Genomic DNA, 55,622 nt, shown 5'->3' with positions numbered 1-55,622 from the left:
GTGATGGACGGCCAGGGCGCGCGCGTCGATCGCTTCGGCTACGCCCTGGCACCGTCACTGGTGCCCTATCACTACAACACCGTCGCGCTGAACCCCGAGGGCATGAACGACAAAGCGGAGCTGGAAGACGGCCAGCGGCGCGTGGCACCGTACGCCGGCGCCACGGTGCGCCTGCGCTTCAACACCGTGCGCGGCCAGGCGCTGCTGATCACCGCGCAGCGGCCCGATAACGCGCCGATCCCGATGGGCGCCAACGTGTTGGACCCAGCGGGCAACAGCGTGGGCATGGTCGGCCAGGCCAATCAGGTGTATCTGCGCAGCGATCGGAGCGCCGGCGAACTGACGCTGAACTGGGGCGACGCGCCCGGCCAGCAATGCACGCTGCATTACCGCCTGCCCGCCGGGGAAGACAGCCCGATTCAGCGGCTCAGCGCCCCGTGCCGCTAGCCCGTAAAACTTATTCTCAGGAGAGACGATGAAACGCATTGCTTACCCGCTCGCCGCCCTGGCGTTGCTCGCCCTGTCGCTGTTCGGCGCGCCCGCCGCGCTGGCCCAATGCACCCGGGTTTCTCCCGCGATCGATTCCGGTTGCGATCCCTGCGGGGTGGGCACGGCGCTGGGCCGGGTCAACCTGACCAGCACTTACCTGCAGCCCGTCGGCACGCCGCTCGGCACCAGCGTGTTCGATCTTACGTCCGGCACACGCTACCCCGATCCCAACAAGGTGCTGTATGAATGCGACGCCAGCGATGCGGGGCAGATCTATGAAGTCTTCGCCACCAACGGCGACGATCGCGTCGGCGGCTATTACGATCTGGGCGCCCAGGACGGCAACCCCAACTACTACGCCACCTACTTCCCTTACGTCGGCATCCGCCTGACCCATCTGGATTCCGGCAAGGTTTTTACCCGCTACTGGCAGTCGGCGCCGATTACCCGCTACGCCACCGTCGGCAGCAAAATTCAGATCCGGGTGAAAGACTTCAGCGCCATCCGCGCCGATCTGATCCGCATCAGCTCGCTGCCGGGCGCGGGCGCCAGCAACTATTGCGGCTACAGCGCCGGCAACCCGCTGGTGGGCATGGCCTCGACCACCGGCAATTCGAACTATACCTGCACGCAGCCGAACGGCTATGTCACCTTTCAGGGGCCAGGTATCGCTTCGGATCCTATCGGCAGCGATTCCGCCACCAACTACGCCACCTGGGGCACCGGGCGCTGGAACGCGATGGGCATGGGCACCGCACCGATCTCCTCATTGACCTATACCGCCACCTGCGTGGCGCGCAACGTCACGCCGCTGGTGATCCTGCCGACCATCTCCGTCAGCCAGTTGACCGCCGGGCAAACCTCACAGGCGCAGTTCACTATCAATATCGAATGCGACAACGCCGCCGTGTCCGGCGTCAGTAGCAACAATACCGCCCTCGGCCTGCAGGTGCCGTATGAAAGCTATGTCGCGGCGCAGCAGCTCGGGCTGGTCAGCGCCAACGGCGGCGTGAGCTACCTGCTCTCCAGCGGCTACGGCACCGACAGCAGCGTCGCCACCGGCGTGGGCATCGCGCTCGCCAACGCCGGCAACGGCGCGCCGATGAATTTCGTCGGCTGGGCGCGCTGCAGCGCCGGGCAATGCCCGCAGGGCAACGACGCCGGCTGGTACCCGGTGCTCAACGGCGCCAGCGGCGGCGGCAGCACCGCGGCGGGCTTTACCCACTACACCACCCAGCTCACCGCCACGCTCGCCCGGCTGCCCGGACAAACCGTCACCGCCGGCAAAGTGGACGCCAGGGCCTACGTTTGGGTTAAGGTGCAATGATGAGAAAGAAATATCTGACGATGGGATGCGCCCTGCTGCTGGCGCTAGCGGCCATGGGCGCGCAGGCGGGCATCATCGCCTCCGCCACGCGGGTGATTTTCCGCGAAGGCGACACGGAAAAAACCCTGATGTTGCTCAACACCAACGGCTATCCGATCGTGGCGCAAACCTGGGTCGATAACGGCGACGTCAACGCCGCCCCCGAACTGTCCCGCGCGCCGTTTGTCACCCTGCCCAGCGTTTTCGCCCTGCCGCCTTCGGCGCTGAAAGGGCTGCGCATCCTGTTTGCCGGCGCTAACCTGCCCGCCGACCGGGAGTCGGTATTCTGGCTCAACCTGTATGAGATCCCGCCTAACCCGCCGACCACGCCGCCACTGGCGTCGCGCGTGACGCTGGCGATGAACACGCAGATGAAGATCTTCTACCGGCCCAGAGCGCTGCAGGGAAAAGCCGAGAACGCAGCCGAGGCCGTTTCGTTCACGCTGCAAAAATCACCGGGCGGCTATCTGCTGCGCTGCAACAACCGGTCTGCGTTCTATCTCTCCTTCGCCCGCATAAGCGTGCACATAGGAAAACGTGATTACCCGGTGCGGCAAGAAAGCGACATGATGACCGCGCCGTTCAGCATACGGGATTATCACCTCGACGGCGTTGCAGCGCCGACACTCCCTTCTCAGGTCATCGTTCAGGCCACTCTCATCAACGACCAGGGCCAACAGATCGTCAAGCCATACACAGCAAACCCATAACGATAAAAAGCAGCACATTTTTTTAAGTACAGGAAATAGGGAAAATGAGTCTAAGCAGATTCCAGCTACAGTTTCATCTGGAGAAACAGGCCAACATCATCAGACAGTCACCGGCGTTCCACGCCGCCATCGTCAAGCACGGGGAGTTATTGAAAGAGACCTACAAAAAACATCCGCTGTTTTACAAAATCATCTTCAGGAACAGTCGGTTCATTATTTGTTCCACCATCCTGTCCATTTATTACCACCAGCCCGCCGCCGGGTTGAAAGACATCAAGGCCTTTTTTAAAGGGAAGAACATGATCAGCGAGAATTCTCTGGATTCCTTTCTGTTCTTCTTGCGGGTCGGCCGTCGGCTGGAGGTCAAACCCTGCGAACATGACAAACGCCAGCTGCGCTATAGGCCGACGCCGAACGCGCTGGCGGAAACCCAGGCGCTGATCGCCTCGATGGCGCGGCCCTATCAGGCGCTGGCGCCGCAGATGCCCATCGCGGCGCTGCTGGCGACGCCCGACTTTCTGCCCGCCTTTTTCGCCGCCTACGGGCAGTTGATGCTCAAGGAGATCTACCTGATCGATCTGGTGCCGCAATCCGCGCTGTTTATCAGCAAAGACGCCGGCCACATGGTGCTGCTGATGCTGCATATCGAAAGCATCCGGCAGAACTCCCCCTTTCTGCTGCTCTCCTCGGCGAAAATCGCCAAGTCGTGTTCCGTCTCCCGCGCGCACGTGAATCGCATCCTGCAGGCGGCGGAAAAATCCGGCCTGCTGACCACCACCAATAACGTGGTGATCGAACTCAACAGCTCGTTCTTTATCATGGCGGAGCGCTATTTCAGCCTCTATTTCGCGATGGTCGAATGCGGGCTTGAACGGGTTTGGCACACGCCGCAGCCCGCCGAAAGCCCCTGAGTCGCTTCACCGTTCATGCAGCACCTTATCGATCAGCCCCCAGGCCGCCGCTTCGTCGGCGGTCATAAAGCGATCGCGATCCAACGCCTGCTCCACCGCTTCATCGCTCAGGCCGCAATGTTGGGCGTACAGCCGGATCACCCGAGCTTTGGTGCGCTTCATCTCTTCGGCGTGGATCAGGATATCGGACGCCTGCCCCTGAAAGCCGCCCAGCGGCTGGTGCACATGCAGGCTGGCGTTAGGCAGCGCCATGCGGTGCCCCGGCTCGCCGGCCATCAGCAGGAACGAGCCCATCGAGCGTGCGGTGCCCATGCACAGCGTATGCACCGGCGCGCGGATGTACTGCATGGTGTCGTAAATCGCCAGCCCGCTGGTGATCGCCCCGCCCGGCGAGTTGATGTACAGGTGGATCGGTTTTTCCGGATTTTCCGCCTCCAGAAACAGCAGCTGGGCGCACAGCATTTCGGCCACGTCGTCGTTGACTTCGCCATTGAGAAACACGATTCGGTCGCGCAGCAGGCGCGAGTATATGTCAAAGGAACGTTCTCCCCGGCTGGTCTGTTCCACCACCATTGGGACGAGCATCATCTTCTCACGCATCGGTGAACTCCTGGGTTGGCAACAAAGGGAAGTGTGTTTAACGCGTCAGGCGGCGCGCATCACCGTTGTCGGGCCGTCGTTGGCGGCGTCTGGCTGGTGGATAATCCGCAGCACACTGCCGCCGTCGGCGTTCGGCACAATCTGCAGGGTCACGACGCTTTCGAGAAACGGCGGTTGGTCGTCGCGCAGACGGTAGCTCACCGCCTCGCCCGGCGTGGCGGCCAACGGTTCAGCCTGCGCCAGGTCGCCGGTCGGCAGCCATTGCTCGCGCAGCTCGGGAATGCTGAGCGCCCGCCACACTTTTTCCGGCGGCGCATCAAGCGAATATTCCAACACCAGCCGGTCGTGCGGCGGCGGCTCAGCCCGTTTGTTCATTGATCCATGTCCTTCAGCAAGGTTTGCAGCGCCTCGATGCGCGCCGGCCAATAAGCGCGGTACTTCGCCAGCCACTGCGCGATCTGCGCCAGCCCGTCCGGGTCGACCTGGTAATTGACGCAGCGCCCCTGCTTCGCCTCGCGCACCAACCCGGCGTTGCGCAGCACCGCTAGGTGTTGCGACATCGCCGATTGGCTGATGGGCAGCCCTTCGCGCAGCGCGCTGGCATTCATGCTACCGGCGACGAGTTTGTCGAAGATGCTGCGGCGGGTCGGATCGGCCAGCGCCTTGAAGATGTCATTTTCGTTCATACAAACACATTAGTACTCACTTATGTATTATGCAAACGCAGAGGCAGGATTTTTTACGCAAGGCGAGACTCCGCGCCGGGGCGCGGAGTCGATAGGTGAGCAATTACAGCGGTTTATTGCATGCGGGCGTGGTCAGCGCGGGTTGACCGGCAGGCGCCCCCTCCTGCGCTTCCAGCGCGAGACGCGCCAGCGGCATGTCTTCGTGGTAGCGCGCTTCGGCGTTCAGGCTCTTCGAGTAGCGGTTGTACTTCCACCAGGCGTATCCGAGGAACACCACCAGCCCGCCGACGTTATAGAACACGATGGTCATGATGCTGGCGCCGGTCGGGAACGTCGAGGCGAAGAAGCCGACGGTGAAGATGGCGATCAGCACGCTGACGATGGCGATGCCCTGCAGGCGCGAGCCCATTTTGAAATCGCGCGCCACCCGGTCGTACTTCAGCCGCAGATTAAGGTAGGCCAGCATGATGAACAGCGGCGGCAGCATCGAAGCAGCGGCGGTCATGTTGATCAGCGTATTCATCAAATCCTGCACGCTGCTGGAACCCAACGTCGGGATCAGCATCAGCGGGATGACGATGAAGAACTGGATCCAGGCGGCGCGCGTCGGCACGCCGTGCCGGTTCAGGCGGATGGTTTTCTCGCCGAAAATGCCCTTCGGGATCTCGGTGAAGAAAATCTTCACCGGCGCCGCCGTCCACATCAGCAGCGAGCCGAACATGGCGGTGAAGGAGACGATGCCGACAAAGCGGTTCATCAACACCGTCGGCAGGCCGAAGTGTGCCGACAGGCCTTCGAACACCTGCACCGTGCCGCCGGTAAAGTGCAGGTCGGTGCGATGCACAAACACGTTAATCAGCAGCGAAGACACCGAATACAACACGCCGATGAACAGCCCGGAAACGATGATCACCTTCACGAAGGCGCGGCTGCCGCCTTTCACATCGTTCACGTACACCGCCACGGATTCCGCCCCGCCCGCCGCCTGGAAGATCCAGGCGGTAATGCCGAGGAACGCCCAGTTGAAGTTCGGCGTCATCGCCTGCACGTTGATCGGATCGGCCGGTTCGATGCCGCCCAGCACCGCCGCGCCCGCCAGGATGATGTAGGAAAACGTCAGCAACAGCATCAGCGACGAGGTGACGGAGGTCATCGGCCCCAGCAGTTTCGCGCCGCTGTTGGAGATGTAGGTCGAGAAGGCGAACAGGAAGATACTGATGATCGCCGTGGTCAGCGGGGTAAACACATAGTCATAGCCCAAGAACGCGTACGAGGCGTAGGCGATGACGCGCGGCAGCAGCGCGGTGAAGAAAAACAGATTCACGAACCAGTAGGTGTAGGCGGTGATAAACGCCCAGCGCCCGCCGAGCGCGCTTTTGACCCAGGCATAGACGCCAGCCTCGGAGTTGCGGTTGAGCGAGACGAACTCGGCGATGATCAGGCAAAAGGGAATGAAGTAAATGATCGTCGCCACCAGGAATACCGGCGACGAGGCGATGCCGAGCTGAATATTGTTGTTGATCACGTTGTTGAAACTGAACACTGCCGCAAACGTCATCGACAGCAGACCAAACTTGCCGATGGTGTTTCTGTTCGACGCAGCCATAGAGATTCTCCGAATGGTGTAGGGGACTTCGGTTTGTTGTTATCGATCGGCGGTCGCGCTATTTGTTGATGAAATAGCTGTCTTCCACCGTCACTTTTAAAATGACTTTTTTTACCTTGCCGCTTTCTTTGAAGCGGTGAGCCTGGTGGTTTTCGAAGATCACCACGTTGCCTTTACCAACCCGGCGCCTCTCGCCTTCGCCGCTGAAAAACTCGCGGTCGGTTTCGTCCTGATAGGGCGCCACCGTCGCCAGCGTCCGTTTGTCGGCGACTTCGACGATCTCTTCTCCCTCGAGGTAGTAGTGCACGTCGAAGTAGCGGCGGTTGCCCTCCAGCCAGCCGTGCTGCCGGCCGGCGCCGACGCTCAGCCGATACGTCAGCGAGTCGCCGATCGAATGGCACACGTTCGGGCTGATGCGATCGACATTGGCGATCGCCTCCATGCAGCGCAGCCATTTCTTGCCGCTGTGATAAATGCGCTGAAACTCCGTCAGGGATTCGAGAATGATCATGCGTTTTCCTCCGCAGACTGCGGGTGATGAGGGGCCGGCGCGTAGTCATAACCGGCGAGCGCGGCGCCGTCCGTTTGCCGGCCGTCGAACGGCACCAGCGTGAAGCCGTAGCTGAACGGCGCCAGATAGACCCGGTGGGTATCCAGCACCTCGGAGCCCCAGGAGTTGGAGCCGAGGCCGAGCACCTGATCGTCCAGGTTCAGCGTCAGGCAATCGTCAGGCTCCAGCTCGTTGATGTGCTGGGCCTGATGCAGCATCTCGGCGCTGTACGGCCACAGGCTGAAGTTGATCGGCCGCCGCGGTTGGATGAAGATCCCCTTGCCCGCCGCGTCCTGCAGGCTCAGCCAGCGCACGTCCTGCCGATTGCCGTTGTCCTGCGGGAACGGATAGTGTTCGAACAGCGCATCGGCGCGCTGCCGGTAGCGGCCGATAAGGTTGGCCCGGCAGCTGTCGCGGTAGTTCTCACCCGGCCCGCGGCCGTAGTATTCCACCTGCTCGAAGCGGCGGCTGATGCCGAAATCGAGACCGATTTTCGGGATCACCTGCCGGAAATCGCCGTAAGGCTCCCCGGCCAGATCCAGGCTGACACAGCCCTGCGGAGAGATGCGCCAGCGATAGGTGCAGCGCATGCCGAAGTCGAACACCGGCGGCGCGATCAGGCTGTGCACCTCGATCAGCAAATCGTCTCCCTGCCATTGTCGGCTGAGGCGGCGGAAATGCTGTTGCATGATGGGGAAGTGATACGGCAACCAAATCCCCTCATATTCCTGTTTATGGTTATCGATCACCGGTTTGAAGAAGGTGATGCGCGGCGCGCGTCCCACCATTTCTTCATCGTCTACCCGCCACGACAGCAGTTCGCCGCTCAGCAGCGAGAACGCCAGCTGGAACCGGCCGCCGCTGACGAGCAGCTGATGATTTTCCTCGCGGCATTGCAGCGCCGGCGCATCGACCACCGGTGGAGCCGGTAGCCGCTTCGCCGCCTGGCGCAGATGCTGGTAATGCCCCAGCCGCTGGCCGCTCTCGCTGTAGCGGGTGGCGCTGTCCTTATGCACCGCCACGTCGATCAGCGTTTCCCCCGGCCCCAGCGCCAGCACCGGCAGGTGCATGTCTTCGCTCTCGCCCGGCTGCAGATGCGGCAGCTTGAATTCGTAACTCGCCACCTGGCGGCCGTCGGTCTTGACGCTGACCTTCAGCGTGATGTCCGCCAGCGAGCTGAACCAGTAGCGGTTTTTCACCCGCAGCACGTCGCCTGCGCCTTCTTCCGCCGTCACTTCCACCGGGCACAGCACCTGCTGATATTCACGCAGGCCGGGGCCAGGGCGCTGATCCGGGTAGATCAGGCCGTCCATGCAGAAGTTGTAGTTGTTCGGGTAGTCGCCGTAATCGCCGCCGTACTGGTAGCGCTCGCGCCCCTGCTCGTCGTGGCTCAGCAGACCGTGATCGCACCATTCCCAGATGTAGTGCCCCTGCAAGCTGGCGTGGCGGTTGAACACCGACTGGTATTCGAACAGCCCGCCGGGGCCGTTGCCCATGGCGTGGGCGTATTCGCACAGAATGCGCGGTTTGGGGTGCGGGTATTCACCGAAGGCGTTCATCATCGCCACGCGGGAATACATGGTGCTGATCACGTCGGTCACTTCGGCGTCGCGGTCTTCCTCGTAGTGGATAAGGCGGGTCGGATCGAGCGCCTTGCAGCGCCGGGCCATGGCGCGAATGTTGCAGCCGTAACCGGATTCGTTGCCGAGCGACCAGATGATGATCGACGGGTGGTTTTTCTGCGCCGCCACGTGGCGCTCGATGCGCTCGACGTAGGCTTGCTCCCAACGCGGATCGTCGGTGATGCGGCTCAGATCGCCAACGTTGGCGAAGCCATGACTCTCCAGATCGGTCTCCGCCATCACGAACAGGCCATAGAGATCGCACAGTTCGTAAAAGCGCGGATCGTTGGGGTAGTGGGCGGTGCGTACCGAGTTGATGTTGTGCTGTTTCATCAGCACGATGTCGCGCTCCACCCGTGCCATATCGACGGCGCGCCCTTTACGGTGATCGTGATCGTGGCGGTTGACGCCGTGCAGCTTGAGGTAGCGCCCGTTGACGTACATCAGCCCGTCGCGCACCGCGATCTCGCGGAAGCCCACCCGCTGCGGCACCACGCTCAGCAGGTTGCCGGCGCCGTCATACAGGCTGAGCAGCAGTTGATACAGATAGGGATTTTCCGCGTTCCACTGCTGCGGACGGCTGACCGGCAGCTCGAAACGGCAGCTCAGCGCCCGTTCAATGCGCAGATCGTCGCACCACTGCTCCGCCACGCAGCGATCGCCGTCGAACAGCTGCGCCTGCAGACGGCAGCCCTCGGCGGCCGGCGATCCGAGATGGCGCAGCTCGGCGTCGATCGCCAACTGCGCGTCGCAGTAGCGCTCGTCGAAGGTGGTGACCAGCGTCAGGTCGTGAAGGTGAGTGGCGCTCTGGCCGATCAAATAGACGTCGCGGAAGATGCCGGCCATCCACCACATGTCCTGATCTTCGATGTAGGTGGAATCGGCCCACTGCATCACCCGCACCGACAGCAGGTTCTCGCCCTGCCGCACATAGGGGCTGATGTCGAACTCGGCGCACAGTCGGCTGCCCTTGCTGAAGCCGACATAATGGCCGTTGACGTACACCTCGAAGTAGGTTTCCACGCCGTCGAATTTGATCAGCACTTGCTGATCCCGCCAGCCGGCGTCGAGCGTAAAGTGGCGCTGATAGGCGCCGGTCGGGTTGTTGGTCGGCACGTAAGGCACGTCGATCGGGAACGGGAAGCCCTCGTCGGTGTACTGCAGGTGGCCGTGCCCTTCCAACTGCCACATACCCGGCACCGCCATATCGCCCCAGTCGCTCATCGGCTCACGGTAAAACGCCGCCGGCACCTGCGCCGGGTGATCGAAGAAGCGAAAGCGCCAACGGCCGCTCAGCAGCTGGAAACGCCGGCTGGCGTTGCGATCGAAGCTCAGCGCCTGCTCGGCGTCCGCGTAGCTGAAGAAGCTCGCGCGCGGCGCCAACCGGTGCTCCGACTGTTTTTCAATGTTTTCCCAATTATTCACGTCACGTCTCCCGACACCTGTGCAATGCGGAAACGATAGTAAATATTTAGTAAAAACTACAGCCGATATTTACCAAATGACGACAGGATCACAATAAATCTCAAATGCCTTTTTTTATCATGACGTTAATTTTGAGCGCCAACGCCCCCCGCCGAGGCGGGGGCCGGTCAGGCGACGGTGGTGTCGCGCAGCTGCAGCGAGCTGGGAACGAAGATCGACAGCGGGACGGCGCGTTCATCGCGCAGCCGCTCCACCAGTAGGTTGACGGCCTGTGCGCCCATGGTTTCCGAAGGGATGCGCACCGTGGACAAGGCGGGGAAAATAAAGCGGGCGGTGGGAATGTCGTTGACGCTGATCAGCGCAATCTGCCCCGGCACCTGGACGCCGTGTTCGTGCAGCGCGCGCAGCACGCCGATGGCGATCGAATCGGTCGCCACCAGCAACGCCGGCGGATAGCCATTCTGGCTTTGCAACATCGCTTTGGCGCACTGGTAGCCCGACTGGCTGCTGAAATCGCCGTGGTAAATATCCTGCGGCCGCACCACGTTTTGCTGCCGGCCATACTCGACGAACGCCTGCTCGCGCTGGTCGATGCCCGCCGGATGGTCGCGCCCGCCGATAAAGCCGATGCGCTGATAGCCGCGGCCGATAAAGTAATCGATCACCTTGCGGCTGATCTTGTACAGGTCGACATTGACGCAGTCGAAACGCTCGTCGTCCACCACGCCGTCGATAAACACCACCGGCGCGTCCTGCAGCTTAAGCTGCTCATACAGCGCGGGCTGTGGCCGGCCGATCACCAGCAGGCCGTCGGCCGCCGGCAGCGCCTTGTCGCCGGTAAAGTCGTAACCGGCGCTCAGCGTCACGCCCAGTTTTTCACACTGCGTTTCGATACCGTAGCGCATCGCCAGGTAATAGGGATCGTTGATCTCCACGCCCTGCGTATAGGTGAACAGCGCAGCAAAATGCAGGCGATGCCCGCTTTGCCGTTTGGAGGGTGCCACCTTGTATTCGAGGCGCTCCGCCGCTTCCAGGATCTTCTGGCGCGTTTGCGCCTTCACGCTCAGGGTGGGGTCGTCATTCAACACGCGCGAAACGGTGGCGACGGACACATTAGCGGCTTCAGCAATTTCCTTCAGTGTGGCCATAGAGTCCCAATGCACAGACGAAAAACGGTAGCTTAATCGGATAGCGGCGCGACGTACAGCGCCGCCCGCCCCCTCTCTTCCCAGACCGGGCCGGCGCTCGCTCATGCAAATCGTTGCCGGGCGCCTGCAGCGAAAGATACCCATTTCACCCGTTGTGATCAAGTTAACGATTTACTGATTAAAGCGTATTTTTTACTAAATATTTTACTAATATACCTGCCGTTTACCGCTCGCGATCGGGCGGACTTTATCTCTTCTCCCAGGGAGCCGGGAGCGACCTTGCGTGAGCCGCCGTTCGACTGACGCGCCGATCCATCCAACACCAGGCACATGCCCCATGACATCAATAAATCATCACGCCCTGTTGCCCTTATTACTGATACTCAGCGCGCCGGTCTGGGCGGCGCAGGACCCCGTTACCCCGGCGGAGCGCAATCAGCTGCCGCCGCCGCCGTTGTCCGATAGCGCCGCGACCGCCCTGCGCTTTTACGGCGAGCTCGGCATCGGCGGCAGCGTCTATTTGAACGGCGAACATCAGCATAAATACAGCGACGGCACCTACATCGAAGGCGGCCTCGAGATCAAACAGGGCCACTGGTTCGGCCTGATTTACGGCGAGGGCTGGACCGTCCAGGCCGACAGCCAAGGCCACGCCTGGACGCCCGGCCACAGCTGGGGCGGCTTCGAGGGGGGCCTGAACCGTTTCTATGGCGGTTACCGTACCGATGACGGCACCGAGATGATGCTCAGCGTACGCAACGACTCGTCGCTCGACGATCTGCAATGGTGGGGCGACTTCACGCCGGAGTACGGCTACGTGATCCCCAATACCCGCGATCTCAGCTACGCCGCCAAGCTGCAAAACCTGACCGGGCGCTTTCGCTACAGCGTGACGGCGGCGCCGGAAAGCCGCATCGACGAGAGCAAGGCGCTGCTGCACTTCGGCAAATACGACCGCTACTCCGACAAATACACCTACCGGGCGATGATCAACGGCTACACCCAATACGATCTGCAGGACAATCTGACGCTGCTGAACGGCCTGGAAGTGACCGACGGTCTGGGGCAGCTGTTTCTGCTGGGGCTGCGCGGCAAACACCTGGCCGGCCGCGTCTGGCACCACACCGGCAAAGGCGACAGCGGCGGCCACCCCGGCAGCGAGTCGGGCCTGATGCTCAGCGCGATGACGGAAACCGCCAAAGGGCTGTACCTCTCCACCGCCTACAGCTACGCCCGCCACCGGTTTGATCACGCGGCGGATACCGCTACCTCCTACGCCCAGTTCGGCGTCTGGTACGAATATGCCGGCGGTAAGCTGGCCACCGCGCTGGACAGCAAATTCTTTATGCGCAACGACAGCACCGGCGCCAGCAACTCGGTGTTTCTGATGCAATATTTCTATTGGTAACCGTTGAGGCCCCTACGATGAACATGACTCCCCTGACGCCGCTGGCCACCGCCCTCACCCTCGCGCTGACGCTGGTGGGCTGCGCGCCGAAAACGCCCGACGCCCCGCTGGCCGAACGCTACTCAAACGTTATCGATCGCCACGGCGCGCCGCATTTTATGCTCGACTATGACTTCGACGATCATCAACGCTTCAACCCGTTCTTCGATCTCGGCGCCTGGCACGGCCACCTGTTGCCGAGCGACCCGGAAGGCATGGGCGGCTTCCCCGGCCCGGCACTGCTGACCGAAGAATACATCAACTTTATGGCCAACAATTTCGATCGGCTCAGCGTATATCGCAACGGCAAGCCGGTGTCTTTCACCATGACGGCCTACAGCCTGCCCGGCGCCCTGGTGCAACGGCTCAACGCGCCGGGGGTGACCGTCAACCTGACGCTGCGCTTCGCCAGTGCGCGCACCTCGCTGCTGGAGACGCAAATTATCACCGATACGCCGCTGGAGCTGGTGTGGGACGGCGAATTGCTGGAGCGCTACGCGGCCAAAGAGCAAAAACCGCAGCCGCCGGCGACCATCGAACAGGCGTTTCCGGACTACAAGCGCCGCATTGTGCCGACGGCGGACGGCCTGCGCGTCACCTTCGGCAAGGTGCGTGCGCCGTCGCAGCTGATGACTTCCGGCCAGTCCGAGTATCAGATCCATAAATCGCTGCCGCAGCGCACCACGGTCGACGGCCACCGCTTCCGCGCCACGGCGCGCATCGCCGGCACCACCACGCTGTACACCACCTATTCGCATCTGCTCACCGCCGACGAGGCGCAGCGCGAACAGCGCGCTATCGCCGACATCCTCGCTCACCCGCAGCGCTATATGGCCGCGTCGGCCCAGCGTTGGGAACGCTATCTCGCCGCCGGGCTCCGCAACCCGCACGCCACGGAGGAACAAACCCGCGTGGCGGTCAAAGCGATAGAAACGCTGAACGGCAACTGGCGCGGCGCCGCCGGGGCGATGAAGTTCGACTCGGTCACCCCGTCGGTCACCGGGCGCTGGTTCTCCGGCAACCAAACCTGGCCGTGGGACACCTGGAAACAGGCCTACGCCATGGCGCACTTCAACCCGGACGTGGCCAAGGACAACATTCGCGCGGTGTTCGCCTTCCAGATTCGGCCGGGCGACGCTTTGCGGCCGTGGGACGCCGGTTTCCTGCCCGACCTTATCGCCTACAACCCCAGCCCGGAGCGCGGCGGGGACGGTGGCAACTGGAACGAACGCAACACCAAGCCGAGCCTGGCGGCCTGGGCGGTGATGGAGGTGTATCGCGTCACCGGCGATAAGGGCTGGCTGGCGGAGATGTACCCGAAGCTGGTGGCTTACCATGACTGGTGGCTGCGCAACCGCGATCACAACGGCAACGGCGTGCCGGAGTACGGCGCCACCCGCGACAAAGCGCACAATACTCCCGACGGGCGCATGCTGTTTACCGTCAAACGCGGGCAACGTGAGCAAACGCTGGCCGGCCTCGACAACTACGATCGCATCGTGCGCGAGGGGCATTACGACAGCATCGCGATCCCGGCGCAAACCGCCGCCTCCTGGGAGTCGGGCCGCGACGATGCGGCAGTATTCGGCTTTATCGATCCGGATCAATTGGCGCGCTACGTGGCACAGGGCGGCAAACGCCAAGACTGGCAGGTGAAATTCGCCGAAAACCGCGCGCCCGACGGCACGCTGCTCGGCTACTCGCTGCTGCAGGAATCGGTGGATCAGGCCAGCTATATGTACAGCGACAACCGCTACCTGGCGGAGATGGCCGATATTCTGGGCCATGGCGCCGAGGCCGAGGCCTTCCGCGCCAAAGCCGATAAGCTGGCGGCCTATATCAACACCTGCATGTTCGATAAGCAGAGCGGTTTCTTCTACGACATTCGCATCGAAAGCCGGCCGTTGGCCAACGGCTGCGCCGGCAAACCGATCGTCGAACGCGGCAAAGGGCCGGAAGGCTGGTCACCGCTGTTCAACGGCGCCGCCAGCCAGCCGCACGCCGATGCGGTGGTCAGGGTGATGAAGGATCCGCGCGAGTTCAATACCTATGTGCCGCTCGGCACCGCGGCGCTGACCAACCCGGCATTCGGCGCGGACATCTACTGGCGTGGCCGCGTGTGGGTCGATCAGTTGTATTTCGGCCTCAAGGGCATGGAACGCTACGGCTATCGCGACGACGCGGTGGCGATGGCGCAGGCCTTCTTCCGCCACGCCGACGGCCTGGTCGCCGACGGGCCGATCCGCGAGAACTACAACCCGCTCACCGGCAAACAGCAAGGCGCGCCGAACTTCTCCTGGAGCGCGGCGCATCTGTACATGTTGTATAACGACTTCTTCACGCAATAAGCCGCGGCGGCCACCGTCATTGTTGCCCGGCGGTGGCCCGCGTTTATGATCGGATCGGGATCACCAGCACGTCGATATTCAGCTGGTTGATGGCGTTGCGGGTGGAGGAAAACAGATTGCTCCACAGATCGTGGTGATGGCCGAACACCAGCAGATCGATGTTCTTGTCCACGACCGCCGTGCGCAGTTCGTCAACGAAGCCGCCACGCCCGATAATCACTTCCGCGATCGGGTAATTGACGTTTTGCGTGGTAGGCTCCAGCTCTTTGCGGATCTTCTCTTCGAACGGTACACCGTCATAGCTGCGCTCCGAAAAGCCGATCGCCGCGTGGTAGGTGTCGTAGTGGACGTCCACATAGATCAGCGAGAGTTTGGCCTGCAGCGCCTCCGCCAGCAGCGCTCCCTTTTCGACCAGCCGTTTGCCGTCATCGCTCAGATCGGTGGCGATGACAATATGTCTGTAACACATAGCGCCTCCTGTCATGGACTCGGTAGAGACGAGGCTCCGATATCACGTCGGGGTCATATCGTTATGGTTAATTTTAGTTCAGAAATGGCGCGCCGGGCGGATGGCGATGCGGTGGGAAAGCCCCGTCGCCGGGGCTGAAAGCAGAAATTACTTCTCGCGCTGCGCCTCAAACCAGACGTTGCACAGCGACAGGATCAGCGTGTTGGCGTCTTTCACCAGCACGTTATCGCCGGGCACCCCGTCGCTACCCTGATCGGTGATGCCTTTAATGGGGGTATCCGCGTGCTGAATGGCCACGCGCTCGACCGACGGCGTGCTGATGCCCAGCATCGGGAAATCGATGTAGGAGCTGCTGCCGGCGTTGTCCTCGACGAACTCCTGCGCTTCTACGGTGCTGACCGTGGCCCCTTCGCTTTTCAGCGCCGTGCCGTTCCAGCTGAAGGCGTCCGCTTTATAACTGATTTTGCCGCCGATCAGGCTCTGCGCCTGCTGCTGATCCCAGCAGCCGGTGGTTTGGGTCGGCACGATCTTGCTGACGCGCCAGTTGCCCAGCAGCTGTTTGGGGATCGGCCCGGTATCGCTCTCCGCCGCCCGAACCTGAGTCGCCGAGACGCAGGCCAACACCACCAGCGGCAGCAGCGCCTTGCTCCAAGTGTTCAATCGCATTGTCTATTCCTTCGTTTCAGTACCCAGTCTGCCCCTTGTGGGCCAACGGCTATCATAATAAGCCCGCCGATTCGCCGTCAAAACAATCCGCACCGCGCCAGGCGGCGGGCGCTCATAGCTAATCGCTATGAGTCATAGTGAATCAGTATTTTGTTTTAGCCCAGCGATTACCTACAGTCACTGCCACTATTCTGCCCGCCAAAATTAGCAGGCAATGTTGACAAGGACCCTGGGAAAATGACATTTACGCTGAAAAACCTCACCCTGGCGCTGGCCGCCGCCGGCACGCTGCTGCTGACCGCCTGCGGCCCCACCGCGCAGGACGATCACCACATCAAGGTCGGCATCAGCGCCGGTATCGATCAGTCGCTGTGGGCGGTGGTGCGAAAGGTTGCCAAGCAGAAATACGATCTGGACGTGGAGGTGGTGACCTTCAACGACTACGTGCTGCCGAACGAAGCGCTGAACAACGGCGATCTGGACGTTAACGCCTTCCAGCACAAGCCGTATCTGGACAAGCAGATGCAGGAGCGCGGCTACAAGCTGGCGGCGGTGGGCAACACCTTCGTCTACCCGATCGCCGGCTACTCGAAGAAGATCACCTCGCTCAGTCAGCTGCCGGACGGCGCGCAGGTGGCGGTGCCGAACGATCCGACCAACCTGGGCCGCTCGCTGTTGCTGTTGCAAAAACAGGGGCTGATTACCCTGAAAGACGGCGTCGGCCTGCTGCCGACCGCGCTGGATATCGTCAGCAACCCGAAAAAGCTGAAGATCGTCGAGATTGAAGCGCCGCAGCTGCCGCGCGCGCTGGACGATCAGAAGGTAACGCTGGCGATCATCAACACCAACTACTCCAGCCAGATTGGCCTGTCGCCGGCCAAGGACGGGCTGTTTGTCGAAGACAAAAACTCCCCGTACGTCAACATCTTCGCCAGCCGCATCGACAACAAAGACAGCGAGAAAGTGAAAGATCTGGTCAAGGCCTATCAGACCGACGAAGTGGCGGCCAGCGCCGACGAAATCTACAAAGGCGACGCCGTCAAAGGTTGGTAACGCTCTCCCGCATGCCCGTGGCGCCAGGCCACGGGCGATGGCAACCTCAGCCGCGCTGGATGGACACCCCGCCGTCCACCAGCATCGCGGTGCCGGTGACGAATGAAGAAGCGTCAGACGCCAGATACAGCGCCGCCTGCGCGATCTCCTCCGGCATCGCCAGCCGCTTGAGCGCGTGCAGATCGGCCACCTGCGCCAAGGCCTCCGGGGTAGCGCTCATCTGCCGCCCCATCGCGGTATCGGTGCCCCCCGGCAGCAGCGCGTTCACCCGAATGCCGCGCCCGCCGAACTCCACCGCCAGCGCCTGCGTCAGGCCAATCAGCCCCGATTTGCTGGCCGCATAGGCCGCCGTGCCGGGAAACGCCGCAGTGTGGCCGACGAAGGTGGAGGTGAAGATCAGCGAGCCCGCGCCGCGCGCCAGCATGGCGGGGATTTGATATTTGGCGCCGTAGTAGGCGCTAGAGAGATTGGTTTCCAGCACCTCGCGCCACTCTGAGGCGGTGAGCGCCAACGAAGGCCCCAGCGGCCCCAAGGTGCCGGCGTTGTTAAAAGCGATATCCAGCCCGCCGAACTCGCCGACCGCTGTCGCCGCCAGCCGTTCGGCGAAGGCTTCGTCGCGCACGTCGCCCGCCACCGCGAGCGCCCGGCCCCCCTCGCGCCGAATCTCCTCCACCAGCTCGGCCAACAGCGGCTCGCGCCGGGCGCCCAACACCAGCGCCGCCCCCTGCCGGGCGAACAACAACGCCGCCGCTTTGCCGATCCCCGAACTGGCGCCGCCGATCACCGCCACCTTACCGTTCAATGCGTTCATCGCTCATCCTCACGCGGTTTAAAGACCTCCAGTGTGAGGCAAGATTCGGCGCCGCGCTGGCCACAAGCGGACATGTAACTGACGCCAATAAGAAAGGCGCTGCAAGCAGCGCCCCGACAAAGCGAATCTCACGGCGAACTCAGGGTTTGGCCGCGTATTGCTCCTGATTGGCCGGCGTCACCAGCTCGAACGGGATCCAGTAATACGGCTCGAGATTTTCGCCGTTGATCATGCGCTGCGCCACCTCGACCGACGCTTTGCCCTGACCGATCGCGTCCTGGAACACCGTGACCTGCATCTTGCCGGAAGCCAGCGCCTTGAGGCCGTCCGGCGTGGCGTCGATGCCGCCGATCAGCACCTTTTTGTCCGCCTTGCCCGCCTGCCGCAGCGCCATGATCGCGCCGATCGCCATCTCATCGTTGTTGGCGGCGACGATGTCGATCGCTTCGCCATTGGTCAGCCAGTTCATCATCAGATCCATCCCCTCACTGCGTGAATAGTTGGCGCTCTGCTTCTGCACCACCTTCATCTTCGGGTATTTGGCCACCACCTGCTCCACGTCTTTGGTGCGCTGCAAGGCGCCGGCGTCGGTCAGGTTGCCGATCATCACCGCCACGTTGCCCTGATAGTTGGCCAGCCGCGCCAGTTCTTCCATCTGCAGCGTGCCGGATTCCCGCTCGTCGGAGCCGACGAACACCACGCCCGGCGGCAGTTTGGCGTCGCCCGGCGTGCGGTTCACGTACACCAGCGGCACGCCGGCGGCCTGTGCCATTTTGGTCATCACCGGCGTGCTGGCCGAGTTGACCGGATCGACGATAATCGCGTCCACCCCGGCGCTGATAAAGCTCTGCACCTGATCGGTCTGGCGGCCGACGTCGCCGCGCGCATCCTCGAACTGCGCACTGATGCCACGCGCCTTGGCCTCCTTGTCGATCGCCTGGCGGATGATGGTGAGGAAGTTCTGGTCGAAATAGGCCATCGATACGCCGATGGTTTGCGCCCATGCCGGGGTTGACGCACACAGCGCCACCGCCAGCCACAGCCCTTTCAGGTAGTTCATGATGCGTCCCCCGGTAAAAAAAGACCGCCGGCCAACCTGGCGCCGGCAGCAATTCACGGCAATCAGTGTTTTTTGCGGTTGCGCCGCATGTCGATCGACACGGCGGCGACGATAATCACGCCTTTGATGATGTCCTGAATGTAAGAGTCGACGCCGATAAAAGTGAAGCCGCTTTTGATAAGGCCGAGGATCACCGCGCCGATCAGCGTGCCGGTGATGCGCCCGACGCCGCCCATCAGGCTGCTGCCGCCGATCACCGCCGCAGCGATGGCGTCCAGTTCATAAGACATTCCCATGCTCGACTGGCCGCTGCTGACGCGCGCCGCCAGCACCACCCCCGCCAACCCCGCCAGGCCACCGGCGATGGTGTAAACCGTCACCAGATACTTATTGACGTTGATGCCGGAGACCCGCGCCGAGGTCATGTTGCCGCCGATGGCGTAGATGTATTTGCCGTAGCGGGTGTGCTTGAGTGCGATATGGAAGATCACCGCAATCACCAGGAAGATGATCACCGGCATCGCGCCCTGGCCGATTGACGTGAAGCCATCCGACAGGAAGCTGACCGGGTTGCCCTTGGTGTAGTACTGCGCCAGGCCGCGCGCCGACACCATCATCCCCAGCGTGGCGATGAACGGAGGAATGCCGGTGCGGGTGATCAGGAAGCCGTTGATAAAGCCGCAGACAATACCCACCCCAATCCCCGCGCCGATCGGAATTGCCGCCGGCAGATCGAGCAGCCCCGGGTACATCGGCGAGATGCTGTCCGAGGTCTGCGCCAGGCTGGCCGCCACCACGGCGGTCAACGCAATCAGCGAGCCGGAGGAGAGATCGATGCCGGTGGTGATGATCACCTGGGTGACGCCCACCGCGATGATGCCGATGATCGCTACCTGCAGCACGATCAGCAGCAGGCGGTTCGGGTTCAGCAGGAACGACTGATCGCGCATGTACCAGCCGAGGATTTCGAAGATCAGCGCGATGCCGATCATCACGATGAAGATGCCGGTATCCTTCGGCATTTTGCCGCTCAGCCCGGAGAACAGCGTTCCCTTGCCCGTTGAATCGGCGGAGAGCGGCTTCTCAATCTTTACGTTACTCATGATGTTCACCCTTCGTTATTCTGAGGCCAGCGCCAGGATCTTCTCCTGATCCGCGTCGTCTTTATCCAAAATGCCGGTGATGCGGCCGCCGTGCATCACCATCACCCGGTCGCTCATGCCGAGGATCTCCGGCAGTTCGGAGGAAACCAGAATGATGGCGACGCCGCGGTTGGCCAGCTCGCTGATCAGGCGGTAGATCTCCGCTTTCGCCCCCACGTCGATGCCGCGCGTCGGTTCGTCGAGGATCAGGATTTTCGGCTGCGCCAGCAGCCAGCGCGCAATCAGCACCTTTTGCTGGTTGCCGCCGCTGAGGTTATTGATGATCTGATCCATGGTCGGCGTTTTGATGTTGAGCTTCTTGATCTGCGCCATGCAGTCTTTGGCCATCTGCACGTGGCTGACGAAACCGTTCTTGCCGATGTATTCCGACAGGTTGACGATGCTCATGTTCTCGACCACCGACAGCACCAGAAACAGGCCGGATTTTTTGCGGTCTTCGGTGAGAAACGCCAGCCCGCTCTCGATCGCTTTGGCCGGGGAGTCCACCTTTACCGCCTGGCCTTCGATAAAGATCTCGCCGCCGTCCGCCGGGTGCATGCCAAACAGGCTTTCCATCACTTCGCTGCGCCCGGCGCCCACCAGCCCGGCGACGCCGAGGATCTCGCCGCGTTTGACGCTGAACGACACGTCATGAAACCAGCCACTGCGGCGCAGCCCCGCCACCCGCAGCACTTCCTCGCCGATGTTGTTGTTGAATTTGGGGAACATCTGCGTCAGTTCGCGCCCCACCATCATGGCGATCAGCGACTGTTTGGTCAGGTTCTCGGTCTTGTCGCAGGCGATGAAGGTGCCGTCGCGGAAGATGCTCACTTCATCGGTTATGGCGAAGATCTCGTCCATCTTGTGGCTGATATAGATGATGCCTTTCCCCTGCTCGCGCAGTTCGCGAATGATGGCGAACAGATGCACCACTTCGCCTTCGGTCAGCGCCGAGGTCGGTTCGTCCATGATCAGCACGTCGGCGTTGTAGGACACCGCCTTGGCGATCTCCACCATCTGCTGGTTGGCGATGCTCAGCTCGCCCACCAGCGTTTCCGGCTGCAGCTTGATGTTCAGTCGCGCCAGCAGCTCGCGGGTCTGCTCGTTCAGCTGCTCGTGGTTGACGAACCCCAGCCGCGCCGGCTCGCGCCCCAGCCAGATGTTTTCCGCCACCGTCATGTAGGGCACCAGGTTCAGCTCCTGGTGGATCATGGAAATGCCCGAATGCAGCGCCTGCAGCGTGTCGCTGAAGGTGACCGGCCGGCCTTTGATTTTGATCGAGCCTTCGTCCGGGTGGTAGATGCCGATCAGGCATTTCATCAGCGTCGATTTGCCCGCGCCGTTTTCCCCCATCAGCGCGTGCACGCTGCCGGGTTTGATTTTAATCGAGACCTTATCCAGCGCTTTGACGCCGGGGAACTGCTTGCTGATGCCTTCGGCCTCAAGAACATAAGGGTACATACCGCTTACCTCCGCACTGACCCACGTTTTCCGCCGCAGGCGCCCCACACCGGCGGCGCCTGCGACAGGCTTCAAGGCTTATTTCTTGTTTTTATCGGCGAATTGCTGGTAATTGGCCTGGGTGATCAGCTGGTAAGGGATCAGCACGTTGCTCTCCACTTTCTCACCTTTCACCAGTTGCATGGCGGTCTGCACCGCGCCTTCGCCCTGGCCTTTGGCGTCCTGGAACACGCTCAGCGCCAGATCGCCCTTCTTGATGAACTCCAGCGCGTCCGGCGTGCCGTCAACGCCGGCCACCAGCACGCCGGATTTCTTGGCTTGCTTCAGCGCCAAAATAGCGCCGATGGCCATTTCGTCGTTGTTGGAAGCGATGGCGTCAATCTGCTGGCCGGACAAAATCCAATCGGTGGTGACGTCCACCGCCTCTTTGCGGAAGAACTTGGCGGTTTGCTTATCGATTATCTTGATGTCGGGGTAATTGGCCGCCACCTCTTCCACGCCGCGGGTGCGGTCGCGCGTGGCTTCACTCGACAGCTCGCCCATCAGGATCATCACGTTGCCCTTGCCGTTCATCAGCTTGGCCAACGCTTCCATCTGCAGCTTGCCGGCCAGCTTGGAGTCGGAGCCGACGTAGGCCATGCCGGCCGGCAGCGCCACTTCCGGCTTGCGGTTGACGAATACCAACGGGATCTTGGCCTTCTCGGCCAGCTTGATCATCGGCTTGACGCCCTGAGTATCCACCGGGTTGAGGATGATGGCGTCGACGCCCTGGCTGACGAAGTTCTCGATTTGTTGAATTTGCTGCGCGATGTCGCCCTTGGCGTCTTCGAACTGACCGCTGACGTTGCCGTCGGCTTTCATTTTGTTTTGCATCGACTGGCGCAGAATGGTGAGGAAGTTGTCATCGAAGTAAGCCATGGAAACGCCGATCTTGATGTCTTTCGCCAACACGCTGGCCGGCAGCATGCACATCAGTACCGAGGCGGCGATCAGTTTCTTCAGCTTCATGTTCGTTACCCTTTAATCGTTAGAATGAAGAGGTCTGTTGGTTGACAGCTAATGAAAAATATTTTTTACATTCAAACAACAATACGGTCGGTATTATCCCTTTGATACGGCGAATTTACCGCGTCATCGCCGCATTAAGGCCGTGAACAAAATGGTGATAGATATATCAAAACAGATTAAAAACAATTAATTGAAATAAACCCCTGGCACAGCAAGCGACGCTGGCATCGCATTTTTAAATGTTTATTTCATAATTGAGATTATTGAAACTTTCCAACCCAAACAAGCGAAACATGCGTTTTGGAATGGCTTATTAACAAAAACATGACACGGATCTAACAAATGAAGTGAAAGCCGTCGGCGAACGCCCCCCTTTCGTGCGCCGCACCGAGCGCCGGCAAAAACTGCGAGCGGGCGCGCAGTTTGCGGTTTCCGCGTTTCCCGACCATCCTTACTCGGCAATAATGGACATATCCCTATCTCAGGAGGACCTGACATGCAGCTCAGCAGTAAGGTGCGGATGAACCGCCTGTTCAACAACGGCAAGTGCCTGGATGTGGCGATCGATCACGGCATCGCCAACGAACCGGATTTCTTGATCGGCCTGGAAGATATCGAACAGGTGATGGGCAACCTGATCGCCGCGCGCCCTGACGCGATTCAGGTCAACTACGGCCAGGCGGATCTGCTGCAGCGCGCGCCGCAGCGCGAAAAACCGGCGCTGGTGATGCGCACCGACGTCGGCAACGCCTATAACGCCGCGCGCCACCGCGAAATGTGGGCGGTGCTGCACAACCCGGAGGCGCCGATCCTCGCGGCGCTGCAAATGGACGCCGCCGCGGTGGTGGTCAATCTGTATATGATCCCGGATGAACCCGGCATTTTCCGCCAGTGCGTGGAAAACATCGGCCGCCTGCGCCACGCCTGCGACCAGTACGCCATGCCGCTGATGATCGAGCCGCTGGTAATGGCGCCGGCCGGCCAGGGCGCCGCCTACGGTTCGCTGGGCGACGTGGAGAAGATCGTGCCGCTGGTGCGGCTGGCGCGCGAACTGGGCGCCGACATCATCAAGGCCGACCCGACCGACCGGGTGGAAGACTTCCACCGCGTGGTGGAAGCGGCGCGCTGCCCGACGCTGGTGCGCGGCGGCGGCAAGGGGGAGCTGGGGCCGGTGCTGGAGAAATCCGCCGCGCTGATGGCCCAGGGCGCCTCCGGCATGGTCTACGGCCGCAACGTCTATCAACACAGCAATCCGTCGCAGGTGGTGCGCGCCCTGATGGCGATTATCCACCAGGGCGCCAGCGGCCAACAGGCGCTGGAGATCTACCACCAACAGTGACCCGCTTTTGTAACTAAAATAACCCCTCCGCACCCCGGCAGCATGCTATAACCTGCTGCCGGTAACTGCAGCCTGCCGCATTCCTCGCTAGAATACGCCGTGATATCGCCATTCGGAGAACCTCCATGCCAAAACAACGGGTGCCGCTCAAGCTGAGCACCTCCATCACGCTGATGGTGTCCGCCATCATCGCTTCGGTGCTGCTGGTGGTGTTCGCGCTGTTTTTCGTGCAGATGAGCCGCGAAGGGCAAGAGCAGCTGCAGCAAAAAGCCATCGCCGTCGCCAACACGCTGGCGCTCTCCAGCACCGTGGTCGACGGCCTGCAGCGGCGCGATCAAAGCGGCGCCATTCAGCGCTTCGCCGAGCAGGTGCGCCATCAGAACGAGCTGCTGTTCGTGGTGGTGGTGGATATGCAGGGCATCCGCTATTCGCACCCCAAACCCTGGCTGATCGGCAAACATTTTATCGGCGACGATCTGGCGCCGGCGCTGCAAGGCAACGTCAACAGCGCCATCAACCGCGGCACGCTGGCCCCGGCGCTGCGGGTGTTCGTGCCGGTGTATGACGAACAACGGCGGCAAATCGGCGTGGTGGCGCTCGGCATCGCGCTGGACACCGTGCAGCGGGTGGTGGCGGAAAGCCGCTGGATCATCTATTGGACCATCGCCTTCGCCGCGCTGGTCGGCAGCCTGGGCACCTTCTTCCTGGTCTCTGCACTCAAACGCATCATGCTGGGTTTTGAGCCTTACGAAATCTCCAACCTGTTCGAGCAGCGCAACGCCATGCTGCAATCGATTAAAGAAGGCGTGATCGCGGTCGATAATGATTCCCGCATCACCATCGTCAACGACGAGGCCAAGCGCCTGCTGCGCCAGAGCGGCCCGCTGGAGAACCTGCTGTTGGAAGCCGCCAGCAAGCATTGGCCGGCGCAATTGCATCTGGCGGAGGTGCTGGCCAGCGGCAAGCCGCTGCGCGATCGGCAGATCAGCTTCAACGGCAGCGAACTGCTGACCAATACCGTGCCGGTGATCGTCAATGGTCAGGTGACCGGCGCCATCGCCACCTTCCGCGACAAGACCGAGGTCAGCCGCCTGCTGCAACGCCTGAGCGGCATGGCGCACTACGCCGACGCGCTGCGGGTGCAGTCGCACGAATTTATGAACAAGCTGCACGTGATACTCGGCATGCTGCATATGAAGGCTTACCAGCAGTTGGAAAACTACATCATCAATACCGCCAGCAACTATCAGGAAGAGATCGGCGCGCTGCTGCGCAAGATCCACTCGCCGGAAGTGGCGGGCTTCTTCATCGGCAAGATCAGCCGCGCCCACGAAGCCGGCGTTGAGCTGACTATCGAGGAGACCAGCCTGCTGCCGGAAACCGACGACGCGGAAACCACCCACGTGCTGATCAGCGTGCTCGGCAATCTGATCGAAAACGCCATCGACGCCATCGACGGCGTTGAAGGCCACGAGATCGGCCTGAGCTTCCATCACCACGACGATCAATTACACTGTATCGTCAGCGACGACGGCCCCGGCATCGATCCGGCGATCGGCGCGCGCATCTTCGAACACGGATTTTCCACCAAGGGGACGGGACGCGGCATCGGCCTGGCGCTGATCCGCAGCCATCTGGAGAAACTGGGCGGCAGCATCGATTTCGAATCCGAGCCGGGCGAGCTGACCCAATTTTTCGTGCACCTTCCCTATCAGGCCAAGAGCAGAACCCATGATTAATGTACTGATTGTCGACGACGACCCGATGGTGGCGGAGCTGAACAAATACTACCTGAGCCAGATCGGCGGTTTTCACTGCCAGGCGACGGTCGCCACCCTGAGCCAGGCGCGCGCCCTACTGGCCGACGCCAGCGTCAGCATCGATCTGGTGCTGCTGGACATCTACATGCAGCAGGAGAATGGGCTGGATCTGCTGCCCGGCCTGCGCGAGCTCGGCGAGAAGACCGATGTGATCATCATCTCCTCCGCCAGCGACGTGAATACGGTGCAAAAGGCGCTGCACTACGGCGTGGTGGATTACCTGATCAAGCCGTTCCAGTTCAGCCGCTTCAAGGAGGCGCTGAGCCACTACCGGCAACAGTCGCAGCTGTTGGCGCAGCGCGAGTTTTCACAGGCCGACGTCGACAGCCTGCTGCGCCGCCAGCCCGGCGGCCAGGAGAGCAAGAAGCTGCCGAAAGGCCTGACCAGCATCACCCTGAGCACGGTGTGCGAGTGGATCGAGCAGCAGCACGACAGCGAATTCTCCACCGACAACCTGGCCAACGCCATCGGCATTTCGCGGGTCTCCTGCCGCAAGTACCTCATCTATCTGGCGGAGAGCGGCATTCTCGGCACCCGTATTCTGTACGGCGCCACCGGCCGGCCGGTCTATCTGTATCAGCTGAAACCGGATGCGATCGCCATGCTGAAAGAGCATTGCCGCCCGGCCTAAACGACGCCGGGCGCAGAAAGCGCCCGGCGGTTAAAAGTTAGAAGTTGTACATGTAACACTTCGCCTCGGGGTGAGGATCTTTCGAGTATTTCCGCAGGCAGCGCTGCTTTTTCTGCTGCTGATCCAGGTGACGCTGCTGCCGCTTGGCGCTCTCTGCGGCCTCGCGCTGTTGCTCGCGGGCGATCGCCTGTTCGTTGGCCTGCGTCAGGTTATCGACGTTCCACACCTTGTGGCGCAAGGCATCGCGCTTTTTCCGGTACTCCTCGGTGATCTTACTGTCCTTCGGCGGTGCCGCATGGTATTCCAAATCTACCCGCGCCTGCGCGAAGCAGGCGCAACACAAGGCCACGCCGGCCAACACTGTCCTTTTCATCGATAAACTCCTAACAAACCTGTTTCTCATTTTCAGCAATTCTGCGGCCGCCCATTAAGCCAGGCGTGACAATAGGCACCGACAAAAGGCCGGTGTGGCCCCAGTGCGGACGCACGCCGCAGCCGTAAAGACAGGCAGCGGACGATGCCGGTGTGCTGCGCGCATGTCGACGGGCTGGGTAAATGCGCCACCGCAGTACGTTTGGCGTTTTTCTGCGTTTTCAGCCAGGTTTTCACTGCGTTACGCTCCGCACGCAGGCGCGCCAGCTCGACTCGCTCCGCCTGGATCTGCTCAACCAACCAAAGATGCTGCAATAATCCGGCCATGCTGGCCGGGCATCCTGCCTGGGGGGCGTTTTCCACCGGAACAGTAACTGGCGAGTGGCGATCGACGAACGCCTGGCTATAAAACGAGGCCAGCATCGCCAGAGCCACTGCGATTAACGAGGGTAGTTTCAATACACAGACTCCATGAATAAACGGGCTCGACCACGCAACGGAATGGGTCAACAACCGCTGAGTGACGTTGCGTTCTGCTCTTCGGGAGCCGGCGCTGGCTGTCCTCCCGTCGCCGGCGCTTTCCCGGTTTCGACATCGCATTCCGCCCGCCGCGCCAGCGCCTCGTCATTCACCGGCGGGGACTCCGTCGCCATCTCTTGCCGCAGATCGTGCGCCAGGTCTTTCAGTTTCTTTTGAAACAACACGGGCGACATTCCGTCGCACTGCCGATCATAGCGGACGGCATTTGCCGGCTGGCTCAATAAAGGCATTAGCAGTACCAACATGGCGAAAATAATCTTTGCCATTGAGAACTCCTGTAATGATATTCGGGCATACCGATATATCTTCGGCAAGCAGAAAGGCGCCAATCGGCAATGAAATAGCGCATCAAAGCAGAGTAGCGAAATAATAGTAAACCGAACAACAATACCCTTAAGATAATGACAAATACCCACCGAAATATTTAAACGGCTAGCGGTCCCATAATTTTGACCAGTCCAACGTGCCGCTTACGCCAACGCGATCCCCACTCAACACTGACGTGGCTGACTCTCCGGCGATAATGCGCTGCTTCTGTTCCCGCGTAGCCGGCTGAGGCATAACCCAATCGGGAGACGAAGACGTTGAATAAATGGCACCGCATCCGCTTAATACAAAGCATAGTGCAGGGAGGCAATGACGAAATCTCATGTGATGTTCCTTAAAATAACTGATTCTGGTGATTGTAAAAAATAAAAACGGCTTTATTTAGTTTAATAACCCTGCCATATGCAATAGCAATAAACACAACACGGCCTGGTGTTAATTAGGCGTTATTTTAATTAACGAAAGAAAAACAAATAGACTCAATAAGGCAATGCTAATCGCGAAGAAATTTGCCAGTGGACTCAGCGCACATCCGAGTGCGCCGGGCTCCTACTCTTCGCCGTCCGGCTGCCAGGCCAGCAAGTCGCCGGGCTGGCACTCAAGGATACGGCAAATCTTGTCCAGCGTTTCCAGCCTGACGCCCTTGACCTTGCCGTTCTTCAACAGGGACAGGTTTTGTTCGGTGATCCCCACCTGCTCCGCCAGCTCTTTTGAACGCATCTTCCTTTTGGCCAACATGACGTCAAGACTTACGATTATTGCCACTCTATTCTCACACGAAAGAAAGCTGTTCTTCATTCAGCCGCAGCGCTTCCAGAAATACCCGGCTAAACACCAGGATTGCGCAGCCGACGATCAGCGAGCGCACCGACTCGCTATTGACGCCATAATAAAGGATAAACAGCATTTTTTCATCGGCGGTCAGAACCATAACCTGCAACAGGTCGGCTAACGAAGGGAACAGCACATCGACAATCAGCAAAATCCCGATGACCTGCAGCAACACCATGTTGTTGCGGTGCCATACGTTGCCGCGGAAGAATTGATAAAACAGCCCGGCGCCGCACAGCAGCGCGCTGTAATAAGGCAAATAACCGAGCATATCGATCGCCAGCGTGGCACCCAGCGCCCAGCGCTGTTGAGGAATGGCATAGCCAACCAGCTCGGGGTAATACTCCCGGTAAGAGGCGATGATCTCGGCATAAGCTTCACCGTGCAGCCAGCCACGCACGATCATGAACATTTCGACGCAGGTGCTGATAATCAGCATCGCCATAATCAATAAGCACAGACAACGCACATACAGCGGCAGATGGATCCTTGGCGCAGTGCTCATAGTTTTCTATCCCTTAATCAACAGCAATAAATTATCGTAAAACGATAACTTATTACTGTCAATGATCAAGTGGACTGATGAGTTAGGTCAACATCGTCTGGTTACGGAAAAAAAAAGGCCGGGCAAGCCCGACCTTGTTTGACCGCTCGACGCGCTTAGACCAGTTCGATCACTTCGAAGTTGGCTTCGCCACTCAGATCGGCGTCGTAGTCAACGCCCTGCAGACCGAAACCGAACAGGCGCAGGAACTCCGCCTTGTAGCCTTGATAATCGGTCAGCTCGTTGATGTTGCTGTCGTTCAGCTGCTGCCAGATTTTACGACAGGTTTCCTGCACTTCGTCGCGCAGTTCCCAGTCATCCAGACGCAGACGGTGTTTCTCGTCGGTATCCGGCGCCGCACCGCTGTACAGCTTGGTGGCGAACAGCCGCTGGATCTGCTCGATGCAGCCTTCGTGAATGCCCTGCTCCTTCATGATTTTGAACACGATGGAGATATACAGCGGCATGACAGGAATGGCGGAGGAAGCCTGGGTCACCACCGACTTGAGCACCGCAACGTAAGCCGCGCCGCCTTTGGCCTGCAGTTTCTGGTTGATGGCGTGCGCCGCGCGATCCAGATCTTCTTTCGCCTTGCCCAGCGTACCGTGCCAGTAGATTGGCCAGGTCAGATCGGTGCCGATGTAGGAGTAAGCGACAGACTGCGCGTTATCCGCCAGCACGCCCGCTTCGTCCAGCGCGTCCATCCACAGCTGCCAGTCCTGGCCGCCCATCACCTTCACGGTGTCGGCAATTTCTTGCTCGTTGGCCGGCTCGACCACGGCTTCAACCAGCACGTCTTTGTTGGTGTCCAGCGCGACGGATTTGTACGGCTCGCCGATTGGCTTCAGCGCGGAACGCACCACTTCGCCGGTTTCCGGCATTTTACGCACCGGCGAAGCCAGCGAGTAAACCACCAGGTCAACCTGGCCCAGGTCTTTTTTGATCAGATCGATCACGGTCTGACGGCACTCGTTGGAGAATGCGTCGCCGTTGATGCTTTTCGCGTACAGGCCTTCTTCTTTAGCTGCCTTGTCGAAACCGGCGGAGTTATACCAACCGGCGGAACCGGTTTTGCCTTCGCTGCCAGGCTTCTCGAAAAATACGCCGATGGTGGCCGCACCGCTGCCGAAGGCGGCATTGATGCGCGAGGCCAGACCGTAACCGGTGGATGCACCAATGACCAGCACCTTTTTAGGCCCGTTTTTCAGTTCGCCGCGCGACTTAACGTAGGCGATTTGCTCACGGACGTTGGCTTCACAGCCTGCCGGGTGAGCGGTGGTGCAGATAAAACCACGAATTTTAGGTTTGATAATCATAGTAATTTTTTCTTGGTAGCTAAAAACCGAAGGACAATATACCTGATTTTCTCGATATACTTAAGAAAGTGCGCAAACAAGCGCAGTGACCAGACCAGTCGGGGCCGCCACCCTGCGCCAGTGAAGGAGCCGTACCGGGTGAATGCCATTCCCAAAATACATGCCGATGAGGCCGAGATTTCCCTCCCCCATGTCCGAGCTATGCTCGCCGAACAGTTTCCGGCCTGGGCGGCGTTGCCCATCGAACTTGTCACCACCGGCGGTACCGACAACGTGATGCTGCGGCTCGGCGACGAGCTGTTGATTCGTCTGCCGCGTACCGCCTCGGCGGCCGAAGCGCTGACGCGCGAGAACCGCTACCCCGCGTTGCTGGCACCTCATCTGCCGGCACCGATTTCCGTACCGTTAGCCCAGGGCAAGCCGAATGGCGCCTATCCTTTCGCCTGGAGCATCGGCCGTTGGATCCTCGGCCGCACGCCCGCCTGCGGCGAATGCAGCCCGGCGCTGGCGACGCAGTTGGGTGAGTTCGTGCGCGCGCTCCACGCCATCCCAACCGCAGGCCACGCGATCAGCGCTTATCGCGGCGGCCCGGTCAGCGCCAGAGACACCCTCACTCGCGAATCTATTGCCCAGTGCGCCCCTCACCTCGACGCTGCCGCCCTACTGCAAGCATGGGACAGCGTGAGCCAGGTGAGTGAAAACACCGGCGGCGCATGCTGGCTGCACACGGACATTCAACCCGGCAATCTGCTGATCGACAACGGTGAGCTGGCGGCGGTGATCGACTGGGGCGGCATCGCCATCGGCGATCCTGCGGTCGATATGATAGTTGCCTGGAACCTGATGGGAGCGGAAGCCCGAGAACATTTCCGCCAGGCGGTGAAAGTGGACGATGAGACCTGGCGGCGCGGCCGCGCCTGGGCGCTGTCGATTGGCGTTATCGCTTACGCCTACTATGTCGATAAGGAGCCTTCACTCACGCGCACATCACGCTACCAGCTGGAGCAGGTCGCGGCGGAGATGGGATTGACGCTATAAAACAGCAGGCCGGACGCACTTCGCCCGGCCTGATAATCATTACGCCTTGTTCTTTTCCAACTGCTCAATCAGCGTATAACGCAGCGATGAGGCATCGGCCGGCACGTTCTCCACCGGAGTGACGCGCACTTTCAGCCGATACTGATAACCCGGTTCGAAGGTGAAACCCTCGATGCCGGTATAGAACAACTCCCACGGCTGCTGCGCGGAGCGGCGCACCTGCATGCACTTCATCGGGGCGACGCCCACGCAGTCCACCAGCGCGCTGTTCACCAGCAACACTTCCGTTTGGCCGCCTTTTTCGTTTACGGGCTGATTCATCGAGGTTCCCTCCTGGCTGCAGCCGGCCAGCGCGGCCAACGCAACAAATAACAACGCTTTAATTTTCAATGTACTGCACCATTAGTCATCTAGGTCGGGCGATCCTAACAAATTGACTGGATGAATTGAACCTTGCTTCACGCCGCCGGTGGCGCCATTCACTGTAAAGGCCGTCTTATTATGCGGAATGACTCACGCTATCCCCTCGCCGGGAATATCAATCTCCGGCACGTTTATCAGCCTGGTAAATACCTGAAAATAAATCCCCTGTTCTTATCCGAACCGGTAATTACTCCCATTGTTTTTTCTGTTAGAAACAGCTGGCTTGCGCAAGCTTTACGCTATTTAACCATATCGATAAAGGGGGTATTTTATGCAAGAGATCGAGGCTAAATATTTTCACCTGATCGCCGGTGGCGGCAACTTTGCCGACAATCGCAGCAGCAATGGACGCGTCAATAACAATAGCAACAAAGATGGCAACACCTGCTCTCGCTAAGCGGTTTTAATTAATCAAAGCCCCGGCTGTGTCTTTCCGTTCAGTCGGCGCTTTCAGCATTTCGGTGATAACAATGTTTAAACTGTTCCGTACCTTGTGCCTGCTACTCGGCTTTTGGATCGCCACCCTGCTGCTCAGCGGCGCCGGGGTCTCTTTTACCCACGGCTACGCCGCGCCTAAAAACCTGTCGCATTTCGTCGTCTCGCTGGTGGTGGTCGGCGCCATCCTGCTGTGGACAAATAAATTGCTGCGGTTCTTTTTTGCCGAGAAATTTGAGAAGAAGCCGCGTTAAGCCGTATTCCCACTTTGGTCGTCGCCCACAATGATAAAACCGGCATCACGAATCGCCGCTTTCACCTGCATGGCGTCCATCACCGCCGTTTTCACATAGCCAAAAAAGGCCACCCGCACGCCGGGCAAACGGACTGGCGTCGCCAGTTGGGCACTGAGTTCGCGATTGCGCTGCGCCATCAGCTCGGCACGCTCCTGCCAAAACGCGGCCGGCTCGGAGGGAGTTTCAGTGGTTGTTTCGAACCGAGACGCCCATTCGCTGAGCGCCTCCCACTCAGCCAACAGCTCGGCAACCACTTCAGGATTAGCCACCTGCCCCCAGTCAGGTGGTAAAGCCGCCTCACGCCACGCCTCGAGATAGCCGGGTAGCGTTCTCTTCAACTGGCTCAACCGGTCGTTCAACGCAGTCTTCCTTTTATAAGAATTAACATATTGATATTAATCACAATATCATCCTCGCTTAACCGGCGATGGGAACAATGAACGGAGCTTATCAGCGCCTTAGATGACGTAATGACTTTTGGTGCGGCTGAATTAGCGATATGTGCGGGTGGAGGATGGGGATGGAGGTCGGGTTAGTGAGCTGTGATTCGAAAAGAGGAATGGGAATTGTTGCTGGCGTATTAAGTGGGATTTACTTATAAATCAAGCACACAAAAAAAGACCGAATACGATTCCTTTATACGAAAAACTATGTAAATATCCTTTTTAAACAATGCATTACCAAAAATTTAGCCTTTGCAACCCCCTACTATACCTTACATTCCCTGTCTTTAATTTCAGATAGTTACCAGGACTCTCGGAGCAATTCGGATAAATTTCGGAGCAGTTTGTTTCTTCGCCCCCCCACACACCTCAAGCACATATACATAGTAATTATCACAACCATCTATTTTATAATCAGAGAATACATTAAATATAAGGAAGTCACTATTGCTTAATTTGTCATCTACAAAATGGAGTCAAAATACATTAGAATCATAACCAATTCACAATACAAAATGTCCATTTCGCGCTATATACTTCAACCGAGGATTAGTCATAATCAGCATCATACTTGGTCATTTTGGCATATCTGAAGATTATGAGAAAAGCTGTTGATGTGTTTGCCGTATCTATCATGATACTAGTTTGTCTCATCTGGGGTTCACAACAGGTGGCGATAAAAGGTGTCGCTGAAGAAATATCTCCTGTACTTCAAGTAGCTATTCGTTCAGGCGTTGCTGGGTTTTTGGTATGGATTGTAATGTTAGTTAAAAAAGAATCCTTTACTGATATTCGCAACACAATAAAGCCCGGTCTGGTTGTAGGCTTACTTTTTGCTCTTGAGTTTTTATTTGTTGCCGAAGGGCTAAAATTTACGTCTGCATCACATATGTCAGTTTTTCTTTATACTGCACCTGCTTTTGCAGCGTTAGGTTTACAAATCTTCCTCCCAGCAGAACGCCTTTCCTTAGTCCAATGGTTAGGTATAACCCTAGCTTTCGTTGGAATTCTGGTTGCATTCCTATCGGGTTCTGCTGATAACACCAGCAAAACACATGATATTCTAATCGGTGATGGGTTAGGCCTTCTTGCTGGCCTTTCGTGGGGTATGACGACCATTGTAATACGCTGTTCAAAATTAAATGAGTCTCCAGCGAGTCAAACACTATTCTATCAACTTGCCGTAGCGGCTATTTTATTGTTTATCTATGCATTCTCCAGCGGGCAGACTCTTTTTACGGTTGGCCTAAAAGGAGGACTAAGTTTAATTTTTCAAGCAGTAATTGTTGCATTCCTTAGTTATATGGTTTGGTTTACACTTTTGAAAAAATACTTGGCATCACAGCTAGGTGTACTGTCATTCATGACTCCAGTATTTGGTGTTTTTGCAGGCGCTCTTATATTGAATGACAAGATAAAGTCCGGCTTCATTTTTGGGACGCTACTTATTCTTTTCGGAATAATTGTTGTCAGTGGTTACCCTTGGTTGCAGAGCAAAATTAACTCACGAAAAAAATAAAAACATTTCTGATAGAGGTATATTACTATGAAAGTACTCATTGTTTTCGCACATCCAGAATCAAAGTCATTCAACGCAGCGCTTAAAGATACTGCGGTTGAAACTTTGCTTTCCCTTGGTCATGAAGTTGAGGTAAGTGATCTATATAAAATGGGTTGGAAAAGCCAGATAGATGAGAAAGATATTCCAGGCAGCAGATTGAATGACTCCATATTTACTGTACATGAAGAACAAGAACACATGGAGAATACAACTGGGGCAACACTAGATGTTCGAAAAGAACAGGAAAAACTCGTTTGGTGTGACATGTTAGTCTTCCAATTCCCTATATGGTGGTTCAGTATGCCTGCAATCTTAAAAGGCTGGGTTGATCGTACTTTTACTCGAGGATTTGCATATAAGACAGGGAGAAAATACAGTTCTGGCATTTTTAAAGGAAAGAGAGCAATGATATGCGCCACTACAGGAACGGCTGGCTCCCTATATGCTCCAGATGGTATTGACGGCGATATAAATCATATACTTTGGCCTATTCACAATGGAATCTTCCATTATACTGGTTTTGATGTCCTCCCACCTCAGATGGTTTGGATGCCGGGAAATCTTACAGAATCAGAGAGAGAAGCTGCACTTGAGTCTTGGGCAATAAGAATTGGCAGTATTGAAAACGAGGAACCACTTTTCTTTCATGGTCGAGAGGATTATACATCGGAACAACGCCTACGTCCCGATGTAATAGCGAAGACCGGATTTCAATGGAATCCTTCCGCGGGGCAAACACATGAGATTGCAGCGCGTCAGTATACTAAACACCTCAAAAAAGATTAGTTCTTGGATCACACAATGAAAAAGCATAGCATATTTAATAAGCTACACCATATTTGTATCGTTGTTAATGATATGGATGAATCAGTAAAGTTCTATGAGTCTATAGGAATTGGCCCTTGGAATGATTTCCCGTCATTAGAACGATTCAGAGATAACCTGGAAGTTAGCAATGTTGATGATTTTATGCAAAACAAATATTGCTATACTAATATAGGTGATATTCAAATCCAACTTTGCCAACCATCTTTGGGGGATACTGAACAGCGTCATTTTTTGGAAAAGAATGGTGAGGGTGTTTTCCATTTAGGCTTTACTGTAGATGCTGTTGATGATGCAGAGAAACAAGCTCATAGCCTTGGCTTAACAAACTTAATCCGCGGAAGATTGCCAGATCATAGTGGATTTACTTATTTTGACACAAGCGCACGAGCAGGGGTAATACTACAAGTACGCGCAATTAAACCTGTAGCAAATAGCTAATGCTTTGAGTGCCCCACAATGCTTGCCTCCAACTTTACCTTGCTAAAGGTTTAATTATGAATCTGTATACATTGACCTAGTGCGATTAATATATTATATCTTTATTTAAGGTTATGTTGACACCTTGATATATCAACATCCCGTTCTCAAGTGCCGGGATGTTGTCTTTCCAAGCTTGCAGTAGGTGACGATGAAATGACAACTATTATTCCCCAAGAACTTCAGAAAAAGAAGTTGATAGCTCCTCCTTTCACGACCTCACTACCTGCTCCTGCATGGTTCAGAGTAGGGACAATGCCAGCAGATGCCACTTATCCGGTACACTCTCATCCTTGGGGTGAGTTCGTATATTCATACAGTGGTATAATGGAAGTCAAAATCAAGAATGAGCATCTCACAGCCCCGCCACATTTCGGAATCTGGTTACCACCGAAGCTAACTCATGTTGGCCTTAACAGAAATGAAGCAACACATTGCTCTTTTTATTTAATGCCAGAGCTGTGCGAAGAGCTGCCAACTTTTCCTTGTACGTTGAAAATAAATGAATTTACTATTTCGATTCTAGAGCACCTTAAGGACAACCCGTTGACAGCACCTATTGATGATAAAAGCATGCGTATATTACAAGTGCTTAGCGATCAGTTATGTGCAGCCCCTCGCCAAAGTACTTTCCTTCCCTATACCAGCGATCCGTTGCTCAGTAAAGTTATTGCTGAAATCGAAAAGTGCCCGTCGGTGGAAATCCCTCTAAATGAGCTAGCTGAAAAATTAGGATATACTGTTCGGACATTAAATCGACGCAGCCATCAATTATTAGGAATGTCACTTGGCGATTGGCGGCAGCGTTTGCGTGTTGTAAAAGCAATAGATCTTCTAGAAAAAGGTGAAAAAGTAGAAATCGTTGCCTATTCGGTTGGTTATAGTAGTGCATCGTCTTTTATAGCAATGTTTCACCGAGTAACCGGTAGAACCCCAGGTAGTATTGCCACTCGGTGTCGATAAGATATCTTTGATTTAATCTAATCTCACTAGACCAATAGTAAAACTTTTCAAATTCGAGCAAAGATTAATGGCTTAATTTATGCCATAATTACACGTAGACATCATGAAAAGACATAACAAAACTGTCTCCTGCCTAAAGAAATGGGTTTTTGACAATAGAGAAAAACCACTATCCATTAATAGCGTGATTGAAAAGTCAGGATATTCCAGACGATATATGGAGTCTGTTTTCAGAAAGTTAACAGGTGAAACAATCTACTCATACATTAGAGCAGTGCAATTTTCAGATGCAGAGAGAAAATTGTCAACAACAAACTCTAAAATTTCAGAAATCGCTGCCACATATGGATACCGCTCCCTTTCTCAGTTTACAAAAACCTTCATTAAAATATACGGACTTTCACCTTCTGACTATCGTAGGAAGGCAAGAAATGAAAAATCAGCCACTATAAAAATCAAAAAATCATAATAAAATAACACTCCTAGATAAGACTTCACCTAGTGATTTTTTCAGGAGATTCTGGCCATCTAATTTCTCGAGGCTCCATATTGGAGTCAATGCCATTTATCTGATTGACATAGTGCATCCATTTTTTCAAACTATCTTTCTCCTCGATGGTGCACATTCCCAGCATTAGTTTTGTATGCAATGATTGTGTAACCTGGTTAACACGGTCGATCCGAAGTGACTTCTCATCTTCGATTTTCTGTCGTTTCTCTTCAGCGGTATAGACTCTCTTGACTACTTTACCATCGCTATATACCCAATTAGTGTCATTACAAGCATCATCAGGCATCTCACAAATGGCCACCTCTGCTACTGAGAAACCAGGAGGGAAAATTGCTGTGACGTCTTTTGATATACAGACGATAATACCATTCTCGTCATACATGACCTTCAGCGTGTCTGGACTAAAATCCGCCTGACAGGCGTACCAGTCTCGCCCATTTTTATCTTTGGCGTAAAGAATATCAGGTCTATATGCTGGCTCATTCCCTTCGGTGGATTTAAAGTCAGGCTTGTAAATAGCAAAGTTTTCAAATTTAACCATGATTAAGAAGTCCCTATATTTCGCCAAGAACCATTAATTAAAACTTGGATATATGAATAAGAAGCCCAAATAGATGGGTTATAGTTAGCCCCAGACATACCAGTAAACACGCAACCGTCAGGAGCTCTAACTTGCCCCCCAGTATCAGGCTGGTTAATTCGTCCAGTAAGCCTGACGTTTTGGACAAGATTTTGATAAGCCCAGTTTTGTGCGTTATTTTGCGCGTTCGATATATTTTGATTTAGCCAGTTACTGAGATACCCTCCCCAGATATTACCAGTGATATTTCCATCGGTGTGAAATATAGCCCCACTGGCTAAAACAGCTCCTGGTGAATAGAACTGACCGGAATTTGGGTCGAATCTCCAATTAACATCAATGTTATCCCCTTTTGCATGAATACAGGGTATAGCGAAGCTGGGAGTACCATTAAGCAAATAGCCGAAGCTCACAGCAGTCGGGTAGCCTTGACCTTTCCGGGTCACAACTCCTTTTGCTATCGGTGCATAAATACCGCCGGCGGTAACAGGCCACTGCCAATTAGGCTGAAAGAATGGCGCCTGATTGTTCAACTGTTCGGAAAATGGCCCAGCTCCCCACGGAATTGCTCCTAGCGTTGTGGCAATAGCGGGGGCAAATAATTGTCCCGTCATGGTGTCGCCAGTCTTAGCAACAGCGTTTACATCAGCAGCAGTAGGCTTATAGGCTGTGGTATAAACACGCGCCCACGTCACGCCTTTCCCCTGAGTCGTGGACTGCCCAACCCAGGTACTTAAGTCGCCACCAACCGCCAAGTACGCCGTTGTTGGCGCTCCGTCGATAGGCAACCTCACGCAGCCGTAAGCACTATTACTACCCGGACGGTTGGCGCTGGTCGAATTGACGCGGAAAAACTCGGCAATCGTTCCGTAGGCATCGCTCTTGTGTTGAGCCCCCGCCCCTAGGCCAAAAGCGCCCACTTCCATAACATTGCCCGTTTCCGTGCCGACATTGCGGGTGGCTGCAGTTCCCAACTCGAGATTTTTGCGCCCTTCGGCCTTGTTTTGCAAATCCGCCAGATTCTGCTTTTTTTGCAGGAAAAACCCATCGGGATCGGCCAATAGGTTTTTCCAGCCCGCTGCACTGGCGCCGTCCGGATCCGTTGTGTTCGCTTCAACGGTATTCCACCAGATTTTCGAGCCGTCAGCGCTTAATACCGTAGCGCCTTTTGCATATCCGCCGATAGCCTGAGCAAAAGCGGAATCAAAGGTATACTGGCCGCCAGCTTGAGAAAAACGAATTGCCGCAGTGATGTCGTTCAGCAGTCCGTTAAAATCCTTCCCGTGCGGCGGGATACCGCCGGCCGCGATCGCTGTCATTGTGAGTGGCGGAAAGCCAGAGTCATAGGCAGCTTTGCCCTTTTCCTTGGTTTCCTGGGTGGCGTTATTGGGGATCGTGTTTTTGTCAGCAGTACCGCTGGCGAACGGCACTGCAATCTGACGCGGTTTATCTGTCAGTTTCATTTTATGCCTTCTGAATTATTGAAACGTTAATACCTGGCAGCGCCGGCAGTGAGCCGGAGGACTGCACGATAGCCAGCTCTGCGGTCGACAGTTCAAACTCGAACACATAGCTCATCTTCATTCCGCCATCGTTCTGGATATAGGCGCGCCCCCGATCGCCGAACATGTAACGCAACATCCGATTGATATTCGGTATTGAGCAATCGGTGATATTGCTCATGGCTTTCATCATGATCAGACGGCGATAGATCGGGTCCGCAAGTTCAATGGTCTGCGTTGTGCTCTCACCGCTATAGAACGGCGCCTGGTCAAATGGGCGGGGATCTGTCCGCGTTGGCGTATCTAGCCGCGCTTCACTGAACCCCAAATAATTAAAGTCGTCGTCGACCGTTAGCCGCCGGCTTACGTCCACAATTTTTCCCCACACATCGAGGCCATAGGTCTCTGCGGTTTCGATGTTCCAGATCAGATCGTAAAAATCATCGACGAACTTGTCGGGGGAAACAGCTTCGTTGAAGCTGCCGATCAGGGCGTTAAGGCGGGGGCTGGCGGCGTACTGTGCGAGCACAGTGGCGGCCACATTCTGCAATTTAGACCTCCTGCAGCTCTACGCTGATATTGTTCGGATCCAGCGTCGGAATTTCGTCGATTCCAAACTGGAGGGATGAGGAAAAGGCGTTACCATCCCTGCTCAGCGCCAGGCTGAGAATATCGATGTTTGAAGGGTCAATGCTGTAAATGCCCGCATAGAATCGCCCGGCGGCCAGCGCAGCCGCTGCACGCGCGCGATTGCCCCCATCAGCGCCATTGAATGCCGCAATCACTTTACTCTTTACCTGATCGGTAATGTCCGCTGGCAAATATTCGCTTTTTCTCAGGATAACCCTCACTGACACGCTCACCGGCTTCAACCCTTGCCAGGTGATCACATACTCCGGGTATGGCGGCTCATAGCCGTCGGTATCTGCAATCGTGTATGAGGAATCACCGTTCATGTCGACACCGGGCGGCGCCTTGCGCCAGATAGCATCCGCGATATCCTCACCCTTTCCGCCATATACGCCAACGTAGAACGAGTTTTTCTTCAATGTATATTTGGATGAGCCGACTTGTCTGTCTACCGGGGTCGGGTTATGCGTAACGTATACATCCACTACGTTGGGAACTTTTGCGAGGATCTCGCCGCGGATCGCGTTCAATGTATTCCGGGCATTGTTGGCAACGGAATTGCGTCGGCGGTGCTCAAAGTCGGCTCTGCTCTCCTCATTGTTGCCCGGCACCCCGGCGGCGCGGTTGGTCACACCTGACCAGCCAGGGATCGCTTTGTAGACCTTGCTGAGCGCACCAATGGGGCAACCGATCGGGCCTGTCGTGAGGTTCTGGAAAACCACATCAACGCTACCGGCGGCGCCGATCGTGGCGTCGGACAGGCTGGCGTAGAGATACCCTGCTTCATCCTGTGCCAGGCTTCCAGCAGGGATCAGCGTATCCACCAGCCCTGAGCACGTCCCGGTTACTGTCGTGCCGGTGGCACCGATGCGGTCGAGGAAATAAACCCGGCCAATCGCATCCTGAAACCTGCCGCTGCTGTAGTCCGCGTTCACCTGGTTCGCGATCGCCAGCAACTGATCGTTCTTATCGGCGATGATGGCCGAATCGCTCATCGCCAGCTGTCCCTGTGGGCTTGTCAGGCTGGTCCCCATCGAGCTCCCCAGCGCGGTGGAGAAATCGGTTAGCCGGCCGTTTAGTATGTCCACCTCATCCGGTACCAGCAGCCCCGTTTTTGAAAACGTAACCGCCGGTACCGCAGTTGTGTAATTGGTGTTTTCATCCGTCATAACAGCACCGTGTAATCGTTGAAATTGGTATCGGTGATCGTCATTACGCCACCAATGCGGCGATCGCCATCTGAGACTGCCGAACACAGCGCGCTGGAGACCGTCGGCAGTTTCATCGCCTCCTGCTGCATTTTGGTGTTAATCAGCTGCGTGCCGGGCCAATGGCCGAGGATCCGCGGGTAATAAGGAATCCCGAGCGTGTTGTCATACCAACACTCGCCAAGGAACGTGCTGCAGGCGCACGCCACATCCTGTGCCACCGCATAAGGGTTGTCCGTGACCGCCAGGTTGCCTTTGTCGTCCAGCATCAGATCCCAGGTATTCGTATCGAGAAGAAGTGAGCGAGTTTGCATCATGCCCCCTGTTGCGGTTTATTCGTCTGCGCGCTGCCTGATTGCACGCCACCATGCACGTGGTCACCAAACTCGATGCCACTAATCGTGGCGCCGGCGGACAAGTCTGCTTTACCTTTGGCTGTAAACTTCTGGCTCACCTCGGTCGCGCCGTTCAGTGCGATCTCTGGCGCGTTGACGGTAAAACGTTTCGCGCCATTGGCTTCAATGTCGGGTGCATTTAGCGTGATTTTCCAGGGTGAAGTTACATTGATCTGCTGATCGGCAAACTCAACAAATTGCACCGGGTCGCCATTCAGTACACCGCCCAGATAAAGCGCATCTGACAGGCTGTGCGTACGCTTTGATCCGGGCATCGCGGGCTGGTGCGTCGCCTTAACAGCGCTGATATCCCTATCGCAAATCGCTATGAGTCCAATATCCCCGGCTTTCGGTGGCATGATCACCGCACTTTTGCCGCCCTGCAGGCGCCAGACTGGCACGTTGTAAATCACCTCATGCGCGATGGGTGAGCCATCACCGGCGACGTCCATCACCATAGGGCGAATGTCCACGTGCTTCTTGTAGGCATTGATCACCCAGCCCAACGTGATAAACGCATGGCGCCCCAGAAACTGGCGCATCACGAAGTCCTGCGCGTTGATATCACCATTCAGATCGGAGCCGTTCACATGAAAATTTTCCATATTAGCCCCCGGGTTGCCGCAACAATTCGCAGCTTGTTGAACATTGGCCGCCCTCAATCCATGAGGTTAACGTGTGCATAGCACCGATCACCGCATACCGCCCGCTGGCGTTCGGGAGTGAAGTCACCAACGACAATTTGCGACCAATAAAAATGTCAGGGCAAAACAGACACGAAATGCTCAGCCCAACATTGGTAAAAATGGGATATCCGATTAATCCGTGGTCGGGAGAAACGAGCAATGCCGGCTCTTTTCGGGATACTCCCTTTGGCCAGATCGTCACCTTCTCCACGTTGATATCGATCTCGGCATCAACAGCCCGTGCCGCCTCGATCATCTGCTGCGTGATATCCCCACGGAAATACGGATCGGGCAATGTGCGTTTAACGCCCTGATTCTCATATTTCAGCCCCACTGATGATGCCATTGGCATCAAAATGTCATCGATCGAGACGGGACCTTTCGCGCTGAAGGGCGACACCTTTTTCGCCCGCAGATAAAACATCATGTTCGCCGTAATAATCAGCGGCACATCCGGCACCTGGTTGTAATCCGCATATGCATCGCTGATAACCCCCTCAAAAATCAGACGGTCAGCAGCCCATACGCGGATCCGATTAGGCTTGGCCCCATCAATCCAAATCCCTTTGTAGCTCAGCGCCGCCATCTGCTGGGCCACGAGCCCCCACAGATAAAGGGTAATTTGCGTGCCGGCAATCCCGCCATACGCCGCCAGGCTTATATAGCAGCGCGCATTCTTGACGGTAAGCACGTTACCCCGATCGTCAAACGTTCGCCCCTCTGCCAGGGTAAACTCCACCCTGATATCCCGTTGTTGATAGCTCACGGCATTTCCTCCGGCGCAAGGTAGTAAAGTTTGAAACGCTCACCCAGGCCGGACCATTCAGGATCTGCGTTTCCCGCCAGGTCAGCGAAAAATAATTCGCCGGCGAATGGCAGATAGCCGTAACGCACGATCTTGTTGCCGTTCAGGCACAACACCCCCTGCAGGCAGGAAGTGCCGTTAACGGTAAGATCGATATATAGCCCCGTGGTACGCTGTGCCAGACGAATTTCACAGGCCTGATTATTCAGGGAGACGGTAAACCGTTGAGACTTGAGGGGCTTGAGTACAATTTCCAGCATCAGGTTAAACTCCCCGCCAATTGCTTAACCGCCGCATCCAACTTTTGCGTCGCGCTTACGGTGACCTCTCCGAGAGGTTTGGTCACATCCTCGACCGCTGACGAAACCTTGTCGGCAATGTTCCCAACCAATTCCGACGCCGAGCGCTGCACGCCGGAGATCGCTTTCTTCACATCAGAAAGGGTGGAACCACTCGTTGAAGAGGTAACGAGCTCCGTTTTGGCGCTCGCTCCCTGGGTGATTTGATTATTGGTAGTGTCAGCCTGCGATGTCTCGCTGCTGACGGTCACCTCGGCCACGTCCTGCACGTCCTGAAAAACCGCCGTTACCGTAAGCAACGTCGGGCCGCCGTCGCTTCGGATCCGATAATCGTATTTGGTCAGGTCATAGGACGAATAGGTTTTGTCGGGGGTTTCGATGTCATAAACCTCCGCCGTTGTTCGCATCGTCTCCAGGGTGGCCAGCACGTCCGAGCGGGATGTCAGCGTGAGATTGGTCAGGTTCGGAAGCCCGCCTGAAAACCCTGTCCAGCCTTCCACGGTAAACGTAATGTGTAATTCTGCCGGCCGCTGCACCTTGTTGAATGAGGTGTAACCACCTCGCTCGATCGGCGCCGTGGTGATCGACGCTTCGCCCCCCACTTCGATAACGACAAATGACGTTGGCGAAAAGGGCTTCGTGCCGACACTGGCGCCGGAGGCATAATAAACTCCGTATCCCGGTGCCAACACGCTGTTAACGACAGACAGCAGGCCACCGCCCCGCACAGCATTCAGTACAGTGGCCTGATTCAGGGAAAACCTCATGTCGATACTCCCGATGCATACGCGCCCACAAGGCTGGAGCGATTAATTTTTTGCCTTGCGTCGTCAATGATCCCTTTCGTGCTGTCCGCCGGCGAATTCACCTGCAGAGTGCCGATATGGGTTGTTTCGGTGATCGTGGATTGCGAGCCGCCGACCGGCTGGCGCGCCTGCGCCGCCATGCCTGCGCCCGGCTGCGGCAAGTTGGATAACACCTTCGGCACGTATTCCCGCGTTTCCTGCGGGGCCGCGCCGAGCCCTTTGCGCTCAACATTACCCTGGCCCCAGTTATACGCCGCCAGCGCCTTACCCAGATCACCATCGAACATTTTCAGCAGCTGCGACATGTAGCGCGCTGCAGCATGGGCTGATTTCTCCGGATCAAAAACGTCATCGCCGACCAGTCCGAAGTCCTTCGCCGTGCCGGGCATGAACTGAAATGGCCCTTTGGCGCCCGCTTTCGATACGGCCTGAGTATCGCCGCCAGACTCCGTGATCACCATGCTGCGCAGCAGCCCGGCAGGGAGCCCGAACGTTTCCTCCAGCTTGCTGAGTTTCGGCTGCAGCCACGCCAGCATTTCCTCACCGGCCTTTGTTGGCTGTGGCCGGCGTACAGATTGAGCAAACTGCGTCGGAGCCTGGTCTTGCCCGTAACCATCACCACGCGGAAGATTGATCCCGAATGTATCCTTAACCCAATCGTGAGCGGATTTTCCCCACCCCTCTACCTTGTCACTGAATGGCAGATTGTTCAGGGCATCCGCAACGGGGTTATTTTTCAGCGCAGGGTATTTTTCCTCGAGGGGTTTAATGACAAACTCCTCAAGCGCCACCAGAGCTGCAATAAGGCCGGCAGGCCCCATCAGCGCCCCGCTGAGCCCTTTAAACAGGGAAAGCAGCTTGCCACCCACCGATGCGCTAACCAGCAGCAGAATGGCGTTCTGCCAGCCTCCTACCGCATTGGCGGCTTCACCGGCGATACCGACAATGCTCGACAGAACATCGAACACGCCCTGCACTGCGGCTTTGATTTCATCCGGGTGCTGTGCCATCCAGCTCGCCAGATCGTTCAGCCACGCGTTGAACTGTTTGATGTAAGGCAGCAGCGCGTTAAAGAGGATGTATCCCGTTTTCTCAAAGGCCTGGCTGATCTCTGCCCACTGCTGGCGAAACTTCCGCGCCGCTGCGATTGACTGATCGTCAACGCCTGAGCGCGCTGTAAATCGGTCAACATCGCGCAACGCATGGCCAGAGCCGAACCATTGCTGCGCGGCGTAGCCATACCCCAGCTCACTGCCATAGGCCTGCTGCTGATCCTTATTCAGGTTTGGAAACGCGGCTGCCAATTTGCGGACAATATCCTCAGTCCCATCCCGGCCCAGATCGATATTGGCGCCCGCCTGGTTAGCGGCCAGTAGCAGGCTTTGAAGTTGAGGATCCAGCCCAAGGCCAGATTTTAAGCGTGCCTTTGCATCGTTGATGCGGGAGAACGCGCCAACAATCTCGTTGGCACTGACACCGAACGCCTCGCCCGCCTTGGTCCAGCCATCCAGCGATTTGGCCGACATGCCAAAAGCATCGGCCGCCGTCGCCAACTGGTTCAGGTTACTGGTAAACCCGGTAACAAAGCTTTTGAGGCCGCCCAGCGACAACGTGACGCCGGCCAGCGCCAGCACCTGGGCGCGAATACTGGAAAAGAACGACGCCGCCTTTTTGCCGCTGGCTTCCATGTCTTTGGCGGTTTTGTCGGCTTTTTTCCCGGTTTTATCCAGCGCCTCGCTGCTTTTCTTCTCGCCGGTGTCGAACGCCTGCGCAACGTTCTCCATGACCGCTGTCAGGCGGTCAAGCCCTGCCACTACCGCCTGCTCGCCAGCGCTGAAGTTTTTGTCGTCAATACCCAGGGCGAGGACGAGCTCGTCAAGTACCATTGCCACTATTTCCCCTCCTGCATTACGCGTGCGTTATGGGCGTCCACCTGGATGATTTCCAACAAATCCCACAGGTCCTGCACACCAAGCACCGCATCCAGCTCAGCCTTGGAGGCTTTGCCGGCGGAAATCACGGTGGCGATGGTGTGCGGGACGTTGGTGTAATCGACAAGCCCAAAAGGCCTGTCAGGATTGGCAAAACGAGGCGGGATATCTAGCGGCCGGCGGTAGCGAAAAAATCCACGTGCAGTTTGAACACCTCCGCGCGCAGGTTAAGGCGTGTGGCCACTTCATCGATATCGGCTTCAATCAAAGGGCGAACCACGGTTTTATCCGCTGGATTCGGCACGGCCTGAACACAGGTCATCAACTCATCAAGCAGCGGCTTGGCCTCATCCGGGGGGATCTTCGAAATCGCCTTTAAGCCCTCAACAGCCATCGCCGCGATCCCCATGCTGCGTAAATTATCGGGGATCTCGACGCCGCCGCGCCCCATCGCCATCAGCGCCCGCAAAGCCCACCATTCAGCCTGTGACGCCGACATTTCCTTGATGTAGAAAACCTTGCCCTGATCGCGCCCGGCGGCGTCGATAGTGATAAACGTCTCTTTACGTGCCATCAGTTAAACGCCTCTGGAGTGATGGATTCCCATTCGATGACCGCCTGGCTGGCCTGCAGAATGCGGCCGGCATCCGGTAGCACCTTCCACTGCTTCAGCACGCCGTTCACGCATTTATATTTGCGCTTCAGCGCCGGCAGGATAACCGTTGCATTGCAGCGGAACACCGCCACGCTGGCGCGCGATGTGGTTGCCCAGGTATCGAACACGTCCCGGCTTTCCGAATCCGGCATAATGTAGATCGTCTGGTTGATGTTGCCGTAAATGAAGCCAGCGGATAACTTGCCGTCGGCGCCGCGCACCGTTTCCGCCAGGCTCAGCGCGTCGGTACCGTAGATATTATCCGCAGCGAAACCCTGCAACTGCACGCCTGACGGGTACAGGTTCATTACCGACAGCGTAATGATGGCGTCGGCAGAAGTGATGGTGTTGGACATTATTGAACCTCCGTCGATGCAATATTCAATTTCTGGATGCTGCCGCCGTCGCTGTACCACAACGCGCAGTTCGGGCTGGTGCGAGCAGGACGAAGGGCCGGCAGCATTTCACCGACATAGAGGTAGTACCCCGTCGCGAAAATTGTCGCCGACACGTCTTCCCCTACTGCGTTGCTGATCTCCAGTTTTTGCGCCGCGGACAGTGTCACACCGGCACGAATGCCGCCCCATGCTTTAAACTGCTCGATCACATCGGTCATCGAGGTTGCAACCAGCGCGCGCCCGGCGTTGTTGTAGGGGATCGTCTTGTTGGATTTGAACAGCGCCAGCACCGCGCCCTGCAGGTTGGCGTTCAGCCAAATTTGCCCGGCGAAGCTGTCCAGCCATTTGAAATCGCCGGTGATCGAGCCATCTGCCCAATAATCCTCGACGATGTTATTGGCGGCGTACTTGCCGTAGAAGTTATAGCCATTGGCGATCAGCACGTCGTACTCATCCCCGCTGGTCACATCGGCCGCCAGCCCGTTGTATTCGCGGAATTTGAACGGCACGCGCCCTTCTGTGCGGGTAAAGTCCAGCGCAGCGGCATATCCCAATACGGATGCAGGTTTTTTCACGTCAGTGCAGAACACCGGCACGACACTCCCGTAATTGTTCGCGGTGATGATCTTGTACGCGATGTGATCCTGATTGCCCGTAATTCGGGCTTTTTCGTTGGTGGTCCACGCCACATAGAAAAAGCGCTCCTCCTGTGCGCTGGCCCATGCGGACAACGCCAGGTGTTCATCATCCTTGCACTCGAAAACGGTCGAGAATGAGGCCCACTGCTGCGACTTGGCGATGATTGCCGTGAACAGCGCGGGAACCACTGCCGCCGGCGCCCCCTGGGAGATCTTGGCGCCGAGATCGCTGGTCATCTTCATGGGTGCCGCTGCGGTGCCGGTCGCATACGCGATAGTCGTCGCTTCCGGCTTGGCGCCGGCAGCAGTGATGATGAAGGCATTGTGCGTGGTGTCATATACCACCGTCGCCACGGCGGCCGTCAATGAGGTTTGCAACGCGGCGGCCGCCTCCGCAAAACTGGTTACCGCGCTGAAATTGACTTCCGCACTGGCATTCTTGCCGCTGATGCTGATCGTGAGCGTACCGGAGATTTTTTTCAGCTCCTCGACCGTCACCCCTTTGAACGATCCGCTGCGCAACCATGCGGCCGCTGGCGCGCGGTTGAATCGGGCGAACAGCAACGCCCCCGGAGATTTTGTCGCGTTGTTGTAGCCCTGAAAATACATGGATGCCATAACGTATTCGTCAGAGTCACCACCGAAATAATCGGCCACGCTCGAGGGTGACGAAAACGAAGGGACGTCGCCGATCGGTACGTAAGGGCTGTCGGTTAAAAGCAGGCCGTTGAGGTCGACCGCATTACCCACGGCGGATAGCACGCCCGGTTTGATTTTTACGTCTTTACTGATTGGAATTGCCATCGATGGACTCCGTTGTGGTCGTTTTGATGGTCACGTTGTCGAAGAACGCCAGAGGCGCACTGACCACCGGTTTGATTTGCGCGATGAATTCCAGCGTCCAGCGCGGCTCGTATTGCCACTCGCCGTTAATCATCGTGGTCTGACGGGGATCGCTACAGTAGAGCGGCGTTAAGACGCCCCCGGAGCAGCGAAAAGCGGACGTTCCAAACTCCGAGCGGATCAGCGTGGCGAACATCAGGGAATTTCGCTCCGCGCTGTCGCCAAAGAAATCAAGCTGACATTCCCAGCGCGTGGTGCGCGTGATGTGTTGCGTACCCATTCCGGCCGCCGGTGGCGGCGTGTACTTCACCACCGCCGTAGACAAACCGGCGGAATTCAGCGAAGTCATCGCGATAAATTCGCCCTGTGGCATCGGCACCCCGTTTTGCTGAGTGCGCTCGATCTGCGCATCAACAAAAAGCCCCTGGAGAAAATCGCCAAGGGCTTTATAGAGATCGCTTTCAGTGATCGAGAGCGTTACGTTTGCAGACATGCAACAACCCTCGTCCAATCCGGCCAGTTCTCCGGCACCGCCACCACAAGCCACGTTTCGCCCGCGATGACGAATTTGTCACCGCCGACCTGCTTCGGTCGACTCACACCGCACCAGTTCCCGTTCGTATAGATGGACGTGAACACCCCCTGAATATTCAGGTTGTCCAGGTGGCGGATATCGCCCTGCGTAACAGCCTGTTTTTGTACCATCATCGGAATAGGCGCGTCATAGGCCGGCGCTCGGGAATAATCCTCACGTTTTTCGGCACCGAGCGATCGATAAATCTGCGCCTCAACGAAGGGATTAACTGCGCCGACGGCGCGCGAAACAATACCGTGCAAATTCACTCATCACCTCCATCAACGGCATAGTCGACGCTGTTCTGCATGTGGCCAGTGTCGACCAGCGGCTTATCGAACCCTTTGCGCTTAATGGTCGTCTCCGCCAACGGCGGAGAATTGAGTTCCCGGATAGAATCCTGCAGCTGGCTTTTTATCCGCTCCCCCATCAATCCAAGCGCTAACCGCGCGTCATAATTTGATGAACGGATAAGCTGCGAAAACTCACCGGGCCACTGCGTACTGTTGGCTGAAATCATGTTGCGGAAAAAAGGCCGCGGCAGCTGAAAATAGGACTCCCCGGCCTTGGTCATCACCATTTTTCCGAACTCGTTCGCGGCGGCCACCAGCGCAACCGGGGTCCCGTCCTCATAGGTCGCATCGGCCAAAAAACCCACCTTGAGGCTCTTGCCCGAAGACAGCCCTTCGGCAATTTGCGCCAGGCGCGCTTTAAACGCGGCACCGCCGCGAACACTGGCACCCATTTAGCGCCCCCGCCTGACCGGCCGATAGTAGTGGTCTGGATAGCGAGATGGCGATGAGCCCGGGTGATAAACCATCGTCCTGTAGGGCGCGGTCGCTTGCCAATAATCCGCGCCATAGGGAGTCTGCAGATACCACCATGACTGATCGTTACTGCCGGCGCTGTCCACCGATACAGAAACCGATCCCTCTGAGGCACTGGTAATGCGGCCAACAAGGCCGCTTCCCTGACCGCCCGACTGTCCTGAACCAAATCCGCGCAACGCACAGAGATGAGCAACAAGCAGGAAAAATAACTGCTCGCGCTCTTTCAGATCCTGCACTTTGCTTTCATCGGTATTATCGAGGTAGAGGGTCGAGGCCTGATTGAACAGCGCCTCGAGCAGGTCATCACTTGGCGCCGATCCGCATCCCGTTGCAAACGACGGGTAAAGTGCCCGAAATGCCTTGATGTTGAAAACCACGGCGCCCATGCATTACTCCTTTTTATTCATCGCTTCATCATCACGCTTGATCCCCGGTGCCGGGTTGTTTTGCGGCAATGGGTCAAGGCCTGACTTCAACTTTTCCTGCTCTTTGGCCTGCGCACGGGCGCTGTTGCCATTGTCCTGCGCGAAGATCACACCGTTTTTTACATACGGCTGATCTTTGTGGATCTTCAGCCAGGCGTCCCACAGTTCCTTATCGACCGGTGTGAGGCCATAGCCGCCGATAATGCGCACATCTTCGCCGCGGTAACCCGCGACCGCCTGCCGATGGCCGTCGACTTCCAACACCAAACCGTTCGGCAATTTGCAGCCAACTGTTACTTGCTCTGCCATCTTTTAAACCCCCAACATTTGTGCGTAAGCCAGCGGTTGGCGAATGATCGCCCCCCAGGTACCGGCGGATTTTTTCTGGTGCCAGGCTGAAGACTCCGTCACCACTGCGTGCGCGCGCATTTTCTCGGTGAACGCACAGTAACCGGTGTCGTTCTCCCCGAGACGCTCGGCGATCAGCTGAACCACTTCACCCGCGTCGCTGGAATATTCCACCGCCGTTTCGATGGTCATATTCGGGAAGTTTTTCTGCAGAAGATCTGAAACGTTGACCTTGTATTGGTTGGTCTTCGTCAGGTTGGCTTCTGATGTCGGGGACATATTCAGCTTCATCGCGTCGGTACGTTCGACATGACCTTTGGTCTGACTGACGAGCTGCTTGTACAGCTTGACGACGTCGTTATAAATAGCGTCGCCATCCTTATCGTCCCACTTCAACTTGCCGCCGACGTCAATCGGGGTAATCGGCGCCGACAGCGATGGATCGTTCAGCATGCCGTAGTTCTGCAACCCCTCGATGCCGTAGAAGTAGGATTTATTCTGGAACTTGTTCAGCACCAGGGCAGACGCGACATTCAACTCCGCCGCCCAGCCGATGCGCGCCGCGCCGTACATATCCAGTTCGCGTTCACCCCAGCGGGTGTGCGTCTGGTAGTGGTAGCTCTGGCGTGGCACCCAGTTTGCGTTCGCGGTTACCATACCGTTGTTGTTGTAGTCGCCGTAAGAGCTGGTGTCACCGGCTGATTCCACGATCGGGAATTGAGTGGTCAGCGTCGTCCAGTCGCCCTTTTTGGTTTCGCCCAGGATTTGGGCTGCTTTCATCGGTGTCACCAGCACGCGAATTAATTCTGGATCAACGTAGTTGGTGAAATAGGCCGGCACGCCGGAGTTTGAGACCGTTACCAGATTAGGCTGCGCATCCATCGCCAGCGCGAAATCGCTCGCGTACTCCGGCGGCAGGTAAGCCTGCGCGCCCGGCAGGATGATGCCGTAATCGCGGCTGGCGGTAGCGTAATGCTGCTTAAATTTATTCATCACTTGCTCCAGGTGCTGATTTTGATACGTTCTTTGGCCGCCGCGGCGCTGGCCACCGAGAATGCCGTTTCCGCAAAGCCTTCAATGGTCGCGCCGGCGGCACCGGTAGCAATCTCGCCGGTGGTCAGTGACGCAAACACTTTTTGGCCGACAGTGGCCGCTGTCGTGGTAACCGCCCAGTAATCACCGCCGGTGTGCAGCGTGCACTCTCGCCCCGGCTGGATCACGTTAGACGCCGCGCCCAGCCATTCAACGATTGACGCCTGGCCATCGCGAGGAACAAACCCCGACGGCGCGCCAGTGCCTTTGTTCGATGCCACGCCCTTCACCACCCAGGCAAATCGCCCAATGGTTAACCCGTCGGCACCGGTGACCAATGCCCCCTCACCGGCCACATAGCTGGTGTATGGGTTGTTACTGGCAAAAGCCCCCTCAATACCCGGAGCCGGGTATTGGTTAATGCTCGTCTGAAATCTTGACATGTTAATAACCTTTTTTAAGTTTGCCGGCGGTAGGGAAATCGGCAGCGAAAGACGATGCAGCCGCGGAGTCATGCGCCAGTTTCGGCGCCTTGACGGCCTGTTTTTGCTCTACGGCATACTTCACCATGCTGCGGTAAGCGCTTGGGTGTACGTCGGTGACATCGATCCCGGCCTGTTCGAGAGCAGTGCGGTAAACCTCCTCGGCGGAGTCCATCGCCACCACGTCACCAATCAGAGGGCGCACCTCACTTTCAGCGGTGCGAACCGCCTGGAAGTTTTTCGCCGCCACCTTGGTGGCGTTGTCAGCCGCCAGCCTGATAGCAGCGTCCATCGCCGGTTTGCTGACCATATCGGGATTCGGTTTTACCGGGTCTTTTGCTGGATCGTCCGGGGTGTCATCCGACGCCGGCATCAGTACCGCTTTGATTTTTTCCAGCACTTCCTCCGGCACTTTGTCGGACAACAGCGCCAGGATGCTTTCCAGTGGGTTTTCCGTATCAAACGCTGGCCCGTTCTCTTCCGGCTCGACCACTTCTTCGGCGGCCTCCATCAGTTCGGCAAGCTCGGCCGGCTCGATTTCCATATCCTGCGCCAGGCGGCCGGAAAACGCGGATTTGACCGCATTCGCGATCGCGTTGGGGCGTTTATGCTGGCCCACCAATTGCGTGAGGTCTTTCGGCGAGGCGTCTTGAGCCAGGCGAGGTTTAAGATAGGCGCCCAGCGCTGCGCGCATGGCGACACCCTTACGATTTAATTTCATGTTTTGTAACTCCTTCGGGAGGCAATCAAATACCAGCACATCGGATCCGGCCCGGCCGTCACCGACCAGCGCCACGTGGTTACCGACGATATCCCGCATCACGCCGTCAAATTTGACGCCATCCGGGGTAACGCCTGGGGTCATGTCAGCGACGTACGCATACGAAGATGACAGTTCTCGTTGCTCGTCGGTCTCGATACCGGCGATGGCGGAGTTGTCCCAAATCGACAATCCGTTTGTTAGGTAGGTGCCATCAAAATCACTGTTGGCGTGCGTTGTCCCCACCCGAAGCTCACGCGCGGGCGCGCCTGGGTAATCAGGCTTGTGTCGGCAAAGGATGGGGATGTTATTGAAGGTTTTCGCTGCCTTGCGCAGCTCGTCGGGGTCGCGGTACAGCATGTACAGCCGGTCGGGCTCAAGTCCTAGCGCCTCGGAATTCGGGATTTCTCGCCCGTAATAGCCGCACACGTTGGCCTTGCTGATGTTGCTGCGTTCGACCTGCAGCCGTCCGACCTTATCAATTTGCCGCACCGAACCCCGGTCAAATGCCAGTCGTTCAGTCGTCATTCATTACTCCAGTCCCGGTAAAATCGCCTCCCATCCACACCTGCAACGTATTTTTTGCCCTGGCATGATCCATTCGCCATCGATAAACATGCCTTTGTCCAGATCGAACTCTTTGCCGTCGGCTTTCACATGGGAGATGCGCGGCTCTTTCCCTGCGTGGGAATGGCGCCAGCGCCCCCGGCGGATGCCAAGCGCACGCTGGCGCGCCGACTGCATGGCAGACGTTGCCTTGTTGTTCTGATCCAGCGCGATAAAAGCCGCCCGGCGCCGGGTGACGCCATAGCGCTGTTGCAGCTCTTTTGTCAGGGTGCCGAGATCACGCCCGCGAGATACCGACTGCATTACCAGCGTTTCGACCTGCGTGAGGTATTGCTGCGGAATGGAGCGGATCAGATTGACGTTCTCGGTGATGGTCGCCTGCAGTGCGTTGTTCATTTCCGCCGTCATTTTGAAGGGCACCGTGAAACCGGCCTGCTGCAATGCAGTGGAAAGCGACGCGTCGCTATTTTTCATCACATCAGAAGCGAAACGCTCAGCCAGTTTCCCGGCCAGCACATCGAATTTTTTTCGCCAGCGCCGCGACAATTTGCGCATGGCATCGCGCATCATGATCGCCGGTGAGGCATCCTGCGCCAGCCCGGTCTGCCGGTATTCGGCGCGCAGCCAATAGAGCGTGCTGTTGTGCAGCTCCTGCACCGCCCTATCCAGCTGCTGCCGGTACCAGGCCTCAATCCCCGCGTTGGGTCGGATCTGACGGAGGGTCTTTTTCCGACGCGCTTTCCTCGAGGTTGAAGTTTTCGTCGTCTTCGTCGTCAATCTCAATCTCCCCGCTTAAATCCAGACCGCTATAGGGGCTGTTCGGATCAGAGGCCAGTTTTTCGCGCACCTCGTTATTCGTCACTGAGCCAATGGACTCGTAAATCTGGTCCGTCTCCGCTTCTGTTTTGCGGATGGCGGCCTGCTGTTCACGCGTCATTTCGTGCAGGGATTCGAATTCAAAGGTGATATCCGGATCGATGTCGCCAAACTCCGACAGCTGGATAATGTCCATCACGCGCTTAATCGGGTGCTTGAGCAATCTGGACGCGCCGGCCGCTATCGTGTCGTAGAACACCTTGATCTCGCCCTCGCTCGAGGCATTCAACCCAGTGGGGCTCAGGCCTGCGAACTTCACCGACGGGATCGCGCTGACAAAGAACATGTGTTCTTGTGCCTGCGCCTGCAGCGTATCCAGCCCACTCAGTGGTGTGTTGAACTGGAAGAACTCCTCCTGTTGCTTGTCCAGAATCAACAAGCCGCGCGTGTCCCGCGTGCGGTTATACAGCTCCGCGCGCTTGGCATAGTTGGGATCGTTCTTTCCGCTTAACGCATTCCCCATGTTCGTGAGGATGCCGCTCAAGGAGAAGGAATGAAGCACATCACCCACGCTATCGCGGGTACGCAGCCAGTTATTGACGTAGGGCTCGGCGATTTGTGTCAGCGACAAGCCACCGAAGTTATAGGCCGGCTTCAACATGTCAGGCACCGGCCGGGAAATCAGATCCAACATGCGGCTGGCGTGCACGGTCTTACCCATCACGAACCACTCCGCAGGCTTGTAGAAATCATCGCTCAGCGGATTATCGGCGTTGTAGATGCCTGGGTAGGTCCATACCGGCTCAATCACGCGAAAGCCCACCAGCGAGCCAGGCGTGATTTTTTTGTTGGACAGGAACAGCCGGGATTGCAGCTCCTCCGGATCCGTCCATGCGGACAAACCGCGCGGGGAACGCACATCGATGTATATCTGGCCGCGGCCGAAAAATCCGTCGTGCTCAATAGCCAGGCGGAAAATATCCTGCACCTTGTAGCGCTCCATCGCCTTAACGAGCAACGCGATGCGGTCACCCTTACTTTCATCCCCGTCACTGGCCGCTTTAACCTTGATCCATTTGCGGGTCATTTCCTCGGCGATCACGCTCACCATCCGGCGATATTCCGGCAGTTGGGCGAGT

At 57.3% G+C, this 55,622-nt stretch carries 63 protein-coding genes (2 of these 63 running past the window's edge); 18 read left to right on the top strand and 45 right to left on the bottom strand.

All coding sequences use genetic code 11. The features are described from left to right. The 4 genes in view from GKN89_RS11290 to GKN89_RS11275 are tightly spaced (at most 44 nt apart) and all read left to right on the top strand, a layout consistent with a single transcriptional unit that may run on beyond the window. A protein-coding gene (locus GKN89_RS11290; RefSeq protein WP_154746990.1) for a fimbria/pilus outer membrane usher protein crosses the window boundary here: on the top strand, positions 1-447 show its 3' end. It extends 2,085 nt beyond the left edge of the window; only the last 447 of its 2,532 coding nucleotides appear in the window; its start codon lies beyond the left edge, outside the window; the stop codon is at positions 445-447. Positions 448-475: 28 nt separating this feature from the next. Continuing rightward, entirely contained in the window at positions 476-1,816 is a 1,341-nt protein-coding gene (locus GKN89_RS11285; protein ID WP_154746989.1) for a fimbrial protein, read from the top strand. Beyond that, entirely contained in the window at positions 1,816-2,565 is a 750-nt protein-coding gene (locus GKN89_RS11280; protein ID WP_019454761.1) for a molecular chaperone, read from the top strand. The genes GKN89_RS11285 and GKN89_RS11280 overlap by 1 nt, the downstream gene beginning before the upstream one ends. 44 nt (positions 2,566-2,609) lie before the next feature. Continuing rightward, positions 2,610-3,476 (top strand): hypothetical protein, encoded by an 867-nt coding sequence (locus tag GKN89_RS11275; RefSeq protein ID WP_154746988.1) that lies wholly within the window; start codon positions 2,610-2,612, stop codon positions 3,474-3,476. 6 nt (positions 3,477-3,482) lie between these two features. Here GKN89_RS11275 and GKN89_RS11270 read toward each other — a convergent pair whose 3' ends face one another. The 7 genes from GKN89_RS11270 to ebgR all read right to left on the bottom strand — a co-directional run bounded on the left by GKN89_RS11270 (position 3,483) and on the right by ebgR (position 11,113). Then, positions 3,483-4,076: an ATP-dependent Clp protease proteolytic subunit gene (locus GKN89_RS11270; protein ID WP_019454759.1), complete on the bottom strand. Its 594-nt coding sequence runs from the start codon at positions 4,074-4,076 to the stop codon at positions 3,483-3,485. A gap of 45 nt (positions 4,077-4,121) precedes the next feature. After that, the gene (locus tag GKN89_RS11265) at positions 4,122-4,451 is read right to left on the bottom strand and encodes an SRPBCC domain-containing protein (protein WP_019454758.1); all 330 of its coding nucleotides are present in this window, start codon (positions 4,449-4,451) and stop codon (positions 4,122-4,124) included. Then, positions 4,448-4,762 (bottom strand): helix-turn-helix transcriptional regulator, encoded by a 315-nt coding sequence (locus GKN89_RS11260; RefSeq protein WP_154746987.1) that lies wholly within the window; start codon positions 4,760-4,762, stop codon positions 4,448-4,450. The genes GKN89_RS11265 and GKN89_RS11260 overlap by 4 nt, the downstream gene beginning before the upstream one ends. A 103-nt stretch (positions 4,763-4,865) precedes the next feature. Further along, positions 4,866-6,368, bottom strand: coding sequence for an amino acid permease (locus GKN89_RS11255; protein WP_019454756.1), 1,503 nt, complete (start codon positions 6,366-6,368; stop codon positions 4,866-4,868). 58 nt (positions 6,369-6,426) lie between these two features. Next, on the bottom strand, positions 6,427-6,879 hold the full coding sequence (locus GKN89_RS11250) for a beta-galactosidase subunit beta (RefSeq protein ID WP_019454755.1): 453 nt from the start codon (positions 6,877-6,879) through the stop codon (positions 6,427-6,429). Next, positions 6,876-9,965, bottom strand: coding sequence for a beta-galactosidase subunit alpha (gene ebgA, locus GKN89_RS11245; protein WP_370520195.1), 3,090 nt, complete (start codon positions 9,963-9,965; stop codon positions 6,876-6,878). The genes GKN89_RS11250 and ebgA overlap by 4 nt, the downstream gene beginning before the upstream one ends. 167 nt (positions 9,966-10,132) lie before the next feature. Then, the gene (gene ebgR, locus GKN89_RS11240) at positions 10,133-11,113 is read right to left on the bottom strand and encodes a transcriptional regulator EbgR (RefSeq protein ID WP_074054476.1); all 981 of its coding nucleotides are present in this window, start codon (positions 11,111-11,113) and stop codon (positions 10,133-10,135) included. 337 nt (positions 11,114-11,450) lie between these two features. On the opposite strand from ebgR, the gene ygjJ reads away from it, so the two are divergent. After that, on the top strand, positions 11,451-12,521 hold the full coding sequence (gene ygjJ, locus GKN89_RS11235) for a protein YgjJ (protein WP_154746986.1): 1,071 nt from the start codon (positions 11,451-11,453) through the stop codon (positions 12,519-12,521). A gap of 17 nt (positions 12,522-12,538) precedes the next feature. After that, the gene (gene ygjK / locus GKN89_RS11230) at positions 12,539-14,908 is read left to right on the top strand and encodes an alpha-glucosidase (RefSeq protein ID WP_154746985.1); all 2,370 of its coding nucleotides are present in this window, start codon (positions 12,539-12,541) and stop codon (positions 14,906-14,908) included. A 43-nt stretch (positions 14,909-14,951) separates the two neighbouring features. On the opposite strand, the gene GKN89_RS11225 is transcribed toward ygjK, so the two are convergent. Then, complete coding sequence (locus GKN89_RS11225) at positions 14,952-15,377, bottom strand: universal stress protein (protein WP_019454750.1); 426 nt, start codon at positions 15,375-15,377, stop codon at positions 14,952-14,954. Between the two features lie 147 nt (positions 15,378-15,524). Continuing rightward, positions 15,525-16,043 carry a hypothetical protein gene (locus GKN89_RS11220; RefSeq protein WP_154746984.1) on the bottom strand — a complete coding sequence of 173 codons (519 nt, stop codon included), beginning with the start codon at positions 16,041-16,043 and terminating at the stop codon, positions 15,525-15,527. A gap of 237 nt (positions 16,044-16,280) precedes the next feature. On the opposite strand from GKN89_RS11220, the gene metQ reads away from it, so the two are divergent. Then, the gene (gene metQ / locus GKN89_RS11215) at positions 16,281-17,096 is read left to right on the top strand and encodes a methionine ABC transporter substrate-binding lipoprotein MetQ (protein ID WP_154746983.1); all 816 of its coding nucleotides are present in this window, start codon (positions 16,281-16,283) and stop codon (positions 17,094-17,096) included. A gap of 46 nt (positions 17,097-17,142) precedes the next feature. On the opposite strand, the gene GKN89_RS11210 is transcribed toward metQ, so the two are convergent. The 5 genes from GKN89_RS11210 to GKN89_RS11190 all read right to left on the bottom strand — a co-directional run bounded on the left by GKN89_RS11210 (position 17,143) and on the right by GKN89_RS11190 (position 22,578). Then, positions 17,143-17,907: an SDR family oxidoreductase gene (locus tag GKN89_RS11210; RefSeq protein ID WP_154746982.1), complete on the bottom strand. Its 765-nt coding sequence runs from the start codon at positions 17,905-17,907 to the stop codon at positions 17,143-17,145. 139 nt (positions 17,908-18,046) lie between these two features. Next, positions 18,047-18,967, bottom strand: coding sequence for a sugar ABC transporter substrate-binding protein (locus GKN89_RS11205; RefSeq protein WP_063919602.1), 921 nt, complete (start codon positions 18,965-18,967; stop codon positions 18,047-18,049). Between the two features lie 62 nt (positions 18,968-19,029). Beyond that, positions 19,030-20,070 carry an ABC transporter permease gene (locus GKN89_RS11200; protein WP_025160279.1) on the bottom strand — a complete coding sequence of 347 codons (1,041 nt, stop codon included), beginning with the start codon at positions 20,068-20,070 and terminating at the stop codon, positions 19,030-19,032. A 15-nt stretch (positions 20,071-20,085) separates the two neighbouring features. After that, a complete protein-coding gene (locus GKN89_RS11195; RefSeq protein ID WP_019454744.1) occupies positions 20,086-21,570 on the bottom strand; it encodes a sugar ABC transporter ATP-binding protein in 1,485 nt (494 codons plus the stop codon). A 78-nt stretch (positions 21,571-21,648) separates the two neighbouring features. Continuing rightward, the gene (locus GKN89_RS11190; protein WP_154746981.1) at positions 21,649-22,578 is read right to left on the bottom strand and encodes a sugar ABC transporter substrate-binding protein; all 930 of its coding nucleotides are present in this window, start codon (positions 22,576-22,578) and stop codon (positions 21,649-21,651) included. A 496-nt stretch (positions 22,579-23,074) separates the two neighbouring features. Here GKN89_RS11190 and GKN89_RS11185 point away from each other — a divergent pair, with 496 nt between their 5' ends. The 3 genes from GKN89_RS11185 (at position 23,075) to dcuR (ending at position 26,368) form a co-directional block, all read left to right on the top strand. After that, the gene (locus tag GKN89_RS11185) at positions 23,075-23,917 is read left to right on the top strand and encodes a class I fructose-bisphosphate aldolase (RefSeq protein WP_154746980.1); all 843 of its coding nucleotides are present in this window, start codon (positions 23,075-23,077) and stop codon (positions 23,915-23,917) included. Between the two features lie 125 nt (positions 23,918-24,042). Beyond that, a complete protein-coding gene (locus GKN89_RS11180) occupies positions 24,043-25,656 on the top strand; it encodes a sensor histidine kinase (RefSeq protein WP_019454741.1) in 1,614 nt (537 codons plus the stop codon). Next, positions 25,649-26,368, top strand: a complete 720-nt coding sequence (gene dcuR / locus GKN89_RS11175) for a two-component system response regulator DcuR (protein WP_074054488.1) — start codon at positions 25,649-25,651, stop codon at positions 26,366-26,368. The genes GKN89_RS11180 and dcuR overlap by 8 nt, the downstream gene beginning before the upstream one ends. A gap of 37 nt (positions 26,369-26,405) precedes the next feature. On the opposite strand, the gene GKN89_RS11170 is transcribed toward dcuR, so the two are convergent. The 6 genes from GKN89_RS11170 to fabV all read right to left on the bottom strand — a co-directional run bounded on the left by GKN89_RS11170 (position 26,406) and on the right by fabV (position 30,298). Then, complete coding sequence (locus GKN89_RS11170) at positions 26,406-26,741, bottom strand: hypothetical protein (RefSeq protein WP_025160280.1); 336 nt, start codon at positions 26,739-26,741, stop codon at positions 26,406-26,408. 32 nt (positions 26,742-26,773) lie between these two features. After that, on the bottom strand, positions 26,774-27,199 hold the full coding sequence (locus GKN89_RS11165; protein ID WP_154746979.1) for a hypothetical protein: 426 nt from the start codon (positions 27,197-27,199) through the stop codon (positions 26,774-26,776). Positions 27,200-27,246: 47 nt separating this feature from the next. Continuing rightward, positions 27,247-27,546 (bottom strand): hypothetical protein, encoded by a 300-nt coding sequence (locus tag GKN89_RS11160; protein WP_063919224.1) that lies wholly within the window; start codon positions 27,544-27,546, stop codon positions 27,247-27,249. 610 nt (positions 27,547-28,156) lie between these two features. Next, positions 28,157-28,372, bottom strand: a complete 216-nt coding sequence (locus GKN89_RS11155) for a helix-turn-helix transcriptional regulator (RefSeq protein ID WP_025160282.1) — start codon at positions 28,370-28,372, stop codon at positions 28,157-28,159. Between the two features lie 7 nt (positions 28,373-28,379). After that, entirely contained in the window at positions 28,380-28,943 is a 564-nt protein-coding gene (locus tag GKN89_RS11150) for a DUF2975 domain-containing protein (RefSeq protein WP_063919223.1), read from the bottom strand. Positions 28,944-29,098: 155 nt separating this feature from the next. Further along, positions 29,099-30,298, bottom strand: coding sequence for an enoyl-ACP reductase FabV (gene fabV / locus GKN89_RS11145; RefSeq protein WP_074054491.1), 1,200 nt, complete (start codon positions 30,296-30,298; stop codon positions 29,099-29,101). 201 nt (positions 30,299-30,499) lie between these two features. Here fabV and GKN89_RS11140 point away from each other — a divergent pair, with 201 nt between their 5' ends. After that, a complete protein-coding gene (locus GKN89_RS11140) occupies positions 30,500-31,336 on the top strand; it encodes an aminoglycoside phosphotransferase family protein (RefSeq protein ID WP_154746977.1) in 837 nt (278 codons plus the stop codon). 39 nt (positions 31,337-31,375) lie between these two features. On the opposite strand, the gene GKN89_RS11135 is transcribed toward GKN89_RS11140, so the two are convergent. Next, positions 31,376-31,726 carry a DUF4377 domain-containing protein gene (locus tag GKN89_RS11135; protein ID WP_019454731.1) on the bottom strand — a complete coding sequence of 117 codons (351 nt, stop codon included), beginning with the start codon at positions 31,724-31,726 and terminating at the stop codon, positions 31,376-31,378. 304 nt (positions 31,727-32,030) lie between these two features. Between GKN89_RS11135 and GKN89_RS24485 the strand changes: the two genes are divergently transcribed. Together GKN89_RS24485 and GKN89_RS11130 are read left to right on the top strand one after the other, a co-directional pair. After that, on the top strand, positions 32,031-32,156 hold the full coding sequence (locus GKN89_RS24485; protein WP_019454730.1) for a hypothetical protein: 126 nt from the start codon (positions 32,031-32,033) through the stop codon (positions 32,154-32,156). A 73-nt stretch (positions 32,157-32,229) separates the two neighbouring features. Next, positions 32,230-32,448 (top strand): hypothetical protein, encoded by a 219-nt coding sequence (locus GKN89_RS11130; protein WP_019454729.1) that lies wholly within the window; start codon positions 32,230-32,232, stop codon positions 32,446-32,448. On the opposite strand, the gene GKN89_RS11125 is transcribed toward GKN89_RS11130, so the two are convergent. Continuing rightward, positions 32,445-32,849 (bottom strand): hypothetical protein, encoded by a 405-nt coding sequence (locus GKN89_RS11125; protein WP_063919220.1) that lies wholly within the window; start codon positions 32,847-32,849, stop codon positions 32,445-32,447. The two genes, GKN89_RS11130 and GKN89_RS11125, sit on opposite strands and share 4 nt — an antisense overlap. 682 nt (positions 32,850-33,531) lie before the next feature. On the opposite strand from GKN89_RS11125, the gene GKN89_RS11120 reads away from it, so the two are divergent. The 5 genes from GKN89_RS11120 (at position 33,532) to GKN89_RS11100 (ending at position 37,231) form a co-directional block, all read left to right on the top strand. Beyond that, complete coding sequence (locus tag GKN89_RS11120; RefSeq protein WP_154746976.1) at positions 33,532-34,452, top strand: DMT family transporter; 921 nt, start codon at positions 33,532-33,534, stop codon at positions 34,450-34,452. Between the two features lie 27 nt (positions 34,453-34,479). Continuing rightward, on the top strand, positions 34,480-35,280 hold the full coding sequence (locus GKN89_RS11115) for an NAD(P)H-dependent oxidoreductase (protein WP_072056118.1): 801 nt from the start codon (positions 34,480-34,482) through the stop codon (positions 35,278-35,280). Between the two features lie 15 nt (positions 35,281-35,295). Then, the gene (locus GKN89_RS11110; protein WP_154746975.1) at positions 35,296-35,760 is read left to right on the top strand and encodes a VOC family protein; all 465 of its coding nucleotides are present in this window, start codon (positions 35,296-35,298) and stop codon (positions 35,758-35,760) included. 195 nt (positions 35,761-35,955) lie between these two features. Next, entirely contained in the window at positions 35,956-36,762 is an 807-nt protein-coding gene (locus GKN89_RS11105; RefSeq protein WP_072056116.1) for a helix-turn-helix transcriptional regulator, read from the top strand. 103 nt (positions 36,763-36,865) lie between these two features. Next, the gene (locus tag GKN89_RS11100; RefSeq protein ID WP_154746974.1) at positions 36,866-37,231 is read left to right on the top strand and encodes an AraC family transcriptional regulator; all 366 of its coding nucleotides are present in this window, start codon (positions 36,866-36,868) and stop codon (positions 37,229-37,231) included. A gap of 25 nt (positions 37,232-37,256) precedes the next feature. Here GKN89_RS11100 and GKN89_RS11095 read toward each other — a convergent pair whose 3' ends face one another. The 23 genes from GKN89_RS11095 to GKN89_RS10985 all read right to left on the bottom strand — a co-directional run. Beyond that, positions 37,257-37,814, bottom strand: a complete 558-nt coding sequence (locus GKN89_RS11095) for a tail fiber assembly protein (protein ID WP_154746973.1) — start codon at positions 37,812-37,814, stop codon at positions 37,257-37,259. Positions 37,815-37,816: 2 nt separating this feature from the next. Then, on the bottom strand, positions 37,817-39,316 hold the full coding sequence (locus tag GKN89_RS11090; protein WP_154746972.1) for a hypothetical protein: 1,500 nt from the start codon (positions 39,314-39,316) through the stop codon (positions 37,817-37,819). Between the two features lies 1 nt (position 39,317). Further along, entirely contained in the window at positions 39,318-39,905 is a 588-nt protein-coding gene (locus GKN89_RS11085; RefSeq protein WP_154746971.1) for a DUF2612 domain-containing protein, read from the bottom strand. Position 39,906: 1 nt separating this feature from the next. Beyond that, positions 39,907-41,154 (bottom strand): baseplate J/gp47 family protein, encoded by a 1,248-nt coding sequence (locus GKN89_RS11080; RefSeq protein WP_154746970.1) that lies wholly within the window; start codon positions 41,152-41,154, stop codon positions 39,907-39,909. Further along, entirely contained in the window at positions 41,151-41,507 is a 357-nt protein-coding gene (locus GKN89_RS11075; RefSeq protein ID WP_060419757.1) for a hypothetical protein, read from the bottom strand. The genes GKN89_RS11080 and GKN89_RS11075 overlap by 4 nt, the downstream gene beginning before the upstream one ends. After that, entirely contained in the window at positions 41,507-42,193 is a 687-nt protein-coding gene (locus GKN89_RS11070; RefSeq protein ID WP_142075400.1) for a Gp138 family membrane-puncturing spike protein, read from the bottom strand. The genes GKN89_RS11075 and GKN89_RS11070 overlap by 1 nt, the downstream gene beginning before the upstream one ends. 1 nt (position 42,194) lies before the next feature. Beyond that, positions 42,195-43,040, bottom strand: coding sequence for a hypothetical protein (locus tag GKN89_RS11065; protein WP_370520194.1), 846 nt, complete (start codon positions 43,038-43,040; stop codon positions 42,195-42,197). Beyond that, on the bottom strand, positions 43,037-43,339 hold the full coding sequence (locus tag GKN89_RS11060) for a hypothetical protein (protein WP_154746969.1): 303 nt from the start codon (positions 43,337-43,339) through the stop codon (positions 43,037-43,039). Before GKN89_RS11060 ends, GKN89_RS11065 begins: the two co-directional genes overlap by 4 nt. Continuing rightward, positions 43,339-44,145: a phage baseplate protein gene (locus GKN89_RS11055; RefSeq protein WP_154746968.1), complete on the bottom strand. Its 807-nt coding sequence runs from the start codon at positions 44,143-44,145 to the stop codon at positions 43,339-43,341. Before GKN89_RS11055 ends, GKN89_RS11060 begins: the two co-directional genes overlap by 1 nt. Then, positions 44,142-46,076, bottom strand: a complete 1,935-nt coding sequence (locus GKN89_RS11050; protein ID WP_239510622.1) for a transglycosylase SLT domain-containing protein — start codon at positions 46,074-46,076, stop codon at positions 44,142-44,144. The genes GKN89_RS11055 and GKN89_RS11050 overlap by 4 nt, the downstream gene beginning before the upstream one ends. A 208-nt stretch (positions 46,077-46,284) precedes the next feature. Further along, a complete protein-coding gene (locus GKN89_RS11045) occupies positions 46,285-46,689 on the bottom strand; it encodes a hypothetical protein (RefSeq protein ID WP_049194151.1) in 405 nt (134 codons plus the stop codon). Continuing rightward, positions 46,689-47,126, bottom strand: coding sequence for a hypothetical protein (locus GKN89_RS11040; protein WP_154746967.1), 438 nt, complete (start codon positions 47,124-47,126; stop codon positions 46,689-46,691). The genes GKN89_RS11045 and GKN89_RS11040 overlap by 1 nt, the downstream gene beginning before the upstream one ends. Then, positions 47,126-48,610 (bottom strand): DUF3383 domain-containing protein, encoded by a 1,485-nt coding sequence (locus GKN89_RS11035; protein ID WP_154746966.1) that lies wholly within the window; start codon positions 48,608-48,610, stop codon positions 47,126-47,128. The genes GKN89_RS11040 and GKN89_RS11035 overlap by 1 nt, the downstream gene beginning before the upstream one ends. Beyond that, on the bottom strand, positions 48,591-49,142 hold the full coding sequence (locus GKN89_RS11030; RefSeq protein ID WP_047730616.1) for a hypothetical protein: 552 nt from the start codon (positions 49,140-49,142) through the stop codon (positions 48,591-48,593). The genes GKN89_RS11035 and GKN89_RS11030 overlap by 20 nt, the downstream gene beginning before the upstream one ends. Beyond that, positions 49,127-49,492, bottom strand: coding sequence for a hypothetical protein (locus GKN89_RS11025; RefSeq protein ID WP_049194153.1), 366 nt, complete (start codon positions 49,490-49,492; stop codon positions 49,127-49,129). The genes GKN89_RS11030 and GKN89_RS11025 overlap by 16 nt, the downstream gene beginning before the upstream one ends. After that, complete coding sequence (locus tag GKN89_RS11020; protein ID WP_154746965.1) at positions 49,489-49,968, bottom strand: hypothetical protein; 480 nt, start codon at positions 49,966-49,968, stop codon at positions 49,489-49,491. Before GKN89_RS11020 ends, GKN89_RS11025 begins: the two co-directional genes overlap by 4 nt. Then, complete coding sequence (locus GKN89_RS11015) at positions 49,969-50,439, bottom strand: DUF4054 domain-containing protein (RefSeq protein WP_154746964.1); 471 nt, start codon at positions 50,437-50,439, stop codon at positions 49,969-49,971. A gap of 3 nt (positions 50,440-50,442) precedes the next feature. Further along, complete coding sequence (locus tag GKN89_RS11010; RefSeq protein ID WP_110157892.1) at positions 50,443-50,787, bottom strand: hypothetical protein; 345 nt, start codon at positions 50,785-50,787, stop codon at positions 50,443-50,445. A 3-nt stretch (positions 50,788-50,790) separates the two neighbouring features. Continuing rightward, positions 50,791-51,819, bottom strand: coding sequence for a DUF2184 domain-containing protein (locus GKN89_RS11005; protein WP_038875757.1), 1,029 nt, complete (start codon positions 51,817-51,819; stop codon positions 50,791-50,793). Then, positions 51,819-52,301: a hypothetical protein gene (locus GKN89_RS11000; RefSeq protein WP_154746963.1), complete on the bottom strand. Its 483-nt coding sequence runs from the start codon at positions 52,299-52,301 to the stop codon at positions 51,819-51,821. The genes GKN89_RS11005 and GKN89_RS11000 overlap by 1 nt, the downstream gene beginning before the upstream one ends. 1 nt (position 52,302) lies before the next feature. Continuing rightward, positions 52,303-53,628 (bottom strand): DUF2213 domain-containing protein, encoded by a 1,326-nt coding sequence (locus GKN89_RS10995; protein ID WP_154746962.1) that lies wholly within the window; start codon positions 53,626-53,628, stop codon positions 52,303-52,305. A gap of 3 nt (positions 53,629-53,631) precedes the next feature. Next, the gene (locus tag GKN89_RS10990) at positions 53,632-54,315 is read right to left on the bottom strand and encodes a phage minor head protein (RefSeq protein WP_038875869.1); all 684 of its coding nucleotides are present in this window, start codon (positions 54,313-54,315) and stop codon (positions 53,632-53,634) included. Between the two features lie 40 nt (positions 54,316-54,355). Next, positions 54,356-55,622: the 3' portion of a DUF1073 domain-containing protein gene (locus tag GKN89_RS10985; protein WP_154746961.1), read on the bottom strand. The gene runs 275 nt beyond the window's last position; the window shows 1,267 of its 1,542 coding nt (coding positions 276-1,542); the start codon falls outside the window, past its right edge — the gene reads right to left on this strand; it ends in the stop codon at positions 54,356-54,358.

Source organism: Serratia sp. YC16, assembly GCF_009707615.1.
Classification (GTDB): domain Bacteria; phylum Pseudomonadota; class Gammaproteobacteria; order Enterobacterales; family Enterobacteriaceae; genus Serratia; species Serratia surfactantfaciens.
Note: the sequence above shows the minus strand (reverse complement) of the source record. Positions and strands in the feature narration are given on the sequence as shown.

Bases quoted from the DNA above. Each gene is read 5' to 3' on its own strand.
- GKN89_RS11090 (WP_154746972.1), bottom strand. From the start codon at position 39,316: ATGAAACTGACAGATAAACCGCGTCAGATTGCAGTGCCGTTCGCCAGC.
- GKN89_RS11095 (WP_154746973.1), bottom strand. From the start codon at position 37,814: ATGGTTAAATTTGAAAACTTTGCTATTTACAAGCCTGACTTTAAATCC.
- GKN89_RS11265 (WP_019454758.1), bottom strand. From the start codon at position 4,451: ATGAACAAACGGGCTGAGCCGCCGCCGCACGACCGGCTGGTGTTGGAA.
- GKN89_RS11150 (WP_063919223.1), bottom strand. From the start codon at position 28,943: ATGAGCACTGCGCCAAGGATCCATCTGCCGCTGTATGTGCGTTGTCTG.
- GKN89_RS11270 (WP_019454759.1), bottom strand. From the start codon at position 4,076: ATGCGTGAGAAGATGATGCTCGTCCCAATGGTGGTGGAACAGACCAGC.
- GKN89_RS11105 (WP_072056116.1), top strand. From the start codon at position 35,956: ATGACAACTATTATTCCCCAAGAACTTCAGAAAAAGAAGTTGATAGCT.
- GKN89_RS11075 (WP_060419757.1), bottom strand. From the start codon at position 41,507: ATGCAAACTCGCTCACTTCTTCTCGATACGAATACCTGGGATCTGATG.
- GKN89_RS11045 (WP_049194151.1), bottom strand. From the start codon at position 46,689: ATGGCACGTAAAGAGACGTTTATCACTATCGACGCCGCCGGGCGCGAT.
- ygjJ (WP_154746986.1), top strand. From the start codon at position 11,451: ATGACATCAATAAATCATCACGCCCTGTTGCCCTTATTACTGATACTC.
- GKN89_RS11115 (WP_072056118.1), top strand. From the start codon at position 34,480: ATGAAAGTACTCATTGTTTTCGCACATCCAGAATCAAAGTCATTCAAC.
- GKN89_RS11225 (WP_019454750.1), bottom strand. From the start codon at position 15,377: ATGTGTTACAGACATATTGTCATCGCCACCGATCTGAGCGATGACGGC.
- GKN89_RS11060 (WP_154746969.1), bottom strand. From the start codon at position 43,339: ATGCTGGAAATTGTACTCAAGCCCCTCAAGTCTCAACGGTTTACCGTC.
- GKN89_RS11020 (WP_154746965.1), bottom strand. From the start codon at position 49,968: ATGGGTGCCAGTGTTCGCGGCGGTGCCGCGTTTAAAGCGCGCCTGGCG.
- GKN89_RS10995 (WP_154746962.1), bottom strand. From the start codon at position 53,628: ATGACGACTGAACGACTGGCATTTGACCGGGGTTCGGTGCGGCAAATT.
- GKN89_RS11200 (WP_025160279.1), bottom strand. From the start codon at position 20,070: ATGAGTAACGTAAAGATTGAGAAGCCGCTCTCCGCCGATTCAACGGGC.
- GKN89_RS11015 (WP_154746964.1), bottom strand. From the start codon at position 50,439: ATGGGCGCCGTGGTTTTCAACATCAAGGCATTTCGGGCACTTTACCCG.
- GKN89_RS11040 (WP_154746967.1), bottom strand. From the start codon at position 47,126: ATGTCCAACACCATCACTTCTGCCGACGCCATCATTACGCTGTCGGTA.
- GKN89_RS11110 (WP_154746975.1), top strand. From the start codon at position 35,296: ATGAAAAAGCATAGCATATTTAATAAGCTACACCATATTTGTATCGTT.
- ygjK (WP_154746985.1), top strand. From the start codon at position 12,539: ATGAACATGACTCCCCTGACGCCGCTGGCCACCGCCCTCACCCTCGCG.
- GKN89_RS11160 (WP_063919224.1), bottom strand. From the start codon at position 27,546: ATGGCAAAGATTATTTTCGCCATGTTGGTACTGCTAATGCCTTTATTG.
- GKN89_RS11030 (WP_047730616.1), bottom strand. From the start codon at position 49,142: ATGTCTGCAAACGTAACGCTCTCGATCACTGAAAGCGATCTCTATAAA.
- GKN89_RS11275 (WP_154746988.1), top strand. From the start codon at position 2,610: ATGAGTCTAAGCAGATTCCAGCTACAGTTTCATCTGGAGAAACAGGCC.
- GKN89_RS11120 (WP_154746976.1), top strand. From the start codon at position 33,532: ATGAGAAAAGCTGTTGATGTGTTTGCCGTATCTATCATGATACTAGTT.
- GKN89_RS11210 (WP_154746982.1), bottom strand. From the start codon at position 17,907: ATGAACGCATTGAACGGTAAGGTGGCGGTGATCGGCGGCGCCAGTTCG.
- GKN89_RS11260 (WP_154746987.1), bottom strand. From the start codon at position 4,762: ATGAACGAAAATGACATCTTCAAGGCGCTGGCCGATCCGACCCGCCGC.
- GKN89_RS11250 (WP_019454755.1), bottom strand. From the start codon at position 6,879: ATGATCATTCTCGAATCCCTGACGGAGTTTCAGCGCATTTATCACAGC.
- fabV (WP_074054491.1), bottom strand. From the start codon at position 30,298: ATGATTATCAAACCTAAAATTCGTGGTTTTATCTGCACCACCGCTCAC.
- GKN89_RS11005 (WP_038875757.1), bottom strand. From the start codon at position 51,819: ATGAATAAATTTAAGCAGCATTACGCTACCGCCAGCCGCGATTACGGC.
- GKN89_RS11185 (WP_154746980.1), top strand. From the start codon at position 23,075: ATGCAGCTCAGCAGTAAGGTGCGGATGAACCGCCTGTTCAACAACGGC.
- GKN89_RS11140 (WP_154746977.1), top strand. From the start codon at position 30,500: ATGCTCGCCGAACAGTTTCCGGCCTGGGCGGCGTTGCCCATCGAACTT.
- GKN89_RS11190 (WP_154746981.1), bottom strand. From the start codon at position 22,578: ATGAAGCTGAAGAAACTGATCGCCGCCTCGGTACTGATGTGCATGCTG.
- GKN89_RS24485 (WP_019454730.1), top strand. From the start codon at position 32,031: ATGCAAGAGATCGAGGCTAAATATTTTCACCTGATCGCCGGTGGCGGC.
- GKN89_RS11130 (WP_019454729.1), top strand. From the start codon at position 32,230: ATGTTTAAACTGTTCCGTACCTTGTGCCTGCTACTCGGCTTTTGGATC.
- GKN89_RS11010 (WP_110157892.1), bottom strand. From the start codon at position 50,787: ATGGCAGAGCAAGTAACAGTTGGCTGCAAATTGCCGAACGGTTTGGTG.
- GKN89_RS11100 (WP_154746974.1), top strand. From the start codon at position 36,866: ATGAAAAGACATAACAAAACTGTCTCCTGCCTAAAGAAATGGGTTTTT.
- metQ (WP_154746983.1), top strand. From the start codon at position 16,281: ATGACATTTACGCTGAAAAACCTCACCCTGGCGCTGGCCGCCGCCGGC.
- dcuR (WP_074054488.1), top strand. From the start codon at position 25,649: ATGATTAATGTACTGATTGTCGACGACGACCCGATGGTGGCGGAGCTG.
- GKN89_RS11180 (WP_019454741.1), top strand. From the start codon at position 24,043: ATGCCAAAACAACGGGTGCCGCTCAAGCTGAGCACCTCCATCACGCTG.
- GKN89_RS11035 (WP_154746966.1), bottom strand. From the start codon at position 48,610: ATGGCAATTCCAATCAGTAAAGACGTAAAAATCAAACCGGGCGTGCTA.
- GKN89_RS11055 (WP_154746968.1), bottom strand. From the start codon at position 44,145: ATGAGGTTTTCCCTGAATCAGGCCACTGTACTGAATGCTGTGCGGGGC.
- GKN89_RS11170 (WP_025160280.1), bottom strand. From the start codon at position 26,741: ATGAAAAGGACAGTGTTGGCCGGCGTGGCCTTGTGTTGCGCCTGCTTC.
- GKN89_RS11080 (WP_154746970.1), bottom strand. From the start codon at position 41,154: ATGACGGATGAAAACACCAATTACACAACTGCGGTACCGGCGGTTACG.
- GKN89_RS11195 (WP_019454744.1), bottom strand. From the start codon at position 21,570: ATGTACCCTTATGTTCTTGAGGCCGAAGGCATCAGCAAGCAGTTCCCC.
- ebgR (WP_074054476.1), bottom strand. From the start codon at position 11,113: ATGGCCACACTGAAGGAAATTGCTGAAGCCGCTAATGTGTCCGTCGCC.
- GKN89_RS11280 (WP_019454761.1), top strand. From the start codon at position 1,816: ATGAGAAAGAAATATCTGACGATGGGATGCGCCCTGCTGCTGGCGCTA.
- GKN89_RS11220 (WP_154746984.1), bottom strand. From the start codon at position 16,043: ATGCGATTGAACACTTGGAGCAAGGCGCTGCTGCCGCTGGTGGTGTTG.
- GKN89_RS11000 (WP_154746963.1), bottom strand. From the start codon at position 52,301: ATGTCAAGATTTCAGACGAGCATTAACCAATACCCGGCTCCGGGTATT.
- GKN89_RS11255 (WP_019454756.1), bottom strand. From the start codon at position 6,368: ATGGCTGCGTCGAACAGAAACACCATCGGCAAGTTTGGTCTGCTGTCG.
- GKN89_RS11070 (WP_142075400.1), bottom strand. From the start codon at position 42,193: ATGGAAAATTTTCATGTGAACGGCTCCGATCTGAATGGTGATATCAAC.
- GKN89_RS11285 (WP_154746989.1), top strand. From the start codon at position 476: ATGAAACGCATTGCTTACCCGCTCGCCGCCCTGGCGTTGCTCGCCCTG.
- GKN89_RS11205 (WP_063919602.1), bottom strand. From the start codon at position 18,967: ATGAACTACCTGAAAGGGCTGTGGCTGGCGGTGGCGCTGTGTGCGTCA.